General features: G+C 34.3%; 47 protein-coding genes and 1 tRNA gene (2 of these 48 only partly in view). 25 read left to right on the top strand and 23 right to left on the bottom strand.

The window, feature by feature from the left end:
* Together QY331_12885 and QY331_12880 are read right to left on the bottom strand one after the other, a co-directional pair.
* On the bottom strand, window positions 1-705 hold the 5' portion of the coding sequence (locus tag QY331_12885; GenBank protein WKZ68847.1) for a TonB-dependent receptor. The gene continues 1,590 nt to the left of window position 1, outside the view; 705 of the gene's 2,295 nt are visible here — the first part of the coding sequence; it begins with the start codon at window positions 703-705; its stop codon lies off the left edge, out of view.
* A 13-nt stretch (window positions 706-718) separates the two neighbouring features.
* Window positions 719-967 (bottom strand): hypothetical protein, encoded by a 249-nt coding sequence (locus tag QY331_12880; GenBank protein WKZ68846.1) that lies wholly within the window; start codon window positions 965-967, stop codon window positions 719-721.
* Between the two features lie 314 nt (window positions 968-1,281).
* Here QY331_12880 and QY331_12875 point away from each other — a divergent pair, with 314 nt between their 5' ends.
* Window positions 1,282-1,500, top strand: coding sequence for a hypothetical protein (locus QY331_12875; GenBank protein WKZ68845.1), 219 nt, complete (start codon window positions 1,282-1,284; stop codon window positions 1,498-1,500).
* Window positions 1,501-1,746: 246 nt separating this feature from the next.
* On the opposite strand, the gene QY331_12870 is transcribed toward QY331_12875, so the two are convergent.
* Window positions 1,747-2,790, bottom strand: coding sequence for an ATP-grasp domain-containing protein (locus QY331_12870; protein WKZ68844.1), 1,044 nt, complete (start codon window positions 2,788-2,790; stop codon window positions 1,747-1,749).
* A 104-nt stretch (window positions 2,791-2,894) separates the two neighbouring features.
* On the opposite strand from QY331_12870, the gene QY331_12865 reads away from it, so the two are divergent.
* Genes QY331_12865 through QY331_12855 form a run of 3 tightly spaced genes read left to right on the top strand, consistent with a single transcriptional unit; the run spans window position 2,895 to window position 6,923 of the window.
* The gene (locus tag QY331_12865) at window positions 2,895-3,731 is read left to right on the top strand and encodes a hypothetical protein (protein ID WKZ68843.1); all 837 of its coding nucleotides are present in this window, start codon (window positions 2,895-2,897) and stop codon (window positions 3,729-3,731) included.
* A 19-nt stretch (window positions 3,732-3,750) separates the two neighbouring features.
* The gene (locus QY331_12860; protein WKZ68842.1) at window positions 3,751-4,305 is read left to right on the top strand and encodes a hydrolase; all 555 of its coding nucleotides are present in this window, start codon (window positions 3,751-3,753) and stop codon (window positions 4,303-4,305) included.
* Window positions 4,306-4,313: 8 nt separating this feature from the next.
* Entirely contained in the window at window positions 4,314-6,923 is a 2,610-nt protein-coding gene (locus QY331_12855; protein ID WKZ68841.1) for a BamA/TamA family outer membrane protein, read from the top strand.
* Window positions 6,924-6,934: 11 nt separating this feature from the next.
* Here the strand turns inward: QY331_12855 and QY331_12850 are convergent, their stop codons facing one another.
* Together QY331_12850 and QY331_12845 are read right to left on the bottom strand one after the other, a co-directional pair.
* Window positions 6,935-7,432 (bottom strand): histidine phosphatase family protein, encoded by a 498-nt coding sequence (locus QY331_12850; GenBank protein WKZ68840.1) that lies wholly within the window; start codon window positions 7,430-7,432, stop codon window positions 6,935-6,937.
* Window positions 7,433-7,468: 36 nt separating this feature from the next.
* On the bottom strand, window positions 7,469-8,068 hold the full coding sequence (locus QY331_12845; protein ID WKZ68839.1) for an HD domain-containing protein: 600 nt from the start codon (window positions 8,066-8,068) through the stop codon (window positions 7,469-7,471).
* Window positions 8,069-8,186: 118 nt separating this feature from the next.
* Between QY331_12845 and QY331_12840 the strand changes: the two genes are divergently transcribed.
* Complete coding sequence (locus QY331_12840) at window positions 8,187-8,615, top strand: NUDIX hydrolase (GenBank protein WKZ68838.1); 429 nt, start codon at window positions 8,187-8,189, stop codon at window positions 8,613-8,615.
* 13 nt (window positions 8,616-8,628) lie between these two features.
* Here QY331_12840 and QY331_12835 read toward each other — a convergent pair whose 3' ends face one another.
* Window positions 8,629-10,908 (bottom strand): inorganic phosphate transporter, encoded by a 2,280-nt coding sequence (locus QY331_12835; protein ID WKZ68837.1) that lies wholly within the window; start codon window positions 10,906-10,908, stop codon window positions 8,629-8,631.
* A 171-nt stretch (window positions 10,909-11,079) separates the two neighbouring features.
* Here QY331_12835 and QY331_12830 point away from each other — a divergent pair, with 171 nt between their 5' ends.
* Both QY331_12830 and QY331_12825 read left to right on the top strand, forming a co-directional pair.
* Window positions 11,080-11,604 carry a hypothetical protein gene (locus QY331_12830; protein ID WKZ68836.1) on the top strand — a complete coding sequence of 175 codons (525 nt, stop codon included), beginning with the start codon at window positions 11,080-11,082 and terminating at the stop codon, window positions 11,602-11,604.
* Window positions 11,605-11,615: 11 nt separating this feature from the next.
* Window positions 11,616-12,413 (top strand): SDR family NAD(P)-dependent oxidoreductase, encoded by a 798-nt coding sequence (locus tag QY331_12825; protein WKZ68835.1) that lies wholly within the window; start codon window positions 11,616-11,618, stop codon window positions 12,411-12,413.
* A gap of 75 nt (window positions 12,414-12,488) precedes the next feature.
* Here QY331_12825 and QY331_12820 read toward each other — a convergent pair whose 3' ends face one another.
* Window positions 12,489-13,100, bottom strand: coding sequence for an L-threonylcarbamoyladenylate synthase (locus QY331_12820; GenBank protein ID WKZ68834.1), 612 nt, complete (start codon window positions 13,098-13,100; stop codon window positions 12,489-12,491).
* A gap of 189 nt (window positions 13,101-13,289) precedes the next feature.
* On the opposite strand from QY331_12820, the gene queC reads away from it, so the two are divergent.
* The 5 genes from queC to murI all read left to right on the top strand — a co-directional run bounded on the left by queC (window position 13,290) and on the right by murI (window position 19,494).
* Entirely contained in the window at window positions 13,290-13,982 is a 693-nt protein-coding gene (gene queC / locus QY331_12815) for a 7-cyano-7-deazaguanine synthase QueC (GenBank protein ID WKZ68833.1), read from the top strand.
* A gap of 10 nt (window positions 13,983-13,992) precedes the next feature.
* Entirely contained in the window at window positions 13,993-14,349 is a 357-nt protein-coding gene (queF, locus tag QY331_12810) for a preQ(1) synthase (GenBank protein WKZ68832.1), read from the top strand.
* Between the two features lie 213 nt (window positions 14,350-14,562).
* Window positions 14,563-15,954, top strand: coding sequence for a tyrosine phenol-lyase (locus QY331_12805; protein ID WKZ68831.1), 1,392 nt, complete (start codon window positions 14,563-14,565; stop codon window positions 15,952-15,954).
* A 148-nt stretch (window positions 15,955-16,102) separates the two neighbouring features.
* Window positions 16,103-18,664 (top strand): [protein-PII] uridylyltransferase, encoded by a 2,562-nt coding sequence (gene glnD, locus QY331_12800; protein WKZ68830.1) that lies wholly within the window; start codon window positions 16,103-16,105, stop codon window positions 18,662-18,664.
* Window positions 18,665-18,681: 17 nt separating this feature from the next.
* Complete coding sequence (murI, locus tag QY331_12795; protein WKZ68829.1) at window positions 18,682-19,494, top strand: glutamate racemase; 813 nt, start codon at window positions 18,682-18,684, stop codon at window positions 19,492-19,494.
* A gap of 146 nt (window positions 19,495-19,640) precedes the next feature.
* Here murI and QY331_12790 read toward each other — a convergent pair whose 3' ends face one another.
* The 4 genes from QY331_12790 to QY331_12775 are packed head-to-tail and all read right to left on the bottom strand — an operon-like array spanning window position 19,641 to window position 23,195.
* A complete protein-coding gene (locus QY331_12790; protein WKZ68828.1) occupies window positions 19,641-20,174 on the bottom strand; it encodes an NUDIX hydrolase in 534 nt (177 codons plus the stop codon).
* A gap of 13 nt (window positions 20,175-20,187) precedes the next feature.
* Window positions 20,188-20,724, bottom strand: a complete 537-nt coding sequence (locus tag QY331_12785) for a lipocalin family protein (GenBank protein ID WKZ68827.1) — start codon at window positions 20,722-20,724, stop codon at window positions 20,188-20,190.
* A gap of 48 nt (window positions 20,725-20,772) precedes the next feature.
* On the bottom strand, window positions 20,773-21,153 hold the full coding sequence (locus QY331_12780; GenBank protein WKZ68826.1) for a YkvA family protein: 381 nt from the start codon (window positions 21,151-21,153) through the stop codon (window positions 20,773-20,775).
* 2 nt (window positions 21,154-21,155) lie between these two features.
* Window positions 21,156-23,195 (bottom strand): S9 family peptidase, encoded by a 2,040-nt coding sequence (locus tag QY331_12775; protein ID WKZ68825.1) that lies wholly within the window; start codon window positions 23,193-23,195, stop codon window positions 21,156-21,158.
* Between the two features lie 194 nt (window positions 23,196-23,389).
* Here QY331_12775 and leuS point away from each other — a divergent pair, with 194 nt between their 5' ends.
* The 5 genes from leuS to fbp all read left to right on the top strand — a co-directional run bounded on the left by leuS (window position 23,390) and on the right by fbp (window position 31,850).
* Window positions 23,390-25,858: a leucine--tRNA ligase gene (gene leuS, locus QY331_12770; protein WKZ68824.1), complete on the top strand. Its 2,469-nt coding sequence runs from the start codon at window positions 23,390-23,392 to the stop codon at window positions 25,856-25,858.
* A gap of 105 nt (window positions 25,859-25,963) precedes the next feature.
* On the top strand, window positions 25,964-27,241 hold the full coding sequence (serS, locus tag QY331_12765) for a serine--tRNA ligase (GenBank protein ID WKZ68823.1): 1,278 nt from the start codon (window positions 25,964-25,966) through the stop codon (window positions 27,239-27,241).
* 40 nt (window positions 27,242-27,281) lie between these two features.
* Entirely contained in the window at window positions 27,282-29,030 is a 1,749-nt protein-coding gene (locus QY331_12760) for an ABC transporter ATP-binding protein (GenBank protein WKZ68822.1), read from the top strand.
* 3 nt (window positions 29,031-29,033) lie between these two features.
* Window positions 29,034-30,818: an ABC transporter ATP-binding protein gene (locus QY331_12755; protein ID WKZ68821.1), complete on the top strand. Its 1,785-nt coding sequence runs from the start codon at window positions 29,034-29,036 to the stop codon at window positions 30,816-30,818.
* A gap of 15 nt (window positions 30,819-30,833) precedes the next feature.
* A complete protein-coding gene (fbp, locus tag QY331_12750; protein WKZ68820.1) occupies window positions 30,834-31,850 on the top strand; it encodes a class 1 fructose-bisphosphatase in 1,017 nt (338 codons plus the stop codon).
* 51 nt (window positions 31,851-31,901) lie between these two features.
* On the opposite strand, the gene QY331_12745 is transcribed toward fbp, so the two are convergent.
* Window positions 31,902-32,162, bottom strand: coding sequence for a hypothetical protein (locus QY331_12745; GenBank protein ID WKZ68819.1), 261 nt, complete (start codon window positions 32,160-32,162; stop codon window positions 31,902-31,904).
* A 168-nt stretch (window positions 32,163-32,330) separates the two neighbouring features.
* Between QY331_12745 and QY331_12740 the strand changes: the two genes are divergently transcribed.
* Both QY331_12740 and QY331_12735 read left to right on the top strand, forming a co-directional pair.
* Window positions 32,331-33,290 (top strand): glycosyltransferase family 9 protein, encoded by a 960-nt coding sequence (locus QY331_12740; protein WKZ68818.1) that lies wholly within the window; start codon window positions 32,331-32,333, stop codon window positions 33,288-33,290.
* Entirely contained in the window at window positions 33,287-34,567 is a 1,281-nt protein-coding gene (locus tag QY331_12735; GenBank protein WKZ68817.1) for a glycosyltransferase N-terminal domain-containing protein, read from the top strand. The genes QY331_12740 and QY331_12735 overlap by 4 nt, the downstream gene beginning before the upstream one ends.
* 229 nt (window positions 34,568-34,796) lie before the next feature.
* Here QY331_12735 and QY331_12730 read toward each other — a convergent pair whose 3' ends face one another.
* The gene (locus QY331_12730) at window positions 34,797-36,170 is read right to left on the bottom strand and encodes a hypothetical protein (protein ID WKZ68816.1); all 1,374 of its coding nucleotides are present in this window, start codon (window positions 36,168-36,170) and stop codon (window positions 34,797-34,799) included.
* Between the two features lie 241 nt (window positions 36,171-36,411).
* Entirely contained in the window at window positions 36,412-38,829 is a 2,418-nt protein-coding gene (locus QY331_12725; protein WKZ68815.1) for a T9SS type A sorting domain-containing protein, read from the bottom strand.
* Between the two features lie 296 nt (window positions 38,830-39,125).
* On the opposite strand from QY331_12725, the gene QY331_12720 reads away from it, so the two are divergent.
* Together QY331_12720 and QY331_12715 are read left to right on the top strand one after the other, a co-directional pair.
* Complete coding sequence (locus tag QY331_12720; GenBank protein ID WKZ68814.1) at window positions 39,126-40,730, top strand: phosphoenolpyruvate carboxykinase; 1,605 nt, start codon at window positions 39,126-39,128, stop codon at window positions 40,728-40,730.
* Between the two features lie 113 nt (window positions 40,731-40,843).
* Window positions 40,844-44,194: a PAS domain S-box protein gene (locus QY331_12715; protein ID WKZ68813.1), complete on the top strand. Its 3,351-nt coding sequence runs from the start codon at window positions 40,844-40,846 to the stop codon at window positions 44,192-44,194.
* Here the strand turns inward: QY331_12715 and QY331_12710 are convergent.
* From QY331_12710 to mce, 7 genes are all read right to left on the bottom strand, one after another.
* Window positions 44,191-46,290 (bottom strand): alpha-amylase family glycosyl hydrolase, encoded by a 2,100-nt coding sequence (locus QY331_12710; protein ID WKZ68812.1) that lies wholly within the window; start codon window positions 46,288-46,290, stop codon window positions 44,191-44,193. The two genes, QY331_12715 and QY331_12710, sit on opposite strands and share 4 nt — an antisense overlap.
* 243 nt (window positions 46,291-46,533) lie before the next feature.
* Window positions 46,534-49,188 carry a M1 family aminopeptidase gene (locus QY331_12705; GenBank protein WKZ68811.1) on the bottom strand — a complete coding sequence of 885 codons (2,655 nt, stop codon included), beginning with the start codon at window positions 49,186-49,188 and terminating at the stop codon, window positions 46,534-46,536.
* Window positions 49,189-49,259: 71 nt separating this feature from the next.
* A complete protein-coding gene (locus tag QY331_12700; GenBank protein WKZ68810.1) occupies window positions 49,260-50,426 on the bottom strand; it encodes a sodium ion-translocating decarboxylase subunit beta in 1,167 nt (388 codons plus the stop codon).
* Between the two features lie 2 nt (window positions 50,427-50,428).
* Window positions 50,429-50,866 carry a biotin/lipoyl-containing protein gene (locus QY331_12695; GenBank protein WKZ68809.1) on the bottom strand — a complete coding sequence of 146 codons (438 nt, stop codon included), beginning with the start codon at window positions 50,864-50,866 and terminating at the stop codon, window positions 50,429-50,431.
* A 12-nt stretch (window positions 50,867-50,878) separates the two neighbouring features.
* Entirely contained in the window at window positions 50,879-51,325 is a 447-nt protein-coding gene (locus QY331_12690) for an OadG family protein (GenBank protein ID WKZ68808.1), read from the bottom strand.
* A gap of 9 nt (window positions 51,326-51,334) precedes the next feature.
* Complete coding sequence (locus QY331_12685; protein ID WKZ68807.1) at window positions 51,335-52,894, bottom strand: acyl-CoA carboxylase subunit beta; 1,560 nt, start codon at window positions 52,892-52,894, stop codon at window positions 51,335-51,337.
* Between the two features lie 23 nt (window positions 52,895-52,917).
* Window positions 52,918-53,328, bottom strand: coding sequence for a methylmalonyl-CoA epimerase (gene mce, locus QY331_12680; GenBank protein WKZ68806.1), 411 nt, complete (start codon window positions 53,326-53,328; stop codon window positions 52,918-52,920).
* Window positions 53,329-53,578: 250 nt separating this feature from the next.
* Here mce and QY331_12675 point away from each other — a divergent pair.
* The 3 genes from QY331_12675 to QY331_12665 all read left to right on the top strand — a co-directional run bounded on the left by QY331_12675 (window position 53,579) and on the right by QY331_12665 (window position 56,019).
* A tRNA-Asn gene (locus tag QY331_12675) sits at window positions 53,579-53,650 on the top strand.
* Window positions 53,651-53,785: 135 nt separating this feature from the next.
* Complete coding sequence (locus tag QY331_12670; GenBank protein ID WKZ68805.1) at window positions 53,786-53,995, top strand: cold-shock protein; 210 nt, start codon at window positions 53,786-53,788, stop codon at window positions 53,993-53,995.
* Between the two features lie 182 nt (window positions 53,996-54,177).
* Window positions 54,178-56,019, top strand: a complete 1,842-nt coding sequence (locus QY331_12665) for a T9SS type A sorting domain-containing protein (protein ID WKZ68804.1) — start codon at window positions 54,178-54,180, stop codon at window positions 56,017-56,019.
* Here the strand turns inward: QY331_12665 and QY331_12660 are convergent.
* The gene (locus tag QY331_12660; protein ID WKZ68803.1) at window positions 55,962-56,801 is read right to left on the bottom strand and encodes a class I SAM-dependent methyltransferase; all 840 of its coding nucleotides are present in this window, start codon (window positions 56,799-56,801) and stop codon (window positions 55,962-55,964) included. The two genes, QY331_12665 and QY331_12660, sit on opposite strands and share 58 nt — an antisense overlap.
* Window positions 56,802-56,947: 146 nt before the next feature.
* Here QY331_12660 and QY331_12655 point away from each other — a divergent pair, with 146 nt between their 5' ends.
* Complete coding sequence (locus QY331_12655; GenBank protein WKZ68802.1) at window positions 56,948-57,499, top strand: nucleoside deaminase; 552 nt, start codon at window positions 56,948-56,950, stop codon at window positions 57,497-57,499.
* 7 nt (window positions 57,500-57,506) lie between these two features.
* On the opposite strand, the gene QY331_12650 is transcribed toward QY331_12655, so the two are convergent.
* Window positions 57,507-57,671, bottom strand: the final stretch of a protein-coding gene (locus QY331_12650) for an acyl-ACP desaturase (GenBank protein WKZ68801.1). Its footprint extends 828 nt past the window's final position; only the last 165 of its 993 coding nucleotides appear in the window; the start codon falls outside the window, past its right edge; the stop codon is at window positions 57,507-57,509.

Raw genomic sequence — 57,671 nt, 5'->3', positions numbered from 1 at the left:
GTAAGCTGGTTTTAAAGATTGAATATTAACAACACCACCAGTTGCCCCCGTTCCATATAATGAAGATACACCACTTTTTATAACTTCAATTCTTTCTACATCATCAATATCTATTAACGACATTCCGGCAGCAATGTTGGTAGCGGTTTCAATTCTGTTGCCATCGATTAATGTAACTACATTTTGTTTACTTAACCCTCTTATGTTAACATGAGTTGCCCAAATTCCGTCTCGTGATAAATTTACTCCGGGTTCATTTGTAAGAGCATCACTAATTGTGGTAGAAGGAATTTCTTCTAATTTTGTTTTGGTAATAACTTCAATAGGTAATGAAATTTCTCTAACAATATTTTCTCTTCTTGTACTTGTTACCATAACTTCTCCTAAATGAATAGGAGTGGAACTTAATTTTACATTTAAAACTAAAGTTTCATTCTGTTCTACATTAATTTCATTAATTAAAGTCTGATAACCGACAAAAGAAATTGTCAAATTATATTTACCTGTAGGAATTCCTTCAATTAAGAATTCACCTAACTTATTTGTTGTTCCGTTATAACTAGTATGATTGACAATCAAATTTGCCCCAATAAGAAGTTGGTCTGTTTCTTTATCGCTTACAATTCCTTTGATGGTTCCGGTTTGTGCTATTAGTGATAAAATTGGAAAGGATATAATTAAAATAAATGCTAATAATTTTTTCATCATAAACTCCGTTCTAAATCTTCAATGTTGTGCTTTTTACTTTTACAGATGATATTTGTCCGAGCTTTCCACTTAACGCTCCAATTTCATCGGTAGTTGCCTTGATAATTATAAATATTATTGAGATGTTTTGATCTGGCACCGGGTATCCAACACGCAGTGAAATCTTATCGGCAAATGAATGCAGCAATTCACCGACGCGATCGTAAACTTCATCCCGATTGTAAATTGTAATTGTTAGTGTGTGAAATTTGGTATCCAAAATTTTCTCCATCTTTATGAGATGGAGTGCTTCGGAATAAAGAAGTGAGTAAGCTATTTGTCTCCATCCCTTAGTGTTAGATTATTCCTTCACATAAGGAAGTGACTCATGATTTATTCTCCCTTTTCTTACAAATTGCTTGAAAACGGAGAAGAATTTTTATTGCGAAAAAATTCTCTATTGAAACATAATAAAAAGAGAAATATTTCGCAAATGGATTCGATATTGACTTCATATTTGCAGAAAGGAGCCTATGGTTTGAATGAGTTGTCAAATATATTATATGTGTATTACACATATAACGAGGTATAAATATGGGAAAAGTAAAAGCATTCAGAATTCAGGACGAGATTTCTTTATTGCTGGAAAAAACTGCTAAGAAAACAAACAAAACAGAGACTTTCTATGTTGTGGAAGCTCTAAAAAATTATTTCAGTGAATACTATGATTATCAAGTTGCAAAAGATCGGTTTGAAGACGCTTCTGATGAAATAATTACATCGCAAGAAATGAGAAAGCATCTTGGTTTATAAAATACTTTATAAAGCAAGTGTTGAGAGGGATTGAAAATCGATTGATAAAACCTATCGTCTAAGAATTCTTAACAAAATTGAAAATGAATTAGCTCTAAATCCAAAAGAGTTGGGCAAACCCTTAAAAGGTCAATACAAAGGTTTTTGGTTTTTTAGAATTGGTGAATATAGAGTGGTGTATAAAGTGTCAGTTGAAGAAATTTTAATTTTAGTTTTGAAAATAGGTCATCGAAAAGATGTCTACAATTAAAGTACTCCGCCTCTCTTCGCAGCAAGCATAACTATTCTTTTTAATGCTTTTCTATATGAGATCCCGGCATATTTTGCCGAGCGCATAAATCCTGCATCTGCGGTCAAATCAGGATTTGGATTTACTTCTAAAACATACAGTTTATTTTTATTATTAAGTCGCATATCAACACGGCAGTAATCGCGACATCCCATAGTTTTAAAACATTTTAACGCAATTTCTTTAGCTTCAGCTTCTACTTTTTTTGTTAGTGGAGCCGGACAAATTGGAATAGTTTTATGATATGCTTCATGAAGCGGATCCCACTTTGCTTGATAACTTACAATATTGTAAAGATGATCCGGCATTTCCGAAAAATCTATTTCGCTTATTGGCAAAACTCTCGGTTTCTTATCACCGAGAATCGCGACGTTCAACTCGCGTCCGTCAATATATTCTTCAACTAATACCGGTTGCTGAAATTCATTAAGAATATATTCTATCCTCGCTTTAAGCTGCTTATGATTGGTAACAACAGCAGTAACATCAATTCCAACACTGGCATCTTCAAAAGCCGGTTTTGTAATTAAGGGATATTTGAGGTTGAGTCGGTAAATTTTTTGTCGCTTTGTAATGTAGGTATAATTTGCCGTCCGTAGTCCAACTGAGCGAAGAATTTTTTTTGTTAACATTTTATTCTGGCATGTTCCCAAAGCAAGCGGTGGAGCTCCGGTATAGGGAATTCTAAGTAATTCTAATAAACCGGCAAAATACATTTCTAGATCAGCACGGTCTTTATAAATTTCTACAAAATTGAAAACTACATCGGGTTTGTTCTTATTCAAATCATTAAAAAAGTGATCAATATTATCGCGCAAATTCAGAATATATGCATCTAATCCTTCCTTCTTGAGATCTTCTGCAATCTCGGCATATTCTTTTATAGGGTCACTTTCCGTTATTTCGAAGTAGGGTTCAAAATCTAATTTCTTATGGAGCTCTGTGGCATACTCGCTATCTAGTTCCGGATATTCTTCATTGTAAATAACAGCAACTTTCAAAAATTTCTCCGTTTATTTTTCAAAAAGTAAAGAAATTTGTAGTGGTTTACAAAAGTTTTGTTATTTTAGCATCTTGTTACTAATCATAATAAATAAAAATATCTATGAGTTTTTATCCTCAACCCGATAGTTACCGCTGCGGTCCTTTCGCTTTAAAATATGCCCTTGTAATGCTTGGAATTTTCAAACATGAAAACCAAATCGCTCAAATTTCCGGAAGTACTTGGTGGGCAGGCACTGATGAAATTGGTTTGGAGAAAGCAGCCAAAAAATTTAATGTTAGGATGAAGTACATTCAATCCAGCAATCCAAACGATGCGCGAAAAGCACTTAATGTCGAACTTTCAAAAGGAAGACCATGTTTACTTTGTGTCAAGAACTGGGAACACTGGTGTACCGTGGTTCATCACGGAAGGGGCCAGTATGTTGTTGTTGATAGTGAACAAGATAAAGTAATTGTAATTAGAAATTCGGAACAGTTGTTGCGTTATTGGCGATTCAAAGATAAGGATAATGGTGTTATTAGTTATGATGCTTATGCAATTATTCCAAACTTCAAAACTTATACACGCGCACAATTTACACCGGCAACCGCGAAACAACTGATGTCAAAAAAATATGTTTCGCTTTCATTAAAATGGGATCAATATTTTAATGATCTTATTAGCATAACAAGACCAAGAACAAAGCTTACTATCAATGCAATTTCTTTTTCAGAATTTTTAAGAAGGAACAAAGAAAACTTAGTAACACAAGTTGCAAATTGGCATGGTATGCCGACTTATAAAGAGTTAAGCAATATTTTAGAAAATATGGATTTCATCGCCGATATATATGATTTAATCATTCCAATTGATGAAGAAAAACATGCTTTGATTGATGTAACATCTTTGCTTATGATTTATGCTTGCGGTAAATACGGCATGGATCCAATTTATTAATAAATAATCAGGACAATTGATGAAACGGAATACTAAAATTTTAGACAGAACAAAATCAGCACTATTAATTATAGATATTCAGGAAAGAATTCTCGGTGTTATGCAGCAGCATGAGTTAGTAATTGAGAATACATTAAAATTGATTCGCGGTTGTAAAATTTTAAATGTACCAATTTATTATACAGAACAATATCCAAAAGGATTAGGTGAAACCGCTTCACAATTAAAAAATGAATTAAAAAATAATGCGATTCAAAAAATGAGTTTTAGCTGTAGTGGTGCTGGCGATTTATTCGATGAATTTAAGAAGAGAAGTTTTTCACAAATTATTGTCTGTGGAATTGAATCACATGTTTGCGTGCAGCAAACTGTTTTGGATTTGTTATCAAATGATTTTCAAGTTGATATTGCAGCGGATGCTGTTTCTTCAAGAAAAGAAACTGATTATAAAATTGCTTTAGATAGGATGCGATCAAACGGTGCAGAAGTTACAACAACAGAATCTATTCTATTCGAACTTCTTAATGTATGTGGTACCGATGAATTTAAATCCGTTTCTAAGTTAGTTAAATAAACGCCTCAATGAAAAAAGAAAAATACTTTATCCAACTTTTTCTTTTTATTATACTTTTACTCATACTTACGGCTACAATTTACTCTCAACCGGATTCACTAAAGAAATATTCTACTTCGCTAAACGCCGATTATCAAGCCGGGTCGATGCATAGATTTTTATTTGGTGATAATTGGCGGTCATTTTGGACCGATACAATCGATATTCCCATCGTAAATATTTATGATCATTTTCTTAAAATAAAAGTTGATACTACTGAATCCGGCAAAAGCTATTTAAGTTTAATTTCAAATGATCATAAAGGATATAAATTCTCATTGCTGGAGGATATTTCTTCTGATGTTTTACCGGAGGGCTTGGAAAAAATTTATGCTGATAATTTTTTGAATGATCAATTAAGTGGTATAAATCCGTTTGCGAAAATTATATCATCAAATTTATTAAAAGCGGTTAATGTATATCAAACAAATCCTCGTTTAGTGATTTTATCCGAAGGAAAACTACAAAGTCAAATCGATTTTAAGTTTTTTAATGAACCCGGAATTTTAGAAGAAAATTTTAAAGCAAACGAAAATCCATCAACAAATTTAGTTTCTACCCTTGAGGTTTTGAATAAAATTGAAGCAGATCCATTAAGCGCGGTAAATGCTATAGAGTTTTTTAAGATCAGATTGATAGATTTACTCTTAGGTAATTGGAATAGAAGCACAATGGGCTGGCAATGGCAGTTGAGACAAGATAATTATAAATCTGTTTGGCACCCTATAAGCTCGGATCGAATTACAACAATTTCAAAATTTGACGGGTTGGGAACAATGGGTGTTGAATTTCTTGTCCCTCAAGTAAAAAGCTTCGGCAAGAATATATCTTCAATTGACCCGCATTATGATCCGGAAATACATTTAGATAAGAGATTACTAACACAGATAAGCAAACAAAAATGGGATTCATTAACAACCTTTATACAAGAATCTCTCAGCGATTTTGTAATTACTAACTCAGTTAATTCAGTAATGGGAGAGAATTTTGTTGAAGAGAAATCAGAGATAATTAACCTGCTGAAAATTCGCCGTGATAAACTTAAGTCAGCATCTGAAGATTATTATGAAGTAATAAATAAGGTTGCGATTATATACGGTTCGCAAAAAGATGATTATGTTTTAGTCGAAAGATTAAGTGACTCTACAACTTCTGTTTCTATTTTTGGTGATGATTTTTCAGGGCAACTACCGGCGGTTAATCTAATTTTCAAGAAAATATTTAGTAATGAAATTACTGATGAAATAAGAATTTTTATGCTCGATGGCGACGACAATTGTCTTGTTACCGGTGAGGTTGATTGTGGTTTACCTATTAGAATAATTGGAGGAGAAGGCAATGATGTATTTGCAGATAACTCAAAAGTTAATGGATATTTTTTATCGATAACACCATTGAAAGATGAAGAAACAAAAACTTTGTTCTATGATTCAGAAGGTAAAAATTCATTTATTGCCGGAAGTAGCACTTCTATAGATGAAACATTTTGGCGATATGAAGAAATGAACATTCATAAAAATCTTGAATCGCAAAGTGATTTTGGAAGTCGAGTTGTGCTACTTCCGGATGCCGGTTATTCAACTTTTGAGGGAGTTATTCTTGGTGGTAATATTAGTCTCTACAGTTATAACTTCAGAAAAATTCCTTATGAATATTTACAACGGATTTCTTTTTTATATGGCTTTGCTTTAAAGAGATTTAACTTAGAATATTTCGGCGAGTTTATAGATGTAGTAGGTAAAACGGATTTTGTTATTGATATTAAAATGAACGAACTAAGTTTTACTAATTATTTTGGTTTTGGAAATAATAATGAATACAACTCTGATCTATTTCGATCAAATTACTATAAGCTTAACCAAGAGCTTTTCTTAATCAATCCGCAATTAAAGATTAATCTCAATCAACACTCTGATATTAAAGCCGGTGTTTTTTATGAATACACAAAAACAAATCTGCTGACACCTACTTTAATAAATTCCTTCCGTTTTGACGATTACGGAACCGGGGAATTACAATCATTTGGTGCAAACCTAATTTTTCAAATCGATTCGCGAGACAATATTTATTATACCACGGTTGGTGACTACGTAAATATTTCCGGTAAATACTTTACCGAATCTTTTGAACTAAACGACGAGTTTTTTCAACTAAAATATGACATAAGAAAATATCTCACATTTAATTATCCAATATTATCTACTATTGCTTTGAGAGCGAGCGGAGGAAAAAATTGGGGAAGATATCCTTTCTTCAATGCAATTTTTCTTGGCGGAGATGATAACTTGCGCGGTTTTACAAGAGAAAGATTTTCCGGTGATGCAGCTGTTTCTTTTCAAAGTGAACTGCGTACTAAATTGATGGATAATAAAATTATTGTTAAAGGTGAAGTGGGAATTCATCTTTTTGCAGAAGTTGGACGTGTTTTTACAAGCACTCAAACTTCAACAAAATGGCATCCGTCTTTTGGCGGTGGTTTGTGGACAAGCTTTCTTGAAAGAGATTTGGTGTTTACCTTGAGCTATGGCAGATCAAATGATGAACATAATTTTTATTTCGATACTCAAATGGCTTTCTAGCTAATTGATAATTAGATTAAATACTTTTTGGGATATTCGAACTTTACAAGTTTGCCGGTTTCAATACCTACATCTTTCCAAACATCAGTTCTAAATTCGAGAAATACAATACCACAGGTAGGAATATTATCTATCCTAATATCGGACAAATAATTATTAAGCGATGTTAATGTTGGATTATGTCCGACAAGCATTATCGAATTAATATCATCATCAGTGTTTTGTAATAACTCGATGACCTCATCAATGCTGTGTTCATAAAGAATTCTAGAAGTTCTTATCTCAGCAGATGGATAGTTGATTTCTCTGCAGATCATCTTTGCTGTTTTCTTGGCGCGTTTTGCCGGACTCGTTATTACTTTATCCGGTATAATCTCTAGTTGTTTTAAGATATTACCCATAAATGGTGCGTCACGTTTTCCACGATTATTTAAAGGACGTTCAACATCATCCAACAATGGATCTTTCCAACTTGATTTCGCATGTCTAACTAAATATATTTTTTTCATATATAGATCATCTTCTCAGTTTGTACAAATAATAATTCAAGATAACTCTTGCAACATTTGTCTAAGTTCTTTTATATAATTTCTTTTTTGAGGATCAAAATTATTGATTGCAAATTGTGTAAAAAATTTATGCTCCTTAAGAAATTCCAATGTACTTAAAATCCACTCGTTTTCAGTAAATATTGTTCCTGATGTTTTTTCAAGTTCCAATCTAAAAAGATCATTTCGCTTATAAAAATCATTTTCGCCAAGATGATGTAAATCGGCATCACAAATTATCTTTTCTAAATGTGATGCTGGATTATGCGGAACTTTAGTCGCCATTATGATCTTTTTTATTTTGTCAATTTCAGATTTTGTAAAATGATTTTTTTGTAAAAAAGACTCTGCAATTTCACAACTTTTTTCTTCATGATTCTGAGGGTTAAAGAGGTAGCCGGTATCGTGAAACCAAGCCGCAATTTTAATTAGATCTAATTCATCGCGATTAATATTTTCTGCGATTGCAATTTTGATAACAAATTCTACAACAGATTTAGTATGTGTTAGATCATGGTAAGTATATTTATCATCATAGTTAATATTAAAAATATCCTTAACATATCTCTCAACTAAGTTGAAATCGATATTTTGCACGCACACTCCAGATTCCCCTTATTAAAATAAAATGAAATTTACTTAATTACTTGTATCGACAGATTAATATTTTTACAATGTAATTTCTCTTATACTTTTTCTTAAATAAAAAATTATTATGAAAACTAAACCAAGTTGGTATTACAATCAGTCAGCAGTTATCCCATTTAGATTCAAGAGCGGTAAGCTTGAAGTGCTTTTAGTTACAAGCCGCATTAAGAAAAACTGGATCATTCCTAAAGGTATAATTGAAATTGGTCTTTCTCCTCAACAATCAGCTGTAAAAGAAGCATTAGAAGAAGCCGGTGTTTCAGGTAATCTGATCGATAAATTATTTGATGAATATACTTATAAAAAGTGGGGAGGGAAATGTCGAGTAAAAGTGTATCTTCTTCAAGTAGAAAAAGTACATAAAAATTGGGATGAGAAAAATACTAGGGAACGGCAATGGCTTTCCATAAATAAAGCGATAAAAAAAATAAATAAAAAAGAGCTAGTAATATTACTAACTCTTTTTAGTGAATCATATCTTAATTTTCTAAAATGATTTTGGTAAATTCTTAAGCTTTTTTTACATCGGGTTTTTCTTTGACGCCATCTTTAATCAACGGTTTCGTGGTATCATTACACATAATTGCCAAAGTATTTATTTGCTCAGAAATATTTTCGGCATCTCCAAGTAAACTTATGAACAACATGCTGCTTCTTGTGCTGGTAGCTTTTTTCTTAATTCTGCTGAATTGATTTTTATCAAATTTCTTCAAACTTTTCTTGAGTTCTTTAATTGATTCTTCAATCTTCTCGGAATTAAATTCCTTATCAATACTTAAAGAGGTTATAGTCACATCAATTTGTTGTGAAAGTAATTTTTCTATTTCGAATAGTTCAGTAAGCTGTTCTTTAACCGGCTTATTATGGTTGTTATCAATATGTCCGAAACTTCTTCCGACCAGCGAAGTAACATTATTAGAAATCTCTTGAATAGATGCAATGATTTTCCCAAATCTATGGTTTTCATTTATTTCATGTTCTTCCAATATTTGAATAGTTTTAAAAATATTTGAAGTTATCGAATCAGCTAATTTCCTAATTTTCTTGGCTTCTTTTTTTGTTTTCTTAAGTTTATCCCTATCACCGGCAGCAAGTCCATCAAAAGAGTTTGCTACAGTTTTACCAACCGCATCTAGATATTTTTGAGTCTTCGTAACACATTTGATAATTGCATCCTCGCCGGTTTTATCTTCTTCAGCTAAGGATTTCTCATTCTCATCTTCTTCGGCTGAGCGCAACTTGTGTAAAATATGCGTTCTAAAAATTATATATGCTGCGATACCTAGCATTATTGCAGTTACTATCATCCCACCAAAATAAATTGCAGTAGCAAATAATGCCGAAGCGGTAAAAGCCATAAATGCAGTGAAGAACCACCCACCAATAACAGTAAGAACACCATTTATTCTATAAACTGCGCTTTCTCTTCCCCATGACTTATCGGAGAAAGAAGTACCCATAGCAACCATGAAAGTAACATATGTTGTTGAAAGAGGTAACTTAAGTGAAGTCGCAAATGAAATCAGAACACTTGCTACCATTAAGTTTACCGAGGCTCGCAGTAAATCAAACGATGGAACTTCTCCGTCTTTGGATTTTTCTTCGAAATATTTACTCTTATCCATTCTTCTATTAATCATTTTTAATAGAGATTGGGGTAACATCTTTTTAATCCCGTCACCAAGAGAAAGACCCATTCTAACAATTACACGAGATAAAAGTGATGACTCAAATCTCTCAAATCCCTCAAATTGTCTTCCTAGATTTACTTCTGTCTTAGTAACTGACTGAGCTTTTTTAGAAAACCACAGTGTTACCACCATAATTATTCCAGCGGCTAATAGAAGAACAGTCTCTGTGGTTACCGGTTCTCTAAGTGCTTCCATTAATAATGAAGAAGGATCGGCACTTGCCTGGGCAATTAAATAAGAACTGAATCCGGCGAGAGGAACACCGATAAAATTAACAAGATCGTTCGCGGCAAATGCTAATGCAAGTGCAAAAGTTCCTACCAGAACAATGGGTTTGAAAATATTTACCTTAGTAAACATCGCGAGAAATTGGAAGATAATACCGAATGTAACGAAACTGATCGAAATTATTTGAAAACTATGATCAAGAATCCACTTAGACTGTTCTGCGTTTAAAAAAGACGAACCTTTAGCTCCCTTAACAAGAATAAAATAGAGTATAAAGCTTAGTGCAAATCCGCCCCAAAGTCCTCCGAATACTTTTAGTTTTTTTGAATAATTAAAAGTAAACAACAAGCGAATTAGGTATTGAATTAATGCACCAACCGTAAATGAAATTACCACAGAAAGAAGAATACCTGAAATGATTGCTAATGCTTTACTCGTATTAATGAATGCAATCATTTGGTCTATTCCACCATCTAATTGAATTACTTTTATTGACGCAACTGCAACCGAAGCGCCAAGTAATTCAAACACAATAGATACGGTTGTTGATGTAGGAAGACTAAATGTGTTAAATAAATCCAGCAATAAAACATCAGTAATCATCACGGCTAGGAACACGACCATTATATCGGAGAACAGAAACATTTCAGGATTAAAAATTCCCTTACGGGCAACTTCCATTATTCCACTTGAAAAGGTAGTTCCAACTAAGATTCCAAGACTCGCAATTATTAAAATTATATGTCTGGGTGCAACGCGCGAACCGATTGCGGAATTTAGAAAGTTTACCGCATCATTACTTACACCGACAACTAAATCGGAAACGGCTAAAACAAAAAGTACGATTACAATTATTAGATATAGATCCATGGTGGGTTATTCTCTGTAAAAATTTAGTATTTTTATAAACATAGATATGAATCTTACACAATTATCGGATTATCTTGAAGTTAACAAATTGTTAAGTTTTTCTTAGACTTAAATAATTTCAAAGAATTTTTTGTGCACGTCTAAATTTATGAAGAATTTTAATTGTACCAAATGGATTTAAAATTTAAAAATGGTCAAGGTATAATCTGGGCAGTTTTTTTCTCGGCTATTCAAATAGCTTTATTTAAAGAACTGTTTCAAATGTTCATTGTTGCAATATTTGGAGGGGGAAATTCCGAATTTTCATTCATTTTTCCATCTTTTCAATATTATTTTGAACCCCTCCCGGATAGATTGATGCCGGAGTTATTGTTACTGTATTTTGCCCCTTACATTTATCTGGTTCTCTCTGTAGAGGTTGCTACTGCAACTATGAGGAAAATCCCTCATGGGAAAGGCAGATTTTTTCTAGTCATCTTTATTCTAAGTCAAATAGGATATCTCCTGATTCATATATTCTATAGCGCAGTAATTTTGATATTAAGTCCGAATATTCAAAATGATTGGATTGCCTTAACTCTTTACCTTGGATATGATGAAATCGAAAGATTTATTTTTGCTTTTGCTGTTATCTTTTTATTCGTGTTTTATCTAAATATATCGACAAAAAGAATTCAGAAATATATTAATTACTAGAAGGAGTAATAATGGTTTCCTTGAAAAATAAGATTGTATTGATTACCGGTGCATCAGCCGGAATTGGTGAAGCATGTGCTTATGCATTTGCTAGAGAGGGTGCTAATTTGATTCTAACCGCAAGAAGAATAGACAGATTAACTAAAATGAAAAATGATATTGAGGAAAAATATTCTGTAAAAGTTCTTCCAATAGAACTTGATGTCACAAAAAGAAATGAAGTCGTTGATACAATTTCCGGGTTGAATGATAAATGGAAAATGATTGACATTCTTGTCAATAATGCCGGTCTTGGACGTGGATTGAATAAATTATTTGAAGATAATCCCGAAGCTTGGGATGAAATGATTGACACAAATGTTAAGGGTCTTTTGATTGTTACAAAAGAAGTAGTCAAAGGAATGGTTGAGCGAAAACGAGGTCATGTTATAAATATTGGGTCGATAGCGGGACATCAAGCTTATCCCGGAGGAAGTGTATATTGTGCAACAAAACATGCTGTTAACGCAATCACTGAATCACTACGAATGGAAACACTTGAACATAATATTAAAGTGAGTACTGTTGATCCGGGTATGGTTGAAACAGAGTTTAGTAATGTGAGATTTTATGGAGATAAAGAACGAGCAAAAAATGTTTATAAAGGATTGGTTCCATTACACGGAGATGATATTGCAGAAACATTAATTTTTATTGCAACAAGACCAAAACATGTTAACATAAATGAAATTATTGTAATGCCATCGGCACAGGCAACTGCCATGATAGCGCATAGAGAAGAAACTATTGTAAGAATTCGTAAAATGTAAAGCGACCATCCTGATCGCTTACTTTTAGTTTTTAAAAATTAAGGGTGAGCGACGAAGGATCGTCGCTCTGCAAAATTATACAAACATTGAGATATCACCGGCTCCTTCACGTAATATCTCGGGGGATTCTCCGCTTAAATCAATTACACTAGAAGGTTGACCATTTAACGCTCCCGCGGAAAGCATAAAATCTACATGAGGATTGAAGATAGTCCTTATCTCATCAGGTTCAAAAAGTAATTCACCTTTACGTGTAGTTACACTAGTGCTTAAAATCGGGTTGCCCAATTCCTTTGCCAATGTAATTGCAATTTCATGATCCGGAACACGAATTCCCACTGTACGGCGTTTTGTCCACAATTTTTTAGGAACCTCTTTTGCAGCGGGAAGAACAAAGGTATAAGGACCCGGAATACATTTTTTCATCATCTTGTAAGCATAATCCGAAACTTTAGCATACTTGGAAATATCCTTTAAATCCGGGCAGATAAAACTGAATAATTTCGTACCGGCATCTAGTTTTATATCATAAATTCTTTTAACTGCCTCGTGATTAAAAATATCGCAGCCAAAACCATATACAGTATCCGTTGGATAAATAATCACACCTCCATTTCGTAAGACTTCAACGGCTTTATTAATATACCTCAATTGAGGTGTTTCCGGATGCAATTCATAATATTCCATACTGGCTCCTTTCGTTTATTGAGGTGTGAAAACAGATATGCAAAATAAAATTAAAGGTATGATTGTCAACAAAAAATTTGACAAAAAGTTTCAAAATGTATTCTTTCCAATAGCTTTCTAATGTTGTATTATTCAATATCTCAAGGGATTTTAGTATCTTTTATTTCTTAAAAATTTTGAACGGATACAATGAGTAATAAGCCTATAGCGGTAGTTGCGGTAAGCGGCGGTTTAGATAGCTGTGTTACTGCTGCTATTGCAAATAAAGATTACGAACTAGCTTTTGCACATATAAATTATGGACAGCGGACTGAATCAAGAGAGTTAAAAGCTTTCCATGATATTGCCGAATTTTATGATGTTAGCAAAAAGCTTGTTATAGATTTTACTCATTTGGTAAAAATCGGCGGTTCTTCTTTGACTGATAAAAATATTCAAGTGAATGCTGCTGATTTAGCAAATAAAGATGTACCAACGACATACGTGCCATTCAGAAATGCAAATATTTTAACCGCTTGTGTAAGTTGGGCTGAGGTAATAGGTGCCAGCGCTATTTTTATGGGCGCAGTTTCCGAAGATTCTTCGGGTTATCCGGATTGCAGACCGGATTTTTTCTCGGCATTTCAAAAAGTTGTTGATGACGGAACTAAACCATCAACTAAAATTGATATTAAAACTCCAATTATAGAAATGAACAAATCGGAAATTATCCAAAAGGGAATGGAACTAAATGCACCTCTTCATCTCACATGGTCTTGTTACAAAAATGAAGATGAAGCATGCGGCGAATGTGATAGCTGTGCATTAAGATTAAGAGGATTCCAAAAAATTGGGAAGGAAGATCCAGTACCATATTTTAAAAGACCAAGCTATATAGATTAAAGGTATATAAATGAACAAAAAACAAAAACTAATAGAAACATTCGAAAATCCTAAGAAGGAAAGAGACTATATAATTGAACATACAGCACCGGAGTTTACATCTGTTTGTCCCAAAACCGGTCAGCCCGATTTTGCAACAATAATTTTAGAATACATTCCGGATGAACTCTGTATAGAGCTAAAGTCCTATAAATTTTATTTGCAATCTTTTCGTAATGACGGAATTTATTTTGAAGCGGTAACAAATCAAATACTAGATGAACTGGTTGGAGTTTGCAAACCAAGATATATGAAAGTAATTGCAGAGTTCAATACACGTGGCGGTATTTCTTCAGTAATTGAAGTAGAGTATTTAAAAGAAGAATGAAAAAAGTTTCTCAAATACATTTAAGACAAAAAACGCAAATCTTACGAATGCTGAGTGAATGTCCTCAAGCACTCCAGCAAAACTTATACTTATCGTATGATAGAATCCATACCATTTTGATTTATCAACATCTCGCAATGACCTCAGCCCACTAATAACCTATCAATATTTCGAATATATTTTTTAATAGTGTATATAAAATTGGAGAATAAAATGGCTGAAAAAGTAATTAAAAAAAGTTGGGCTGAACCGTTTAAAATCAAGGTTGTTGAACCAATAAAAATGACAACTCGTGAACATAGAGAAAAAGCAGCTAAGGAAGCAGGTTACAACACATTCTTATTGAAATCCGAAGATGTTTACATTGATCTATTAACTGATAGCGGTACTAATGCTATGAGTGATTATCAATGGGCCGGAATGATGATTGGTGATGAGGCGTATGCCGGAAGCAAAAATTTCTACTACTTGTGGGATAACGTGAAGAAGTATTACGGTCATCCTTACTTTGTTCCGACACATCAAGGTCGTGCCGCTGAACATATGTTATCTAAAATTATGATTACTCCCGGACAATACGTTCCGGGTAATATGTACTTCACTACAACAAGATTACATCAAGAATTAGCAGGTGCTACTTTTGTCGATGTAATTATTGATGAAGCTCATAATCCATATAGTGAACATCCGTTCAAAGGTAACATTGATTTAAAGAAACTCGATAAACTTGTTAAAGAAGTTGGAGCAAAAAATATTGCTTATATAAGCATGGCCGGGCCGGTAAACATGGCGGGCGGACAACCATTTTCAATGAAGAATCTCAAAGAAGTTTATGAGTACGCTAAAAAACATAAAATCAGATTGTGGTTTGATGCAACACGTGCAACTGAAAACGCTTACTTCATTAAGTTAAGAGAAAAGGGTTATCAAGATAAAACAGTCGCCCAAATTCTAAAAGAAATGTGTTCATATTTTGAAGGATTGTGGGTGAGTGCCAAAAAAGATTTGATGGTTAATATCGGTGGATTCCTTGCAACAAAGAATAAAAAGATTTATGAAGAAGCAAGAAATATGGTAGTAGTTTATGAAGGATTACACACCTATGGTGGATTAGCCGGAAGAGATATGGAAGCTATGGCTCGCGGTATCGAAGAAATGGTTGATTTCGATAACATTCGTGCTAGAGTTGGACAAGTTGAATATTTTGGACATCAACTTGATAGGTACAAAATCCCATATGTAAAACCTATAGGCGGACACGCAATATTTTTGGATGCAAAAAAAATATTGAGTCATATTTCGCAAGATGAATTTCCAGCGCAAACATTAGCTGCCGAAATATTTATTGATTCAGGAGTAAGAGGAATGGAACGTGGTGTAGTGTCATCCGGTCGTGATCCTAAAACCGGCAAACACCGTTATCCGAAATTAGAACTTGTACGTATGACTTTCCCAAGAAGAGTTTATACTCAAGCGCATATTGATGTTGCGGTTGAATCAATCGCATCTGTTTTTGAAGACCGTAAAAAAATAAAAGGTTTGAAGATGGTTTATGAACCTGCTTATTTGCGTTTCTTCCAAGGCAGATTCGAAAAACTAAAATAAAAAGTGCTGTTTAGTTAGGTAAGTAAATTCAGATTCCCGCAAACTTTAAGATTGCGGGAATCTTTATATATTGCAGTTTCGTTTTTGAATTAACACTGTTGTTAATGATCATTGGGTTTAAAACAAAACTTATTAGAATGAATTACTTATGATTGAGAAACTTCAAATAAAAAAATTATTTAACGAAGAAAAACAATCGTTATTTAATGATCAATCATTACTGAAAGATTCTTTCAAGTTTTGTATGCAGTATAGTTTACTTGTAGAAGATTTTATACGCAGAATTCTGTTTAATAAAAAAATTGATTTTGCTGTTGCTTCAGCGGGAAGCTTTAGTAGAAGAGAACTTTCGCCGCATTCGGATATTGACTTAATGTTTATTTGCCGAGATGTAATAGGTAATGAAGAAATTATTAACGAATGTATCACCGATTTGTGGGATTGTGGACTAGAGGTTTCACATACTGTACGCGATTTTAGCGATATAATGAGATTTTTAACAGATGATCTTCATTCGTTTACGCAGTTTTTTGAAACTAGAATAATTTGCGGTGATGATGGTGTTTACAATGATTGGAATAATCTGATTACAACTTCGCTGAAGCCTGAAGATAAAAAAAATCTTCTATTAGAATTTTTTGCCGACACAAATCTTCGCCATGCAAAGTACGGGGAATCCTCAAAAGTTTTAGAACCAAATATAAAATTTACTGCCGGCGGGTTACGCGATCTTCAAGCTGTAGAATGGATGTATGCACTTAAAAACGGTATCATTTTTTCTAACCAAAATGAAATAACTCAAACAGAAGCATTTGTTGATGTTATTAAAAAGAATAAAACCGTTAACATAAAATCTGCCGCACGTATTATTCACAGTTATAAATTTATTCTGAATGTAAGAAATCATCTTCATCTTATTTCACCATCAAAATCGGATAGATTAGAGTTTTCAGCTCAAGAGAAAATTGCAAACCGCTTAGAATATTCGCATGACGGTTGGCATGAGTTTATGAAAGATTATTTTTATGCCGCAAGTATTCTGAAAAGATTTGCAAAAACAATGATATTAAGATTTGAAGAAGAAATTTCAAAACCTATCTCAGATTATTTAGCGATAGAACTTGATGATGATTTTGTAATGAAAGAAAATAAAATTTCATTGACAAATCCTAATGCAGAAATTGATCTCGCAAAAGTACTCAGAGTATTTTATTACAGAGCTATAAAGGATGCAGTCTTTGATGAAAATCTTCGCTCAAAGATAATTGATCTTTCCGTGATCTCTCAAGAAGAACTTAAACCGGAAAATGTGTCTTCTACTTTTTTTAGAGAGTTGCTAAGATTACCGAAAAATGTCGGAAAGACAATAAGTATGATGAACGAGCTCGGTGTGATTTCTGCATTCTTAACCGAGTTCAAGGAGCTAGTCGGATTTTTCCAACCCGGAGTTTATCATTGCTATACCGCTGATGAACATACAATTATTGCTTTAAGTAATCTTGAAAAATTGAAAGAAGAAAATTCAAGAATGGGTAAAATCTTTTATGAAATTGATAGAAGAGATTTACTCTACCTTGGTGTTTTGTTTCATGATATTGCTAAACCTATTAGTGTATCCGGACATGAAATAATCGGTGCCGAAATTGCTTCATCAATTATGGAAAGGTTAGGTTATGAGCAGGAAGAAATAAATCTAGTAAGATTTTTAGTGAGACATCATTTAACAATGGAGCAAGTTGCATTTAGAAGAAATCTCAATGATCCGATTACTTTAGATCAATTTGCCGCTAATGTTCCATCAGTTGAAGCGCTTGAGATGTTGTATTTACTAACCTTTGCAGATCTATCGGCTGTAAGTCCGGTTGTCTGGACGCAGTGGAAAAGTGATCTTCTATTTGAACTCTATAGAAAAACCAAAATGATGCTGGAAGACAGAGTAACCGGGGAACAATTAATTTATGCAGATACACTTGAAGTAATCAATGAAAGAGTTAAAGAAGCCGGCGAAAATATACGGCAACATTTAGAAGCATTTGACGATTTGACATACCTACAACAATTCTCAGAAGAAGAAATTAATGCTCACGTTGAAGAAATCGCCAACGGTGAAGATACTTCTGTATTCTTCAAAGAAGAAAAAGAGTTTACAAATATTACGGTCATTACAGAAGATAATGAATCCGTTCTTGCAAGGTTATGCGGTGCACTTTCAATCAATGATTTAAATATTCACGACGCACGTATCTTCACTAGAAAAGACGGACTGATAATAGATAATTTTAATGTGAGTGATTTTAGGACAAATAAAAAAGTTGATAAAGAAAAGTACGATAAAATTAGGGAAGACATAATTGCTTCAATCAATAATCAGCTTTCTATCAATAAAGAGTTCAAGAGAGTTAAATCAAAATGGTGGCGCTTAGAAGACAAGTTCTTTAGTAGAAAAGGTACTATAAAGATCAACTTTGAGAAACACCAAAAATATACAATCATTGATATATTTTCGCCGGATAGATTAGGACTTCTTTACCAAATAACACGCAAGTTTTTTGAACTTGGGATCAGTATTTACTTTGCAAAAATTTCAACTAAAGGCGATGATGTTGTTGATTCATTTTATGTGTTAACTCAAACCGGTAGAAAAATATCACCAAATAATTTTGAACTAATAAAAAAAGAATTAACCGAAGCAATCGAACAAATGATATAGGTGCAATTTTGAACTTTATGAATAAAACAAATCCGGTTGGAATATTTGATTCCGGTATCGGCGGGTTAACGGTTGTAAAGCAGATGGATCAATTTATTCCAAACGAGAATATGATTTATTTCGGTGATACTGCACGTGTGCCGTACGGTAATAAATCAAATGAGACTGTGATAGAATATGCAATTCAAGACACAAAATTTTTATTAAAGAAAAATGTTAAGATGATAGTAGTTGCTTGCAATACGGTATCATCAGTTGCATTGAATAAATTAAGAGAAAATTTTGAGATACCAATTGTAGGTATGATTGAACCGGGCGCTAAGTCGGCAATTGAAAACACAACGAATGGTAAAGTCGGAGTAATCGGAACTTATGCTACTATAAATAATAAAGCATATTCAGCTGCTCTGAAGAAGCTTGACAAAAAATTGAAAATTTATGAAAAAGCTTGTCCATTATTTGTCCCTTTAGCAGAAGAAGGAATGGTTAATCATCCCGCTACAAAACTAATAGTTAAAGAATATCTTGATGAATTAAAAAAACAAAAAATTGATACGTTGATTTTGGGTTGTACACACTATCCACTTCTGTCTAATGTAATTCAAGAAGTAATGGGGGATAAGGTTACGCTTATTGATTCCGGTGTTGCTGCAGCTTCCGTTGTAGAAAACTATTTATTCGGTCGAGGTCTAAGAAATGAATCACATCAAATAGGAAAACGTGATTTTTATGTAAGTGATTTACCTGCAAAGTTTAAAACTATTGCCGACACTTTTTTAGGACGACATATTGAACATCTTACTAAAGTTGATTTGGAAGAACTTATATAAAATCTCAAATCCGAAATCCTAAAACCTAATCTCTAAACAAATCTTAAATTCGAATCGCGAAATTCTAAAAGAAACTGAATGGATATGTTCGGTTTATTGCTTTGTATTTTGTGTTTTGAATTTGTTTAGGATTTAGAGCTTAGAATTTAGGATTTATTCAAGTACATCATAATTCCGCTTATTGTTTTAGCATCTACAATTTCGCCACTTGCAATTTTTTGTTTTATCTCGTCAATAGTAAACTCGAATATTTCCATTCCTTCTTCGCCTTCTTCGCGTGCATGTTCACCCGCAGTTAGATTTTCCGCAAGATAAATGTGAAGTATTTCATTACAAAAACCCGGTGTTGTATAAATGTGTCCAAGTTTAGAAATTTTACCGGCAGAATATCCGGTTTCTTCGGTAAGCTCGCGCTCGGCACAGAGTTGTGGTTCTTCGTTGTTATCTAACTTTCCGGCCGGTAATTCCAAAATCCATTCTTGAAACGGATAACGGAATTGTCTTACCATTATAATTTTGTTTTGATTTGTCACTGCAACAACAACTGCACCGCCCGGATGAATAGCAACTTCTCGTCTACCTGTATTTCCGGTTGAATCGTATTCAATTTCATCGACCTTTAAATCAAATACTTTTCCTTTAAATAATATGTCACTTTTGAGTAATCTGAATTTGCTCATAAACTTTTCTCGTTTATTGATAACAGGATTGATCGGTAACGATCATTTTGCTGGAATCAAATCCTTTGCGATCTGCTACTTCTTTTAATTGTTGAATTATTTTTTCGTCCAACAATGGAGTTCGTGATAGAATCCATAAATATTCTCTACTTGGTGAACCGACTAAAGCATATTGATAATCATCATCTAATTCCAGTATCCAATAATCTCCTTTGAACGGCCAGAAAAATTGGACTTTTAGTTTAGCATTGTTGCTTCCTTCTACAACAAATGCTTTCCCGTTTACTTGATCAATTTCTCCATCTGCGCTATCCTCATTACAAGTATTTGTTACTCGAAGAGTTTCCGAATCGATCAGTGAATATTCGGCAGTTGTGCAATGGCAACCTTCCTCAAATCTGTTTGGAAGCAAAGCAATTTCGTACCACTTTCCGAGATACTTTTGAATATCAACATACTCAACAGTTTCAAGCGGTGCATAATTGCCACCGCAATTGAAAATGAAAATACTTATAAAAGATATTAACAATAGAATTCTAAAATTTTTCATAAAGTACCTACTTCATGGCACCTTCGTGTTCTTTGTGGTGAATAAACTCTAGTCATAAAAAGGAATAAGTTCACTTCCCATATACTTGAGTACTGCAGTAATAACACCGAGATCATCAAGGTAACCGATTAATGGAGCAATGTCGGGAATCGAATCAATCGGACTGATAAAATAAATCAATGCACCGACTACGATCGATTTACGATACCAAGCAATCGATGGATCAACCATATACTTAAAAAGCGCTTTGATATCTTTCGCGAACGAAATTTTCTTGCCAATTCTTTCGATCTTTTCCCAAAGATTCTCTTCAACATATTGTTTCCCGAGATCAACTTTTATCGCGTTATTGTACTTACCAGTAAATTCCTTTTCAATTTCTTCTTCTGATAGATCATCAAGATCGAACATGTCATCTTTATCGTTCATCTTCAATTCTCCTTTTTATATTTTTCAAACCAATCATAAAGTGTATTCCACCATAGTCTGGCGTTTCTTGGTTTTACTACAAAATGATATTCATCAGGATAATATAAAAATTTACTTTCCACTTCCAATCGCTGCAAAGTTGAAAAGAATTCCATTGCTTGTGTTTCTGGTACACGGAAATCCAAAGCGCCATGAACAATTAATGTCGGTGTTTTCATATTTTCGGCATACATATGCGGTGACCATTTCTGATAAAGCTCACGATTTTGCCATGGAGTTCCACCAAATTCCCATTCGGGGAACCAAAGTTCTTCTGTTGAACCCCACATACTTTCTAAATTAAATACTCCGTCATGACAAACAAGCGCATTAAATCTATCGGTATGTCCGTTAACCCAAGCAATCATATAACCACCGTAAGATGCACCTGCTGCGAATGTATTTTGGGGATCGATAAAATTATAATTTGCAATTGCATAATCATAAGCATTCATTAAATCGGTATAAACCTTTCCTCCCCAATCTTGAGAAATTTCATCGGTGAATTGTTGACCGTAACCTACACTTCCTCTTGGGTTTGGTGCAACTACTACATATCCTCTTGACGCAAACATTTGAGTATTCCATCTGTAATGGAAATCGTCAGTCCATGCACCTTGCGGTCCACCGTGAATTAAAAATATCATTGGATATTTTTTATTAGGATTAAAAAATGGAGGTGTCACAATGATCGATTGAACTTTTGCACCTTCAGCACCTTCGCTCCAGAAAGTATTAAACTCACCAAACTCAATTTGCGAGAGAAGTTCAGCATTTGCTGAGGTTATTTTTTCTAAGTTGCTTCCATCTTTATTGATTGAGAAAATTTCATGTGGTTGATTGTTTCTCTGTTGTTTGAAATATATAGTTTCACCGGTATTTGTTAGAACAAGATTAGAATTTACATGCTTCTCATAAATAGACGAAACATTGCCGGTTGCTATATCAATTGAATATATTGAGTTATTGACTTCATTTGATGCATCGAAGTAAATTTGCTTTGAATCTTTCGACCAAACAATTTGTCCGAATGAGATATCTTTGTTTTCGCTAATATTTTTTAGTTCACCGGTTTCGCGGTTATATAGAACCAAAGATTGTTTGTCGGCTTCAAATCCGGCTCGAGCCATGGAACGAAATGCAAGGTATTTACCATCAGGCGAATAAACTGGTTGATTATCGTTTCCTTCACTTACTGAAATCTTTTTATATTCAGGTGATTTACCTTTTCCCAAATTTTCAAGTGAAACTATAAATACATCGTTATTAGTATTCCAAGCTTGCTTGCCGGAGTTGTTCATAACAAATGCGGCTTCTTTACCATCGGGAGAAATTGCATAATCTTGGCTACTGCCTAATGCAATTGTTGGAATGTCTGTTGTGATACCTTGTGTTAAATCATAATATTCATTCTTAGCCAAGTCCATTAAGAATAAATGCGAACGTTTTGGTCCTCTCCAATCATTCCAATGTCGATAAAAAAGTTCATCAAAAATGTCGGCATCATAACCACGATTTGCTCGTTCTTCGTCTTTTTGTTTGTTGCAGTCTTGAGTTTCGCACTCCGGCCAAACTGAAGAAATAAACAAAAATTTAGAGCCGTCATTTGACCAAACTATTCCGGAAGCGCCTGTATATATATCAGTTAATTGCTCTTCTTCTGTTCCGTCATGATTTGCAATCCAAATTTGTCCTGCTCTTTGAAAAGTTAGTTTTCCATTTGGAGCAAATTTTGGAGAGGATTCGTTGACTTCAGTTACTTTGAATGGACGTAAATTATTTCCATCTACATCAATTAAGTAAATATCGGTATTGCCTTTGTTTGATTCAAAACTATAAATTGTTTGATCGAAGGCGATTGTTTTGTTATCGGGAGAAACATCAAACGAACCGATTCTTTTCATTGCCCATAAATCATCAATTGTGATTGCACGTTTTTCTTGTGCCGATAATTGTAAAATTGAGAACAAAGAGATCAGTAGAAATAAAAATAGTTTTTGCATCATTTACCTCGAATTTTCGGAAAGTTTTGATCTTAAAGATACTTGAAGGACAATATAATTACAATTCACTTCGAGATTTCTTTGATTTCAAGCTCAATTTTCAATTCGACTTTATCTATTGCATCCCACATTCCTTGCTAAACCCCCCTTTATTTGATAATTTTCAGTTTCTTTTAAATAAACATATGGATTCTATGCGTTATCCTTTTACTGAAACCGAAGCTAAGTGGCAAAAATATTGGGAAGATAAGAAAGTTTATAAGACTGATCTCTCCAACAATCAAAAGAAACTCTACACACTTGTTATGTTTATATACCCGTCCGGATCAAAACTTCACATTGGTCACTGGTATAATTACGGACCCACAGATTCTTGGGCTCGCTTCAAAAAATTGCAAGGTTACAATGTTTTTGAACCAATGGGTTATGATGCATTCGGACTTCCAGCAGAAAATTATGCAATTAAAACAGGCGTACATCCTCAAGATTCAACTTTAGAAAATATTAAAGATATACGAGAACAGTTAAAAACTATGGGCTGCATGTACGATTGGGATGCGGAACTGATGACTTGTGTCCCGGAATATTATAAATGGAATCAATGGTTGTTCTTGCAGCTTTATAATAAGGGATTAGCGTATAGAAAAAATGCGCCTGTTAATTGGTGTCCTTCATGCAATACCGTTTTGGCAAACGAACAAGTTCAACAAGACGGAACTTGCGAGCGATGCGGAACAGAAGTTGAAAAAAAGAATCTTACTCAATGGTTTTTTAAGATAACTGATTATGCCGATGAATTACTTTCCGGTCTAAATAAAATTGATTGGCCCGAAAAAACAAAGTTGATGCAAACGAATTGGATTGGAAAAAGTACCGGAACCGAAATTGATTTTAAAATTGAAGGACACGAACAAAATCTTAGCGTTTTTACGACTCGTCCGGATACGTTATTCGGTGTAACTTATGTTGTGCTTGCACCTGAAAATGAACTTGTAGAAAAAATTACAACAGAAGATTACAAAGAAAAAGTTAATGAATACATAAAATCAATTCAGAGTTTGTCAGATATTGAAAGAACTTCGACAGTAAAAGAAAAAACCGGGGTGCCTACCGGAGCTTTTGCTATCAATCCAATTAATGATGAAAAAATTCCGATTTGGGTTGCCGATTATGTACTTGCAAGCTACGGAACCGGATGTGTTATGGCAGTTCCAGGACATGATGAAAGAGATTTTGAATTTGCAAAGAAATTTAATCTACCGATAAGAAAAGTGATTTTAAAACCCGATACTAATGAAGATGATGAATTAACGGAAGCTTACACAGAATCCGGCATGATGGTCAATTCAGGTAAATTTACGGGTAGAAATTCAATTGACGGTAAAAAGCAAATTACTGATGAACTTGAAAGAGAAGGAAACGGCAGAGCTAAAATAAATTATAAATTACGTGATTGGCTGATTTCCCGTCAACGTTACTGGGGAACTCCGATTCCTATTGTTTATTGTGATAATTGTGGCGAGGTTCCTATTCCGGAAGAAAAACTTCCAGTAGAACTTCCTTATGATGTTGAGTTTAAACCTGACGGCGGTTCACCTCTTGCAAAAAATGAAGACTTTGTAAATACAACTTGTCCGAAGTGTGGTGATGCTGCAAAACGAGATGTTGATACCATGGATACTTTTGTTGATTCATCATGGTACTATTTGCGTTACTTAAATCCAAATTTTTCTGGGGGAATGTTCGATCCTGAATTAGCAAAGAAATGGGAACCGGTTGATATGTATGTCGGTGGTGCCGAACATTCAACTATGCATTTACTTTATGCCCGGTTCGTTCACAAATTTTTGCGCGATATTGGATTGGTGAAAACCGATGAACCTTTTGCAAAACTGCGACATCAAGGAACAATTACAAATAACGGCGCAAAGATGTCGAAGTCAAAAGGAAACGTTGTTAATCCAAACTCATTTATTGAAAATTATGGATCGGATGTATTCCGAATGTATTTGATGTTTATGGGTCCTTATGATCTTGGCGGCGATTGGAGTGATAAAGGAATTGTCGGAGTTGATAGATTTGTTCAAAAAGTTTATCAATTAATTACCGAAAGAACAGGATTTTCTAAATCTCATCCGTCAAAAGAGAAATATAATATGAGTGAACTGAATGAAGATGAAAAATCAGTTTATCAAAAAGTAAATCAATCACTCAATAAATTTTCTGATGAAGTTGATAATCTGAGATTCAATACTGCTGTTGCTGTTCTAATGGAATTAACAAATGAGTTGAGCAAACATTTAAGTAATTGTTCAAACGATTTGCAGACTTACTCATTAGAAAGATTATCGGTAATGTTAGCTCCGTTAGCTCCGCATCTTGGTGAGGAATGCTGGAATTTACTAGGAAACGAAAAATCAATTTTCGAAGAAAATATTTGGTTTGAAGTTGATCAAGATGCGTTAGTTGTTGATAAAGTTACGATTGCAGTTCAAGTTAACGGAAAACTTAGAGCCGCGATTGATGTTCCGGTTGATAGCGAACAAGACTTCATTAAAGAAAAAGTATTTGCCGAAGAAAAAGTAACGCATCACACAACCGGCAAAACTATTGTAAAAGAGATCTACGTAAAAAATAAAATTTATAACATAGTTGTTAAGTAATCTTTGTGACCCTTTGCGAACTTTGTGGTGGATAGTGTGTTAAGTTACACAGAGAACCACTGAGAAAACACGGAGAACCACGGAGAAATCAGGAGATAGTTTAGAATGTTAGATATCAAGTTTATTAGAGAAAATCCGGAAGTAGTGAAAGCTGGAATTAAAAATAAAAATGAAAAGGATACTATCGATCAAGTGCTGGAACTCGATGAAAAAAGAAGAAGCTACATTGCACAAGTAGAGGATTTGAAAGCTCAAAGAAATTCTGCATCACAGCAAATCGGACAAATAAAAAAATCCGGTGGTGATGCATCCGCACAAATCGCAGAGATGAAGCGAGTCGGTGATATGATTTCTGATCTTGATACCCAGTTAGCAGAAGTTGAAGAAAATTTACACAAATTGCTGATCTGGTTGCCGAACTTGCCGCACAACTCAGTTCCGGTTGGTAAATCCGCAGAAGAAAATGTTGAAGTCAGACAATGGTCACCGGAAGGCTTCTCTTTTAAAACAGAAGGAAAAGTTTTAGACCATATAGAGCTTGGCAAAAAATTAAAAATCCTTGATTTCGAAAGAGGAGCAAAAATAACCGGTTCCGGATTCCCGGTTTATGTTGGAAAAGGTGCTCAGTTAGAAAGAGCATTAATAAATTACATGCTTGATCTTCATATTAATGAACACGGATATACCGAAATTATTCCTCCACTTTTGGTAAATCGTGAATCAATGTTCGGCACCGGACAGCTTCCTAAATTGGAAGAGGATATGTACTATGCCGAGAAGGATGATCTTTTCACAATTCCAACCGCAGAAGTTCCAATTACCAATATGCACAGAAGTGAAATTTTGGAAGAGAACCAATTACCAATAAACTATGTTGGATATACAGCATGCTTTAGAAGAGAAGCCGGTTCTTACGGAAAAGAATCAAAAGGATTTTTAAGAGTTCACCAATTCAATAAAGTAGAAATGGTGAAACTTGTTAAACCGGAAACATCCTACGATGAATTGGAAAAGATCACGAATGATGCCGAAGATATTTTAAAAGCATTAAAAATTCCTTATAGAATTTTAATGTTATGTTCGGGAGATTTAAGTTTTGCAGCAGCAAAATGTTATGATATTGAAACTTGGTCACCTGCCGAAAATAAATGGTTGGAAGCTTCATCATGCAGTAACTTTGAGGATTTTCAAGCTCGCAGGGCAAACATTCGTTTTAGAAAATCCGAAAACAAAAAAGTAGAATTTCTTCATACATTAAACGGTTCGGGATTGGCAACAAGCAGATTGATGGTTTCAATTTTAGAGAACTATCAAACTCCTGAAGGAAAAATTATTGTACCTGAAGTTCTTCAAAAGTATACCGGCTTTAAAGTAATAGATTAGTAAATTAATTTAGGATATAGCAGCTCGGTAAATTCAATATATGGATAGTTTATCTTATTTAAATAAATACTTCCTTCGTTACAAAAAGAAACTTGCTCTTGGTGTTCTCTTTATACTCATCTCGAACATCGCGCAAGTTTTCATTCCAATATTTTTGAGAGAGGGAATTGACGGAATTCAGCAGGATGTTAAGTTCGATAAATTATTCGAATATGGATTACTCATATTTATCGCGGCAGTTATTGCAGGCGTTTTCCGATTTTTAATTAGACAAACAATCATTGTTGTATCTAGAGAAATTGAGTACGATTTACGTCAAGATTTTTGGGCTCACATTCAAAAATTATCCCATAGATATTTCCAAAATAACTCCACCGGAAATATAATGGCGCATGCTACTAACGATATCAGCGCTGTGAGAATGTATGTTGGTCCGGCAGTTATGTATTCCATTGATACAGTCTCGAAGTTTATAATAATCATTGCAATAATGATTACAATAAGTCCTCTCTTAACTTTTTATACTTTAATACCGCTTCCGTTTTTATCTTACTTTGTTTATCAATTGAGTAAAAAGATTCATAAAAAGTTTACGCTTATACAAGAAAGCTTTTCGGATTTAACAACAAGAGCTCAAGAAAATTTTGCCGGAATTAGGGTAATTAAATCCTATGTAAGAGAAGACGGAGAGATTAAAAATTTTACAGAACAGAGCGAAGATTATCTCAACAAGACAATGGACAAAGTTAAAATTCAAGCTTTGTTCCAGCCAATACTTTATACAATTGCGGGACTTTCAGTAATCATTGTTGTTTGGGCCGGCGGTGGAATGGTCATAGAAAACGCTCTAACTCTCGGTGATATTTCCGCATTTGTAATTTTCCTCGGAATGTTAATTTGGCCTATGATTGCTTTCGGCTGGATTTTGAATATCATTCAACAAGCTTCTGCAAGTATGAAGCGATTAATCAAAATTCTGCATGAAGAATTGGAAATTCAAGACTCAAAAGCGACACGAACAATTATAAACTCAATTAAAGGCAGAATTGAATTTAAAAATGTTTCATTCAGATATAAAAATGATTTGCCGGATGTTTTGGATAATATAAGTTTTTCAATCGAGCCGGGAGAGACAATTGCGATAATCGGTAAAACCGGTTCAGGAAAAACAACTTTGCTTAATTTGATACCAAGATTATTTGATGCAACAAACGGTGATGTTCTAATAGACGGTTATAAGATAAAGGAAATTCCACTAAAGATATTAAGGCAAAATGTTGGTTTGGTTCCGCAGGAAACATTCCTTTTCTCGGATACATTGAAAAATAATATTCTTTACGGTACAAAAAACGGAAATGATGAAATTGTTAATCATGTTGCAAAAATATCTCAACTTGATAAAGATGTTGAAGGATTTCCTAAAGGTTATGAAACAATGCTCGGTGAAAGAGGAATTACTTTATCCGGCGGACAAAAACAAAGATCATGTCTGGCAAGAGCATTAGCTATCGATCCTAAAATACTCATACTTGACGATTCATTTTCTTCGGTCGATACAAATACCGAAGAAGAGATTTTAAAGCAGTTAAAAGAATATATGAAAGATAGAACCAGTATAATAGTCAGTCATAGAATTTCCACGGTTAAAGATGCAGATAAGATTTTAGTGTTACAAAACGGAAGAATTCAGGAACAAGGAAATCATGAGAAACTCGTTTCACTCGGCGGTATTTATGCTGATTTACATTTCAAACAATTATTGGAAGAAGAACTAAAGGAATTATCATAATTAATGATTGAAACCGGCGACGAAATATTAGGTAAAGCATACGATTCCAAATTAATGCGACGACTTTTGGGTTACGTTAAACCTTATAAAAAGTATGTTGTTATAGCAATTATATTAAACATTGTAGTTGCCGCACTCGGCCCGGTTCGTCCGTATTTAACAAAAATTGCTGTCGATGACTATATAGTTGAGAGCGATTATAATGGTTTACTACTTATATCGGCAATATTGATCGGTGCGTTATTAATTCAATCGGTCATCCAATATTTTTTGACTTACTATACTCAATTGATGGGTCAAAAAATAATTTTTGATCTTCGGGTTAAAATCTTTTCACATATTCAAAAGTTAGCATTAAGATTCTTTGACAAAACTCCGATCGGGAGATTAGTTACAAGAACAACAAACGATGTTGAAGCGTTGAATGAACTTTTCTCATCAGGAATTGTAATGGTGTTCAGTGATATCTTTATCATCTTTTGGATTTTAATTTTTATGTTCTTCATGTCGTGGGATCTTTCGCTTGTAACATTGTCGGTTCTTCCTATTTTAATTTATGGGACTTTCTTGTTTAGAAGAAAAGTTAGAGATGCTTACAGAGATGTAAGATTTCACCTAGCTAGACTTAATTCTTACATGCAAGAACATGTTACCGGAATGAGTATTGTCCAAATCTTTTCCAAAGAGAAAGATGAACTTAAAAAGTTTTCTAATATTAATGCCGATCATCGTAAAGCTAATATTGATTCAATTTTTTATTATGCGGTTTTCTATCCGGTTGTGGAAATATTAAGTTCACTAGCAATCGCTTTAATCATTTGGTACGGCGGCGGACAAGTTGTTCAAAATGCGATGACCATAGGTGTGTTATTCGCTTTTATTCAATACACCGAAATGTTTTTCCGTCCAATCCGTGATCTTTCGGAAAAATATAATATTATGCAAACCGCAATGGCTTCATCGGAAAGAATATTTAAGTTACTTGATAACGAAACATTTGTTAAAAATCCCGATCATCCTAAAGAGTTAAATAATGTTAAAGGTGAAATTGAATTCAAGAAAGTCTGGTTTTCTTATAACTCGGACGAATATGTTTTACGAGACATTTCGTTAAAAATCAATCCCGGTGAAACAATTGCATTAGTTGGTCACACGGGTGCGGGCAAAACAAGTATCATAAATATTCTCACTCGTTTTTATGATATACAAAAAGGTGAAATATTAATTGACGGAGTTAATATTTCCGAATTAGATAAACGCGATTTGAGAAAATTTATTTCAATAGTATTGCAAGATGTTTATCTTTTTTCCGGGACGATCAAATCTAATATAAGTTTAGGTTCGCCTAATGTAACAGATGAACAAGTAATTGCAGCCGCTAAATTTGTCGGTGCGGATAAGTTTATAGAAAAGCTTCCCAACAAATACAACGAAGAGGTCAAAGAAAAAGGCGCAACATTAAGTGTGGGACAAAAGCAATTAATTTCTTTTGCAAGAGCTTTGGCTTATAATCCGCAAGTTCTTATTTTAGATGAAGCAACTTCAAGCATTGATACCGAATCGGAAATATTAATTCAACAAGCGATTGAAAAATTATTAGTCGGAAGAACATCAATAGTTGTAGCACATAGATTATCAACGATACAAAACGCTGATAAAATTATTGTCATGCACAAAGGCGAAATTAGAGAGATAGGAACCCACCAAGACTTACTCGCAAAACAAGGTATATATTATAAATTGTACCAGCTGCAATACAAAGATCAGGAAGTTGTAAAAACTTCTTAATACAGGGAGGAAATAATGGCAAAAACTCGTTTCATGACTTTGCCCAGGCACATTGATGAAGGAGAAAAACTTCATCCCGGGGCAACTGGCGAACTTTCGGCTATTCTTAACCAAATCGGTTTAGCGGCAAAAGTAATTTCACTTGAAGTAAACAAAGCCGGGCTGGCTGATATTCTTGGATTTACCGGAGATGAAAACGTTCATGGCGAACAAGTTAAAAAGCTTGATATGTTTGCGCATGATACATTAATTAGAGCTCTTGATCACACCGGACATTTTTGCGTTATGGCATCCGAGGAAGAAACCGATATCATTCACATTCCGGAAAAACACAAAATTGGTAAGTACGTAATTCTATTTGATCCGCTTGATGGTTCATCAAACATTGATGCGAATGTAAGTATCGGAACAATATTCTCGATCTACAAAAGAATTGATCCAAGTGAAGAGGGTCCCGGTACATTGGAAGATTGTTTGCAGAAAGGTGATAATCAAGTTGCAGCCGGATATATTGTTTATGGCTCGAGTACTATATTTGTTTACACTGCGGGACATGGTGTTCACGGATTTACACTTGATCCTGCATTTGGTGAATTCTTACTTTCACATGAAAATATTGAAACGAAATCAAGAGGTGCTATCTATAGCATTAATGAAGGTAACTATAAATACTGGCATCCAGGATTAAAAAAATATATTAAACATCTTCAGGCACAAGATAATCACGAAAAACCCTACAAAGCGCGCTACATAGGATCAATGGTTTCTGATATTCATCGCAATCTTTTATATGGCGGAGTGTATATGTACCCGGCAGATAAGCGAAATCCGAATGGTAAACTTCGATTGGTTTATGAATGCAACCCAATGGCATTTATAGTTGAAGCAGCAGGCGGTAAAGCAACCGACGGAAAAGGTAATCGAATTCTTGAAATGAAACCTACAGAACTTCATCAAAGAGTGCCGATTTATATTGGTAGCAGAGAAGATGTTGAACTGGTAGAAAAGTTTATAGAAGAAGAAGGCGATTAAAATTTTCCCCGGGATTTATGATTAATTAAAATCCCGGGAAATTGTTTACAGCTAAATCTGTTTTAAATCTTCATTTAGTTTTGAAGCAAGTTCTTGATGTGTAATTCCAACCAATTTTAACTTAGCATTTTTCACACAAATTTCCGGTGCATCACCTTCGCCGGTCATAAATTTATATAGATTAAAACCAAGTCTGTTTCGGTCGTTTGGAATCGGGATAAATTCGGAATACTTTTCTACAATGTTGTAAACTTTTTTTTCTAGCGAATCTGTGGGAAAGAAGTTTGTTGAAGGAGGAGGAAGAGTTGTCATTTTTCACCTTTTCAATTTATAGTGTATTAAAATAACTAAGTTGAATTTTTTCTACAAATTATATTTGTCGAATCACAATTTTATTTAAAGTAAATTTGGAAGCAATGATTGATATTATTGTTCTCCTTCATCAATTTAGGTTATTAGCTGACAAACTATAAAAAAATATTGATTATCCGATTAAGCTCGCTTGGCGATGTACTTCTTACTACTCCGGTTATTTCGGCACTGCAGCAGAAGTTTCCAAACACGCAAATTGATTTTCTTGTAAAACCACAATTTCTTTATGCGGTAAAAACTAATCCAATTCTTAACCACATTTATGAATTTGATAAATCAAAAAATATTGATCTACTTCTTAAGTCATTACAAAAAAATAAATATAACTTGGTAATTGATCTACAAAATAATTTTAGAAGCAGAAAAATTAGTTCAAAATTATCTGCAAAAGTTTATCGTTTTAAGAAACCAACTCTGAATAAATTTTTACTCGTTAATTTTAAATGGAATCTTTTCAAAAAAGTTAAATCAATTCCGCAAATGTATTTTGAAAGTATTCCCGGATTAGATTTCAATTTTCAAAAACCATCTTTGTTTGTTCCTGAGGAAGTTATCTCAAGTGTAAAACCCGGAAAATATATTGGCTTTGCACCGGGATCAAAACATTTCACTAAAATGTGGCCGATTGAATATTTCAATGAACTTGGTAAACTATTAAGTGCGAAAGGCTATACAATTTTACTTTTCGGCGGAAGTGATGATAAAGAAATTTGTCATAATCTTAAGCAAGAAATTCCCGGCGCGATTGATTTATCAACAGAAAATGATTTAATTCAAATTGCTCGCGATATGAAAGAATGCAAATTAATTGTCTGCAATGATTCCGGGTTGATGCATACCGCAGTTTCTGTTGATGTTCCGGTGATTGCAATATTCGGATCAACTGTTAAAGAATTCGGTTTCGCGCCTTATTCGGAAAATTCATTAGTCATTGAAAACGAGGAATTAAAATGCAGACCATGTTCGCATATTGGTAAAGACAAATGTCCGAAGTCACATTTTAAATGTATGTTGGAATTGACTCCGGAATTAGTTCACAATAAAATTGAAAAATTTATTTCATTATGATGATCAAATTACTTCGATTCTTTTACGACTATTTATTACTTCCACTTTTCATTGCGGCGATTTACGTCGCGTCATTATTCAATAATAAAATTAGAAGAGGAATAAGAGATCGAAAGAATTTAGCAGAAAAATTAAAATCCCAAGTTAAAAAACTAGATAAATCGAAAAAGCGAATATGGTTTCATTCATCTTCGATGGGAGAATTCGAACAGGCAAAACCAATTATCGAAGAGCTAAGAAAAAGAGAAGAAGTAATTATAGTTGTTTCTTTTTTTTCACCATCGGGTTATCAGAATTCAATAAATTATTCTTTTGCAGATATTGTAACATACATACCACTTGATTCTCGGAAAAAATGCAAAGAATTTCTGGATGTTCTAAAAATTGATGTCGCCGTTTTCATGCGTTACGATATTTGGCCGAATATGATTTTTGAATTAAGTGATAAAAAAATTCCAACATTATTAGTCGATGCAACAATGCGTTACAACTCTCCGAGAAAGTATGGAGTCGCTAAGATTTTTCATCATCATATATATAAGGAAATAGATAAAATATTAACAGTTTCCGATGAAGACAGAAATAACTTTCTTCAATTCAATTTAGACAGCAGTAAAGTTAAAACTGTCGGCGACACAAGATATGACCGTGTTTATCAAAAAAGTTTGCAGGCAAAAGAAAAAAAATTATTCAAAGAGAATTTCTTTGATGGTAAGAAAGTTGTTGTATTAGGCAGTGCATGGGAATCCGATGAAGAAGTTGTTCTTCCCGCGTTGTTTAAATTAATGAGTAAACATAAAAATTTAATTTTGATAATTGCACCGCACGAACCAACAATAAATCATCTCGAAAAGTTAGAACACCAAGTTAATAAATCAATCGGTTCAATAAGATTCTCGCATATGAATATTTATAATAATCAAAGAGTCATTCTAATTGATTCAATTGGTATTCTACTTAGTTTGTACTACTATGCCGACTTAGCATTTGTCGGCGGCGGATTTAAGCAGAATGTCCATAATGTATTAGAGCCGTCCGTTTATGGTTTGCCGGTACTTTTCGGTCCAAAAATTTATAACAGCCAGGAAGCATTATCATTGATTGAAGAGGGAAGCGCCAGAGTTGTGCACAATAAAAAAGAAGCTTATAGAATCCTCAGTAAATTAATTACCGATGATACTTACAGATCAAAACTCGGACAAATAGCATCCGATTATGTTAAGGAAAACATCGGTGCAACCGCAAAAATTACGGATGAAATTGTTTCCGTTTTGTGAATGTATTAAAAAACCCAACTTCTCAAAGAAGTTGGGTTTTTGGTAAACCTAGAATTATTACTTGATTAACATCATCTTAAATCTATTTTTCCCCGATTATGTTAAGAAAAACATTGGCGCGACTGCAAAAATTACAGATGAGATTGTTTCGATTCTGTGAATAATTCGCAGCAATTTTTTCTATCGAGGGATTGTGCTTTCCGGTGGAGTTAACATTTCTAATACCTTTTTAATTTTTTCCAATCGAAATAAATCCTTTAGAAAAGAATCCGCTTCTGTAATCTTCTCCTACTACTACCACAATATTATCTTTGTAATCCAACCCGAATGTTATCTTAAACTCATCTTGTAACTCCGGATACTCCTTCCATGTATTTCCGTTATAATGTTGAATCGATGATTTATATCCGGCGATAATAAGATCATTCACATCATTTCCCCTCAGCCGCTCAAACCAAGCTCTACTTTCTCCAAATTCGACTAATGATGTTATTTCGTCATTGATACCATTACTGTATCGGTATAGGTTTGTTGAACTGAGTAAATAAAGATGTGTTTCTGTGTTAGTCCAAAGACTTCGTATCGTTCCGTTAAATTGAGAAGGATTGTTAATTACATTTTCGGAGAAGACTATTTCTGCAAGTACATTTTCAATCTTGATTAAAACAGTTTCACCGGTCTCTTCATAACCACTAATCCAGACTATATCCCCTTGACCCCAAACATCCCGCAAATCAACATCCGTCCCACCTGTCCCTACGGGATTCTCTATCTTTCGCCATGACGTGCCGTTGTAATAACGGATATTTCCATTGCCGCCAACAAGATATACCTCATTTGAACTTTTAGCCCAAATTTTGTTAATATAGAACCCTCCTTCATAACCTTTGTCTCCTCCCCAGAAAGTCCAAGTCTTCCCATTCCAGTGTTGAGGTATTGAACCGCCTATCCAAATATCATCTTCCGCTATTGCATAAATACTATACTCTGGAGCAAGTAGAAATCCTTCTTCCACAATTCTCAATGGTTGCCATACTTTACCGTTCCAGTGGACTGCGTTATAAACTTTCGAATCATTCGCCCCGGTTGAGTCTTTTAGGTAAATTGCTCCTACAGCCCAAATGTTGCTCTCGTCTATAATTGCTACATCTCTCAATATGCTGTTTCCGTGTTCACCAAACTCAAATACCTCCCAAGTAAAATTGTGGCTTGTTGTATCCATTGTTACCGCTGTAACTTCATTACTGGTTACTTGATTTTTTTCGCTGGATACATTGTAAGTATAACTCTGAGATGGAAGAAGCGAGTCTTCATACAAAGTTATTTCACTTTCGGTAAGTGCTATTATTTGTGATGTATCTCCGTCTCTAAATAGAATAATCTCATTGGGTAGTTCTAAGTCCGTTGTTGTAAGATTAAGCCAAACTTCAGTAGGTGATGTATCATCAAGTGAAAGAGATAAAGTTGGTTTTGGTTTATCGTTATCCGGCGGAGGTTCGGTTGTGTTACAGGAAACAAGTATAAAGGACAAAGGACAAAGGATAAATGCAAAAGTCAAAAGGGAAAAGTAGATTAATGCCGAATGTGTTTTTATGTTAAACATAGTTTTCATTTTTCAGTTTGATAGTACTTATAATACTCCGCCAAGAAAGTAAAATTAATCTAAGTGAATTTAATAATTCAAATTTAGCAATTATGTTTTTTAATTTCATTTCATTGATAATCGTGAATGTACTAGAGGATTGCTTTCGATAGAAAATATATTGAAAATTTCGTTGAGGGAATGGATATAAAAAAACCCAACTTCTTTTGAGAAGTTGGGTTTTTGGTAAATCTAAAAATCATTACTTAACCAGCATCATCTTTTTCATATCGACAAAATTCTTTTCGTTTGATGCGGCTTCAATTCTTAAGATATATAAACCGGATACATAATTTGCGGCATCCCAATTTAATGAATGAACGCCGGCTTCAAATGTGTTGTTTGCAAGATTCGCGATCTCTTCACCCATAATATTGTAAATTTTCAACACAACATTACTTCGGAATGGAAGACTAAAACTAATAGTCGTAGTCGGATTAAACGGATTCGGAAAATTTTGACTCAGTGCATATTCGGTCGGAATTTTATCTTCATCAACAGAAGTTGAAGGATCAACAACTAAAGTTCCGGAAACATTGTTTGTACCGTCCCAGAATCCACCACCACCTACATTATAACCGCCATATGAAAAACTTCCATCTTCAATTTGGAAACGACTTGCATAATAGTATGTTCCGCCTGAAAGTGAAGAACCAATATCTGCCATAAATTCATCATTATTTCCGGCATCAACATTAAATGCTGCTGACTTCCAAACATTTTCATTCCAAGTAGATGGGTCTGAATTTTCTGTGCTTACTCCAATCCAAGCCGATAAGCCCGGTGTTGCTCCGGGTATGCTTGTTACATCCTGAATCCATGTTTGAGCGTAAACTATAAATTCATTTCCTTCCTGAATATTTCCGTCAGGAGGCCATTGCAAATTACACCAATCAACGGTCGGCCCACCGATTGGATTAATTGTTAACACACCGGAGACATTATTAACACCATCCCAGAAACCACCTCCGCCGGCATTATATCCACCGTAAAATGATTTTACACCACCGGGAACAAAACGACTTGCATAATAATAAGTTCCGGGTGTAAGATTAGCTCCAATTTCAGCCATAAATTCATCGTTATTACCTACATCATCATTAAAAATTGCTGGAATCCATGCTTCAACAGGCCATTGAGCCGGATGAACATTTTCTGTGTGAACACCAATGTAAGCCGGTATTCCTTCGGTTGCACCAGGCACGGAAGTAACTCCATCAATCCATAGCTGAGCATAGACAGTCCCGCTTTCACCTTCAACAAATGACATTAACGGCGGCCATTGTAAATTGCACCATCCGATAGATGAAATATCAGGTAAGCTAAATAGTCCTTCACCGTTTACATTATTAACACCATCCCAAGCTCCGCCTTGGAATGCTCCATAGTAATAGTCACCGTTATTTAATCTGTATCGTGCTGCATAGTAAAATGAAAATGGTAATATTTCAATTTCTTTTAACAATTCACCAATGCTTAATGTAGCCATGTATTCGTCGTTATTTCCCACGTCAACATTGAAAATTCCGTTTGTCCAAGCTGACGCATCCCATGTACTTGGATCAGTATTTTTCAAGTTAAGCCCGAACCAAACTTCAATTCCTGCACCTTGTCCTTCACCGTCAGTCACTCCGGATTCATAAACCTGTCCATACACAGTAAACTCTAATTCATTTACAAGATTAACTTGAGGAGGCCATTGCAAATTTGCCCAATCAATTACAGTATCAGGAACTGATGAAACTGTTAAGACACCTGAAACATTATTTAAGCTATCCCAGGCTCCTCCGTTATAACCACCATAATAATAATTTAGTCCGTTTGTAATTTCATTAGAGCTTTTTGATACGTCAGGTACTTGATACAAAAATCTGCTTGCATAATAATAGGTTCCTTCGGAAAGCGAACTGCCGATTGCCGCTGTGTATTCATCGTTGTTGCCAACGTCACCGAGATAATCAGCTTCAACCCAAACTGATTCATCCCAGGTTGCCGGATTATCATTTGTGGTACTAACGCCAATCCATGAATAAATATTAGATCCTTGACCTGCTCCGCTAGTTACACCGTCCATCCAAACTTGTGCATAAACTGAAACAGAATCACCTTCCAGAATCGCAGCATTAGGAGGCCATTGCAGATTTGCCCAACCGATAGTCGGTAATGCATTTACCGTCAGAACTCCACTGTCGTTATTCCATGGACCTCCGGTTCCTCCATACCAATAAACTGCAGCATTCAACGGATTTAAACTTCTCACATCAACCGGCGGTTCATATAAAAATCTGCTGGCATAGTAATATGTTCCACCTGATAAATCACTACCTATTGAAGCTGTGAATTCATCGTTATTTCCTGCATCACCATTAAATGTTGCTGGGTACCATGAGTCCTCCGCCCATGTTGACGGGTCGGTATTTGTACTACTTACACCAATCCAAGCTTGAAGTCCATCTGACTGACCTGCTGAAGCTGTTACTCCGTCAATCCAAATTTGTGCATACACATTAAATGAACCACCCTCATTAATTTCGGCAGTCGGTGGCCATTGTAAATTGTACCATTGAGCTGATACGGAACCGACAAGAAAAAGAAATAGAATTAAGTAGATTTTTTTCATTAAGCTACCTCCCTAAATTATATTGTAATATAAGTTAATACAGTTTTCGTTAATAATATTAATTAAACTTTACATGGAGAGCACATGTAAAAAAAAATTGTGAGGGAAGCTGATTTTATATTTAACGGCATACAAAGCTAAGATTAATTGATATTCAATCAATTTTAAATAATAATATGAATCAAAATAATTAGAAACAGAATTAAAATCATTCTAAATCGATCAGTAATAATTTGGCAAAGCGAACGCTTTTGTTTAAATTTTTATAAACTTTTTCTAAAAATTTATGAGGAATAATGAAAACCAAAGTAAGAATTCTTGAAGAATTACAAGAATTAGGAATCAAAAATATTCTCGGTATTTATTACAATATGTCAACTCCTTCGTTGTATGAAAGAGCAATTTGCAGAAGAGAAGGAATGTTATCTCATTTAGGACCCTTGGTTGTTAGAACCGGTCAATATACCGGTAGAAGTCCTAACGATAAATTTATTGTTAAGGAAAAGACGAGCGATAAAAATATTTGGTGGGGAAAAGTAAATCGCCCGATTGATGAAGACAAATTTAACGGGCTTTATAAGAAAATGATTGCATATATACAGAACAAAGATATTTATGTTCAAGATTGTTATGCTGGAACGGATCCAAAATATAAAGTGCCGATAAGAATTATTACCGAATCTGCGTGGCACAGTCTTTTTGCTCGCAACATGTTTGTCAGAATTGAGGACAAAAAAGAACTCGAAAACTTAAAAACCGAGTTTACAATTATTCAAATGCCTAGTTTGCATGCTGAACCAGGTGACGACGGAACTAATTCAAATGTGTTCGTAATTGTGAATTTCGAAAAACGGATTGTACTTATCGGCGGCACTCCGTATGCCGGTGAAATTAAAAAATCTGTGTTTACAATATTGAATTATCTCAATCCATTACGAAATGTAATGTCAATGCACTGTTCAGCTAACGTTGGTAAAAATGATGATGTTGCTCTTTTGTTTGGGTTATCGGGAACGGGCAAGACAACTTTATCCGCTGATCCGGAAAGAAAATTAATCGGCGATGATGAGCATGGGTGGAGCGATACCGGCGTATTTAATTACGAAGGCGGTTGTTATGCTAAAGTAATAAATCTTTCAAAAGAAGCCGAACCGGATATTTATGAAACAACAAGAATGTTCGGTACAATATTAGAAAACGTAGCGTTTGATACTGATTCAAGAAAATTGGATTTAGATGACGGTTCCTTAACTGAAAATACTCGAGCAGCATATCCAATTACTCACATCAATAATATTGTTGAAAGCGGAATGGCGGGTCATCCTCAACATATAATTATGTTAACTGCCGATGCGTTTGGAGTTCTACCGCCAATCGCAAAACTTTCTACAGATCAAGCGATGTATCATTTTTTATCAGGTTACACTGCAAAAGTTGCAGGAACTGAAAAAGGTGTAACAGAACCCAAAGCAACATTCAGCACATGTTTTGGTGCTCCATTTATGCCTCTGCATCCATCGGTTTATTCAAAATTGTTGGGTGAAAAAATTGAGAAACATAACTCGGCTTGCTGGTTAATAAATACCGGTTGGAGCGGCGGCCCGTATGGTGTCGGCAGCAGAATGAAAATTAAATATACACGTGCTATGTTAACTGCGGCTCTCAACGGTGAGCTGGATAATGTAAAAACAAATCCGGATCCAATTTTCGGTTTGCAAGTTCCGGATGAAATTCCGCATGTTCCGAAAGAAGTTTTAAACCCACGAAACACATGGGAAGATAAAGATGCCTACGATAAATCAGCTAAAAAATTAGCTGATATGTTCCATGAAAACTTTAAGGATTTTGAAGAATACGTAAATGATAATGTTAAGAAATCCGGACCGACTTACAGAAGTTAAATTATTTGGGGATGTTTAAAACACATCCCCTGATATATTAATCCAGCCAATATTTAATTAAACATACTTATTTCCTATATTCGATAGTAGTATTCCAATCAATAATCGGATTAATGAAAACAACTTCTGAAATCTTGTTAAACACTTTTTTAGATTCTGCTCCTATCGGAATATTAATCTTTGATGAAGAACTAAGAATAACTTTTTTGAATGAAAGCTTTTTTTCTTTCGGAATTTCAACAGCTTTTACCAAAGATGAATTATATGGTAAATCAATTTTAAATGAACAGAAAATTGGTCTTGGCTCACTTGCAAAACAATTTCAAAATTTAATTAAGGGAGATGGATTTGAAGTTGAATTATCCAAAACCAGAGCAACAAATGGCAGTGCGATTAAAATAATTGTTAAAGGTGTTCCGATCTTTGAAGAAAACAAATTCAAAGGCGGAGTTATAATTATTGAAGATATCAAATCAATTTCATCACCTGAGGAGCAAAAATATGATTATCAATCATTACTAGAAACTCTCTCTCCGATTGCCGATATAATTTTTATTACGAACATGAGAGGTGAAGTAATTTATAATTCTTCATCACACCGCATAAAAATAAAAAAGGAAATAAAATTTGTTAGAGAATTATTTGAAAAAGATTGTGAAAAAGCATTAGACAATCTTTATGAAAAAGCAAAACAAAATATTGTAGAGAAAAAAGAGATTAACCTTCCCTTAAGTAAACTTTATGATAATAATTTTGTCAATGTTAAGGTCATTCCAATCTCCGGCAACAACACTACAACACTTGTTCTTATTAAAGATGTAACAAAAGAACTCGAAGAAAAAATAGCTTTTGAAAGTGAACTAAATGAATTACGTCGATATCAAGCAATCACTTCGTCAATTGTTGATGCAGTGATTGGAATTAATTTCAAAGGTGAAATTAGATTTTGGAATGAATCCTCTGAGAAAACGTTTAACTATACAAAGAGTCAAGTCTTCGGGAAATTTATAGATATAATTTTCCCATCATTAAATGGAGATTACTTCCAAATATTACGTGATGAACTATTAGAAAAAAAACATTGGGAAGGTGAACTTACCGTAGATAAGGGTGAAGATAATAAGGAGTTTTACGATGTAAGAATGGGCATAACCGGAGAAGGAGATAAACAATCCATAGTCATTTTATGCTCGAGTGTTACAGAAAGATATAATCTAGAAAAAGAACTTCGGCAATCCGAAGAAAGATTTCGTAACATAGTCACAAATTCACACGAATACATTTGCACAATTGATCTTAATGGAAGAATTCAATACGTAAATCCATATTTTGTTAAAACTTTTGGTTACTCCGATGAAGAACTCTCAAATAAGTATTTTTCAGATTTGGTTGATATTGAGTATCTCCAAGAAAATGAATTTACAATTTCTCCGAAAAATCTCGATTCGATGCAAGCCAGAGAGTTGCCGCTGGTAAAAAGTAACGGCGAGGTAATATTTGTTCTTGCCAGCTTTGCTTCGGTACACGATTTAGAAAACAAGCCAAAGTATTATATAGCTGTACTAACTGATATTACTCAAAAAAAGCAAGCTGAAAAGGATTTACTGTTAATCAAAACGGTTTTTGAAGCATCTCAAGATGGTATTGCGGTAACTGTTAACGGTACAATAATTCTTGTGAATAACTCATTCTCAAGCATGTTAGGTTATAATTCGGAAGAAGATTTGGTTGGAAGTAATTTTTATAAACTAATCGATCCAACGGTAAGAGAAGAAATCCAAGAAAATTTTGTTGAAATTGAAACCGGAGCCGCCGAATCTTCTCGTATGGAATTTGATTTAATTAAAAAGGATGGAAGTAAACTTCCTGTGGCAAATTCCATTGCAAAGTACGGTGTTGACGAAAGCATGTTCTTAGTTTCGGTTTTGCGAGATGTCACAGTTGAAAAATCAAGCCGTGAAGAATTGAGAGCAAGTGAAGAACGTTATAGAAGTATTACAGAAAATATTGAAGAAAGTTTATGGACTGCTGAAGAAAAAGATGGCAAGTTAAAGGTAGTTTTATATACACAGGCGATTAAAGATATTACCGGATTTACTGTTGATGAATTTTTAACTGATGAGAAGTTATGGATGAAAATAATTCATCCTGATGATGCAGAATCTATTCTAACAAAAATAAACAGATTATACTCTGATCCCGGAAGAACTTCTGAAGCATTCGAATATAGAATTATTAGCAATTCAGGAAGCATTGTTTGGATTGAAAATAAAATTAATATTATCCGAAAAGATAAAGGTAGAATCCATCGTATTTATGGTTTAGTGAGCGATATATCTTATAAAAAGAAAGCCGAGGAAGAACTAAAAAATTCTGCTGAGAATCTAAAAAAATTGAATGAAGCAAAAGATAGATTTCTTTCGATAATTTCGCATGATTTGAGAACTCCGTTCAGTTCAATAATCGGGTTTACGGATTATTTACTTGGTGAACAAAATGTTTCAGAAGAAAAACAAAGAAATTATATAAAGCTGATTCAAGATTCATCAAAAAGTATGCTCTCGCTTGTAAACTCTTTATTGGATTGGACACGAATTCAAACAGGAAGAATTAAATTTGAACCGGAAAGAATTAATGTTAGAGAAGTTGTTAAAAAATCTTTTAACATGTTATCCGGTACCGCACTCCAAAAGAAAATAGAAGTGAATTTAAATGTTGAAGAAGATGTATTCGTTCATGCTGATTCAACACTTTTACTGCAGGTGTTCAATAATTTGATTTCGAACGCAATTAAGTTTACGAACGACGGCGGAAATATTTCTATATCTGCCGAACCGGTTGTTGAAAAAAGAGCTTTTCAATTTCATGTTAAAGATAACGGAGTTGGTATAAAAGAATCTGATATCGATAAGTTGTTTAATGTTGATTCAAAATTTACTACACCTGGGACATCGGGCGAAAAGGGAAGTGGTTTGGGTTTATCTTTAGTCAAAGAAATTATTGAAAAACATGGCGGTGAAATTTCTGTTAAATCTATATTGGGCGATGGTACTGAATTTATATTTACCATCCCGGTATCATCAATGAATATTTTACTTGTCGATGATACTAGAACCGATCGATTATTATATTCAAAATTAATTCGAAACTTTCTGCCAAGTTATACAATCATTGAGGCGTCGAATGGTGAGGAAGCTTTGAAATCCATCATTGAATCACCCCCGGCAATTGTAATTACTGATCACTATATGCCGGAAATGAGCGGTTATGAATTGGTAAAACAGATAAAAATTCTTGATGTAAAATTTAAGCCACCGGTAATTGTACTTTCAAGCGACATCACTCTTGCGATATCGGAAGAATATGCGGAACAGGGTGTTGAGTTTGTATTCCAAAAACCCGTAAACTTGAAATCATTTAAAGAGGCTTTGGAAATATCTTTAAAGAAAGCTATCTATAGTTAATTTACTTTCTTTAACACAGCACCGGAACTCACTTCTACTTTATAAATTCCATCAACTGTTTCTAACACTTTCGTCCCGGCGTATTTTGAATTCACAAGTACTTCCCATTTGCCTTCCGGTAGAGAATATTCTGTTTTGATTTTTCTATCGGCATTAAATAAAACAAGAAATTCATCAGTTTCATGCGATACAGTATAAGCGAATGAAAACGGTGTTCTTTTATTTTCAATAAAATTTATATTTTCATAATCAGCGTGTCGGAATGCAGAATAAGTTTTTCTTAATTCGATCAATCCACGGTAATAATCGAATAAGCCATAATTAATATCAACGTGATCATAATTGATGTAGTTTACATCATTATCTTTGTTGTAAGTGTTATGATCAATTTGACCTTTATGCGAATCTTCAACTTCAATATCTATCGGAATAACTTTAGATCTAGCAAATTCTTGTCCGGAGTGTATCATTGTTATTCCTTGCGAAGTCATAAGGAATAATGCACCAAGTTTATTTAACTTTTGTTCAAGAAGAGTTAGTTTTACATGTTTATCAACATCTCTAATGATTTCGTCAGGCTTTACATTTCGTAATCCTATTCTAATAAAATCCCCTAAAGTATATCCATCATGTGATTCTAAATAATTAACAGAGTGTTCTTTCTTTTGAAACAATCCCAAAGAATCTTTTACTAATGTTCCGTTTACATAGCTTTTAACTCGTTGAGGTGAGTTATTTCCATACCACTCGCCAAAAATCCAACCTAAACCATTTACCGGGTTTTCACCTTTAATTCCATTTCTGATTTGATCATTCCAGGCACCCCAACCGCGCATTGAGAATCCTTGCGGATCGTATCCGCCGCCCCAAGGTTCACAGACAAACACTACTTGTGGGTTTACCTTTTTTGCCTCGTGAATAATGTCTTCGATTGTTTGCCAATCGATTAGTTTCCCAAGGTCAAATCGAAACCCATCTATATGATATTCTTTCATCCAGTACAAAATTGAATCGATAATTAATTTACGGACCATCGGCCGCTCGGTTTTTAAATCGTTGCCGCAATAACTTTCTGCAATAAAATTTCCGTTATCATCAAGTCTGAAGTAATATTCTTTATCAATTTGTTTCAGGTTGCCAAGTTCATATTCTGAGAGATGATTGTAAACTACATCCAGCATAACAGCAATGCCATCTCGATGAAATGCTTTTACCATATCTTTAAATGCATTTACTTGTTTTGCTTCCTTTCCCATCCAAGTATTGGTTTTGAATTCTTTCCAATCTTCGGCGTAATATGCCTCCGGAGCAAAGTATGCCGCAGTCATATATCCCCAATGGTTTCGTTCATAAGGATTCCATGTATTAAATCGGCCATCGAGTGAATCTTCGAAAGGGATTTCCATATTCCCAAACTCTTGTGCGGGAAGTAACTCAACAGTGTTTACACCAAGTTTTTTAATATAATCTAATCCACCTCGTATTCCTTTTTCGGTAAGACCTTTATAGGTTCCGGGATTTGCTGCTCCTGCTGTAGAGTGTATTGACATATCACGAACATGCATTTCATAAATAATTAAATCTCGCCAATCTTGTTGAATCCATTCATCACCTTCCCATTCATAATCTCTATTATATACAATAGATTTTCTTGGATTCATGTAAGTATTAAATGTTGTAACAGCTTTCGCATAAGGATCGATACATAAAACTTGTTCGGGATTTCCTATTTCGTCCTCTTTATGATAGACTTTGAAACCATAATAAAGTCCGTGTAAATCACCTTCCAAAATTATTTCCCAAACCGCATCTTTATCGCGCTTCATTTTATGAGTTTGACCAACGCTGTCTTCAACATTTTTAAAAGTTACCAGCTCAACTTCGACCGCATTTGGAGTAAATAATCTAAAATAAGTTTTGCCGTCAATAATAAATGAACCTAACTGTTTATTGGAGTAATATGAGTTTAGTTCAGCTTCACGTTGTTCTTTAACGTTTTCAAGTATTGTAGATTTCTCTTGGACAAACAAATTTTCACCTGCTAAGATTGTTGTTAGAATAAATGATAAAAATACTATAGTTGATAAATTTTTCATCTTTGTTTCTTATAATTTCTGGATTATGCAACTTAAGAAAAAATGAAGATTGAGTGAAACAAAAATTATTATTTAAATATTATCGAATATTTTTCGTAGTATTTTATATAATCTAACATTTGTTTGGATTTCTCGATTTGAATTATTTGGAGGACGAGGGTGTGATTATTTTGTGGTAGTACTATAAATTAGAATGATTTGAAAAAGATAGGGGATATTCGATGAACATCCCCTATCCAAAATTTATTTCATTAAAACTGCTTTTTGAACTGCGTGAAATTTACCGCCATCAAATTTTATTAAATAAATTCCGGAAGCTAAATGTGATGCATTCCAATTGAATTTGTGGATGCCGCTTTCAAAATTATCATTAATTATTTCATCAACTTTCTGTCCAATAATATTATAAACGGAGATGTTCACATGTTCGTTTGAAGGTAAAGCGAATTCAATAGTTGTAGTCGGATTGAATGGATTTGGATACACAGATTTCAACTCAAAAACATTTACAACCGACTCTTTATCTTCTACTGAAGTAAGAGGTTCGCCAATTAAATTGACTATTATATATTCTAAATTGCTTGAAAGTTCTGTATAATCAAAATTGAGTGGCTTACATGCCAGCAATGCAAATTTCCCTAGATCTTCTGGACTAGAAATCACTCCGACACCTCTTGGCTCATCAAATCCCTCTGTTGATTGATAGAGTAAAGTTGATGATACAGAATTTAACTGCGTATTAAATACATTAATAAATGTTTGATTTGCAGTAACAGTAATATTACTTAAACCGGGTTCGACACTTTGAAAATCTTTTAATGTAGTAAGCGCAGAAGTATGCCAAGTGATTCCTAAATACTCTAATAAATTATCATCAATAAAAGATTTGCCAGAAGGGGTGATCAACAATAAATTACCTCCGGCATTTAAATAGTCGTTCATCAATTGTTTATCAAATTTGTTTGCATCGCTGCCGCTCGAAACCCAAATTATTGTTGAGTATCTGCGAACTGTTGACATAGTTAAATCTCCATTTCCCTCTGGCACCGGAAGTGCGGAGGGATAACCACCTGATGGCTGCTGTTGTAAATCCCAAAATGAAATCGGCAGGTTTCCCCAAAAAGATTTTTGTTCATACGAGTTATTTACGTCATCATTCCATGTTAAACCGTTTACTAAAAGAATACCTTTATCTAGCGGTGGATCAATCATTAACTCTGTTACATCTCTTAATATCCAATAGTTCGGATCAAATGAAACCGCAAATGGCTCTTTTAAAACAGAAAATTCAAAATTTTGTGATGCGGTTGAATCCCAGACAATGAATGATTCTTCGGAGCCGTCTGTATATTCAACAACTAATTCAATTGGCATCTTAAAAGTTGGACCCACTGATTGAGTTTGTTCAATTATTCCCGATACAGAAAATAATCCGGCCGTCTGATCACTAGTCCAGCCAAATTTATATTTTGGATAACCTTCGCCATAAATCCATTGTTGAAAGAACCAGTCCAAATTCATACCGGAGGTGGCTTCAGCAACACGTTGGAAATCCTCTGTGACTGCTGATGCATGTCTTACCTGTTCATCATGAGCATAGTTGTACATTGTTTGGAAGAAAGCTTCGTCACCAATTACACCTCTAAGCATATGTAAAACAATCGAACCTTTCGCGTAACTTCTTACACCGCTGAAAATTTCGTTTATGCTATTGATGTTTTGCACGTATATTGATCCTGTTGCAAATTTTGCGGAACGCATATTGGATTGGACATCATCCATAAAAGCATCATGACCATATGCGGCTTCCCAATAAAGAGATTCGCTATAAGTTGCAAATCCTTCATTCAACCAAATATTTTGCCAATCGGCACAAGTTATCATGTCACCAAACCAATGATGTGCTAGTTCGTGGGCAATTGTCGCAGTATTGTATGCGAATGAACCCATCGAAGTCATAGTTTGATGTTCCATTGCACCGCCAAATAAACATTCAGCATGACCGTATTTTTCATCAACAAAAGGATACATTCCATACATGTCTGAAAAAACATCTAACATATTAATGGTTTCTTTTAAACTGTTGATTCTTGATTGTGTGTGATTTTGCGGAAAATTATAACTAATAACTAACATAGAATCAGTTGGGGAGTAGTTCCAGTACTCTTGAAAAGTTTCATAAGGAGCAATCGCAAGCGAAATCAGATAATGGGCAATCGGATATGATTCATGATACTTATAAGTATGTGTTCCATTTCCATTATCTATTATATCTTCTAAAGTACCGTTAGAAGCCGGAATAAAATCATTTCTGCAAGTTATCCAAATATCTGCCGAATCTGGTTTGTCGGCGGGACTATCTTTACAAATCCACCAATCCGGTGCGCCGTATGGTTCACTTAATGTCCAGATCACATCATAATTTGTATCGTATTCAAAACTACCCATGCCTGATGAGCCGGGAACACCTTCGTAAGTTACTTCAACCGTAAACTCATTACCATCATTAACTGCTGAATCGAAATTTAGAGTAATTTTATTATTATCCTTAACGTATGCCGAGGTAGGATTCCCGTTAACTTTTATTTCATTAATTGTGAAGTGATTTCTTAGATCGAAGAAAGCAGAATTGATATTGCCTATTGCTTTAGCGGAAATTGTAACAACTCCTTCAAGATAGACGACATCAGTTTTGCTTTCATCATAAGTAATATTTAGATCCAGCTTGTAGTAAGTTACATCAATATTTTGATCGCCGGGATATTGGATTTGATTTAACTTGTTACTTTTCTCATAAGCTGCAATTTTGGAATGAGCACAAATAAATTTTGAATCTGCTTGTGAGAAGGCAATAGTAGATACAAAAATGAAAGTGAAAAAGGTAAGTAACTTCTTCATTTAACCCCCAGTTAGGAATAGTGAAATAACAAAGATAAGATTATCTTTATAAAAATTAATGCAAAAAAATGTCAGATAATTTGCATCAGAAAACTTAATAGAATACCGGCCGCGACAGCTGAACCAATTACACCGGAAACATTTGGTGCCATCGCATGCATAAGCAGATAATTTGTTTTGTCTTCTTTTAATCCTAAATGTTGAACAACGCGAGCACTATCAGGTACTGCTGAAACCCCGGCGGCACCAATCATTGGATTTAGTCTGTTATCACCTTTTAAAAATATATTCATAACTTTTGCAAAGAGAACACCTCCGGCAGTGGCGATCATAAAAGAAACGGCGCCAAGTACGAAAATTAAAATAGATTGCGGTGTTAAAAAAGTTGTTGCTTGAGTTGAAGCCCCGACAGTCAATCCGAGCAGAATTGTAACAATATCAATCAGTGGTCTTGAAGCGGTTTCGGCTAATCTTTTTGTAACACCGGATTCTTTGAGCAGGTTGCCAAAGAACAGCATACCTAAAAGCGGCAAGCCACCTGGGGAAATAAATGTGGTTAGTAATAGCCCAACGATAGGGAAAAGAATACGTTCGGTTTTACCAACGGAACGAGGTGGTTTCATTTTAATTCGGCGTTCTTCTTTGGTTGTAAGTAATTTTATTATTGGTGGTTGTATTACAGGTACTAATGCCATGTATGAATATGCAGCTATTGCAATTGCACCTATTAATTCGGGAGCTAATTTAGAGGATAGAAAAATCGCAGTTGGTCCGTCTGCTCCACCAATAATACCAATTGAAGCTGCTTGTTGTGGTGTAAATCCTAGGGCAAGAGCAGTGATAAAAGTAAGAAAAATTCCAACCTGAGCCGCAGCTCCGAGTAGCATTAGTTTAGGATTTGAAATTAATGTTGAAAAATCGGTCATCGCCCCAATACCTAAGAAGATTAACGGGGGATAGATTCCTTTAAGTACACCAAAGTATAAATAATTGAGAACACTGCCTTCTTCATAAATACCTAAAGAAAGACCGGCACTTTCAAGAAAGGGAATATTTCCAACTAGGATACCAAAACCGATTGGGACAAGAAGTAACGGTTCATACTCCTTAGCAATTCCGAGGTAAATAAAACATGATCCAACAATAAGCATAAGTAAATGCCCAATCGTTAAATTCGCAAAACCTGTATACTGAACAAAAACACTAAATCCGTCAACTAAATCTTTCAAGATTTCCATCATTAACTCCCAATCTCAACTAGTACGTCACCTTCAAGTACGGAATCCCCGGTTTTAACTTTAACGGCAGTTATTTTCCCTTCCTTATCCGAAGAAATATTATTCTCCATTTTCATCGCTTCCATAATCAGAAGCCTATCGCCGCTTTTGACTATATCGCCTTCCTTCACAAATATTTGTAAGATTGTTCCCGGAAGCGGAGCTTTTATATTTCCTGCTCCCTTTTTTTCAGAAGGTTTACTTGTTTTGGCTCTATCGCTTTCGGACGAAGGGATGGCTACTTCGCGTATTAACTTTGGAGTTTTTGTCGTTTTAATTTCTTGCTCTATCTCGACTTCATACTTCGAACCGTTTACTTCAACTATAGCAATATTATCTTCAATGCTGTGTAATTCGACATCGTACTTGTTTCCGCGAAGAGTGAACTTAAATTTTTTCATATTATTTCCTGTTTATCTTTTGCCCGGGTACTGTCTTAAACCGTATATTTTTGAACTCCAAGGTGAATACGGACGTTGTACTTTTTTGATGGTGATTATTGTACTTTCAAAATCATGAACTTCTCTAAAATGAAGAACTAACGCCATCGAAATAGCGGCTGTTACTTCTCCGGATATTGATACTTCATTATTTTCTTCAGTTAACTTTCCCGACTCTTTTAGTTTCTTCCGAACGTTGTAATTTATAATTTTTGTTATGTTCAGGAAGACTACAAACAAGAATAAAAGAGATAGAAAAACAATTGTATATCCTAGTACAGTAATTATTAAACTATCTTGCGTAATATTTTCCAATGTAAAATGAAGATCGGGTAACTCACCTGAGACAGAATTCACTGTAGATGCTACACTATCTTTAATTGCTTGTAAAGTATCTGATTGTTGTACTATTTCATTCATCGATTTCTCTTATAAAGGCATATTTGAATGTTTCTTTGGTGGATTTTGATCTTTCTTGGTACTCAACATTTGTAATGCACGGATAATACGAAATCTTGTATTCCGTGGTTCAATAACATCATCTATATAACCATATTTAGCTGCAACATATGGATTTGCAAATTTGTTTTTATATTCTTCTTCTTTTTCGGCAATAAAAACGGCTCTTTCATGCTCGTCTTTAATCTCTTTTAACTCTTTCGCATGTAAAACTTCAATGGCACCTTTGGGACCCATGACCGCTATTTCAGCCGCCGGCCAAGAATAGTTTATATCACCACGTAAATGCTTGGAACTCATAACGTCGTAAGCACCGCCGTAAGCTTTTCTTAATATTATAGTCACTTTCGGAACGGTTGCTTCTCCGTAGGCAAATAGAAGTTTTGCACCATGTAAAATAATTCCGCCATATTCTTGAGCAGTACCTGGTAAGAATCCTGGAACATCAACTAATGTTACAATTGGGATATTAAATGAGTCACAGAATCTTACAAATCTTGCGGCTTTTCGTGAAGCATTTATATCTAACACACCGGCTAAATAACTAGGTTGATTGGCAACGATACCAACGGACATTCCATTAAATCTTGCGAAACCGGTGACAATGTTTGGTGCATATCTTCTTTGAACTTCCAAAAATTCATTATAGTCAACAACAGAGTGAATTACGTCTTTTACATCATAAGGTTTGTTCGGACTTTCTGGAATAATTTCGTTTAATGTATCATCAAGTCTGTCAATCGGATCGTCACATGCGGCAAGAGGAGGTTCCTCTAAATTATTTTGAGGCAAGTAACTGAGTAATTTTCTTATTAATAGAATTCCTTCATTCTCATCATCAGCTACAAAATGCGCAACACCCGATTTTGTACCGTGTACACTTGCACCTCCTAAATCTTCTTCACTTACTTCTTCCCCGGTAACTGTTTTAACAACTTTTGGACCTGTTACAAACATGTAACTTGTTCCTTTGGACATGATAGTAAAATCTGTTAAGGCAGGCGAATAAACAGCACCACCGGCACAGGGACCAAAGATTGCAGATATCTGTGGAATCAACCCGGATGCTAAAATATTTCTTTGGAAGATATCAGCATAGCCACCGAGACTTTTAACACCTTCTTGAATACGAGCACCACCACTATCGTTTATACCAATTACCGGAGCACCAACTTTCATTGCCTTATCCATTACTTTACAAATTTTCTGGGCATACATTTCTGAGAGGGATCCGCCAAATACTGTAAAGTCTTGCGAAAAAACATAAACTAGTCTTCCGTCAATAGTACCGTAGCCTGTAACAACACCATCAGAAAGATAACTTTGTTTGTCTAAACCGAAATCAACTGTACGATGTGAAACGAACATATCAAATTCTTCAAAACTTCCTTCATCCAAAAGCATATCAATTCTTTCACGCGCTGTATATTTACCTTTTTGATGTTGTGAAGCGATTCTTTTTTCACCACCGCCTAAACGTGCTTTCGCACGCATATCCATCAACTCTTGAATCTTATCTTGAATAGGCATTTTGTCTCCGTTTAAATTCTCTTTTAATTTTCTGCTTTTTCACAGAATTCTGTCAAAACTCCAAAGGTAGATTTTGGGTGAAGAAATGCTATGTTCATTTCTTCCGCACCTTTACGTGGTTGTTTGTCAATTAGCTGAATTCCCTGTTCATTTATTTCAGAAAGTGCATTTTCCAAACCAGGTACATTAAATGCGATATGATGAATACCTTCTCCACGTCTATCAATAAATTTTCCTATTGGTCCCTCAGGATCAGTTGATTCAAGTAATTCGATCTTTGTTTGTCCCACCATAAAAAAAGCTGTTTTTACTTTTTGATCGGTTACTTCTTCAATAGCATAACATTTTAATCCAAGTACATTTTCATAATATTTTATAGCTTCATCCATATTTTTAACAGCAATACCGATATGCTCTATATGTGTAATTTCCATTTTTACCTCAATGTTTAATTTGACCTATCTACAATTAATGTGCCTAACTAGCAAAGGAATTAAGAAAAATATTCTAGGCTTATATTCTTAAAACAAACTTTTAATTCTACGTGTAAATTAACAAAATCAGAATTAAGGAAAATTTTCTCAATAATTGGAATGTATTTCAAGATATGAAAAGGTTTAAGATTGATTGCAATAAATTCTTGACAAAAAATGAATTTAACCATATTTTTAGTGCTCAATTTATTCCGCGTTAGCTCAATGGTAGAGCATTCGGCTGTTAACCGAAGGGTTGTAAGTTCGAATCTTACACGCGGAGCGAAGAAACTGAAAGGTTTCTTTTAAGTAGAACTTGAGCAATACAGATGTAAAAATTTGTAGTGAGATTTTTAGTTGTAGGCGCTCTGTTCGAAGTAATAAATAATTTATTTTTAACAAAACAGCGGGATGTTAAATGGCAGAGCGCGAAAAAGGAACTGTAAAATGGTTCAACAACTCTAAAGGTTACGGTTTCATTACTCGTGAAAATGGTGAAGATGTATTTGTACATTTTCAATCAATTCAAGGTGATGGATACAAATCTTTAGACGAAGGTCAAAAAGTTGAATTTACAGTTGCACAAGGCCAAAAAGGTTTGCAAGCTCAAGATGTAACAAAAGCTTAAGTTCTTGTAAAACTTTTCTTTAGAAACCCGTCATTTACTGACGGGTTTTTTATTTTAAAAACACATACGTTTTGAGTTCATTCCAAATTTGTAACCAATAAATAATATTCTTGATTAAATAAGATGTTGAGCCTATTTTTAGTTCTAAGAATACTATTAATCAATTGAAAGAAAGTAGTTCCATGTATTTAATTAGAGTACTAATTGCGTTATTACTCTCCAATTCGCTATTTGCACAATCCTATGGTGAAATTTATTTTTATGATGAACTCAACGGAATGAAAATATTTCGCAATCAATTAATAAATAAATATGTACTTTCAATAACTGAAGACGGTGGTGATACATGGGATGCCATTCTTGAGGGGACTAATATGAAAGGTCTCTCCATGTTATCTGCTCAAGAGTTATTTGTTGGTTATCAAAATAATGGAATACGTTTCTCTGAAGATGGAGGTGCTAGCTGGGAAACTAAGCCTTTGGTTGAGTCTTCGGTTTATGTTAAAGGAATTCAATTTAAAAACAGTAATTATGGTATAATATCTGCCGATCGCGGAGTTTTCATTACAACAGATAGTGGAGAAAATTGGACTGAAACTACAATGGATCATAATTGGTTAGATGTATTGGGAACTAGTTTTATCCAAGCAAATAAGGGATGGTTAGTAAAGGAAGATGGCTCGGTTTATAAATATAAACAAAATGGAGCAAGTAGTGACTGGACATTTATTAGTGATTTAGGTGGTGTTTGTTATGGGAATAATGCTGGAGTCACTTTTGTTGATTCCTTAATTGGGTATGCCGTTGGTCGCCAATACTCTTATAAAACAACAGATGGAGGCAATTCGTGGAATAAAATTCCCGCAGCAAGTTTAAGAAACATTCACGGTTACTTTGTAATAAACAAAGATAAAATTTTATTGTGTGGCGAAAAGGGCATCATGTACAGTAATAATGGAGGCTCATCCTTTTCAACTAAATATTACAAAGGAATTGAAGTTCAATCTATTCATTTTATTGACTCTTCTTATGGATGGGCAATCGATAGCGAGGATAATATTATTAAAACGACAGACGGCGGTCTAACATGGAGCGATGGTATTGTTGCAAATAATTTTCCGCCTACAATTATATCTGTAATCGACCGCCCTTATGATAATGGCGGTTATGTTCTTCTTGAATTTGAAAGAAGCGATTTGGATGGTCTAAATAATTCTGAAGTAATAACAGATTATAATGTTTACAAAATAATTCAAAATAAAAAAGTAATGACCGAGCGAATCAAACCGTCGGGACAGGATACATATGTCGTTGAATTAAGTACCATTGCCGATTCAAATAAAAGTGGAAAGAATTTAGTGTACTTTCAAATTGATGCGGTAACTCAAAATGCAAAGTATTACTCATCAAATGTTGCATCCGGTTACTCAGTGGATAATATTAGTCCCGAACCGCCCTCTTCATTGAATGGAATACTCTTTTCAAATAACATAGAGTTAAATTGGAAGCATAGTAATTCATCAGATGTAACAAACTATTACATTTATAGATCATTCTCGGAAAATTTTATAATTGACACGCTGAATATTTATTCTGAGGTTGATGATTCAGTATATATTGATAGTTCAATCCCTGTTGGGGAAACTGATTATCTTTATTATGCAGTTTATGCAGTTGATGCCTCCGGAAATATTTCTAACAATAGTGCAAAAGTTTCAGTCTCATTAGTAACTGTGGGAGTAGGTAATGATGCTATCCCCACTGAGGTAAACCTATTTCAGAATTATCCGAATCCATTCAACCCGGAGACACTAATTGAATTTCACCTTGATCAAATGAGTGCTGTAAAATTAGAGATTTTTGATTCGAATGGGGAATTAGTTAAAGTGTTGTTGGATGAAAAATATGCTACCGGTAAGCATTCAATGAAATTTAATGCAAGCAGTTTAAGCAGCGGTGTTTATTTTTATAAACTTTCTACGAGAAATAGAACAATCACAAAAAAAATGATTTTATTAAGATAATGGATTTCCCTTTTCTGTACTATCCATAACGCACCCTCTAAATAGTTATTAATAAAACTACATTCCACGGCTTGATTATCAACATAAGCAGTAACAAATTTTTCTAATTCCGGATTCATTGTTATTAATTCAGTAGCATGATTTTTTATTAATGTTAAGTACTCTTGATTGATCTTTTCGTTCACTCCGGTCGTGTTGATTTGTTGAACTATTACATCTCCAAAAGCAGTTAATGCATTTTTAGTTTCACTATAAGAAAGACAATATTCGTAACCTTTTCTTTTTGGAATTGATTCGGATTTTAAGTAAGCGTCGTCAACTATAATATATCCGCCGGGTTTAACTTGTGTTCTCAATTTCCCGACTGTTTCTGTTGTGCTTCCCAATATTCCACCGAGTGAGGCAAATACTACCAAATCATAGTCTCGATTAACTTTAATAAAATCATAAATGTCTTCGTTAATGAATGAGCAGAGATGAGATACGTTGTACTCGGACGCTTTTAAATTAGCCTCATCAAGAAATTCTTGCATTGCATCTATACCTGTAACATTAAAACCATATTTAAATGCAATATTAATTGCAACTGCTCCCTTACCACAACCAAGATCAAGTGCATTAACATTTTCGGAAGGGAACATCAAAGTTCCGACAACAGATATAATTTGATCTAACGAACAACCCATACTCCACAAATCTTGCAATAGATAAGGGAGATAGGGAAGCATTCTATTATCAGCTTCTAAAGAGTCAGTTACAGATTTGATGGTTCTTTCAGTCATGTCTTCAATCAAATTTAATTTATGATAAAAGAAACATTCTAGATGATCTAGCAAACGTAAACAATAATTAGAAATTTATCGCATTTTTTTGAACATTTGTAAATACAATCAATTTTTAATGAATAAAAAATTTTACAGGCAGGTAAATGACTACATCAAAAACTATAGCACTTCCAAATTGGGTAAATGAAATTGATAAAAATGTTGTTCTTAATTCAATAGATGATAAAATGAATTTTGTTCTTGATTTAGCGATTAAGAATATAACAATGAAAACCGGCGGCCCATTTGCTGCAGCTATATTTAATCAGAAAACTAATGAACTTGTTTCTGTTGGTCTAAATGTTGTTGTTGAAAATAATTGTTCAGTTGCTCATGCCGAGGTTGTTGCGATAATTAATGCTGAAGAAAAATTAAAAAGATTCAGATTAGATGACACGGAGTATGAATTGATTTCGAGTGCACAGCCTTGTGTTATGTGCAATGGCGCGGTGCTTTGGTCAGGTGTTACTAAATTAGCTTACGGTGCTAACAAAGATGATGTGGAAAAAATAGTTGGATTTGACGAAGGTCCGCTCCATCCGAATTGGATTGAAGAATTTAAACAACGCGGAATAACTGTAGAACCAAATATACATAATGAAAAATCTCGAGAAGTTCTTCAACTTTATAAGGATAATGAAGGAATTCTTTACTAGACGGATTTTATTCCATCACAAAAATACGATCGTAAACTAAATCAAATGAGAAAGATTTTTTCTCTGTTCGTTTCTCAATATACTCGGCAACTTTTTCTAATCTTTTAGGAATCATCATTATTTTATCTTGTGCTTTTCGGCCTAGATCATTTAATCCTTCCAGAACTTCGAT

It is taken from the genome of Melioribacteraceae bacterium (assembly GCA_030584085.1).
Classification (GTDB): Bacteria; Bacteroidota; Ignavibacteria; order Ignavibacteriales; family Melioribacteraceae; genus SURF-28.
Note: the sequence above shows the minus strand (reverse complement) of the source record. Positions and strands in the feature narration are given on the sequence as shown.

Excerpts from the sequence above, each read along its gene's own strand:
- QY331_12850 (WKZ68840.1), bottom strand. The coding sequence starts at position 7,432 with ATGAAAAAAATATATTTAGTTAGACATGCGAAATCAAGTTGGAAAGAT.
- QY331_12805 (WKZ68831.1), top strand. The coding sequence starts at position 14,563 with ATGGCTGAAAAAGTAATTAAAAAAAGTTGGGCTGAACCGTTTAAAATC.
- QY331_12710 (WKZ68812.1), bottom strand. The coding sequence starts at position 46,290 with ATGAAAAATTTATCAACTATAGTATTTTTATCATTTATTCTAACAACA.
- QY331_12745 (WKZ68819.1), bottom strand. The coding sequence starts at position 32,162 with ATGACAACTCTTCCTCCTCCTTCAACAAACTTCTTTCCCACAGATTCG.
- QY331_12735 (WKZ68817.1), top strand. The coding sequence starts at position 33,287 with ATGATGATCAAATTACTTCGATTCTTTTACGACTATTTATTACTTCCA.
- QY331_12725 (WKZ68815.1), bottom strand. The coding sequence starts at position 38,829 with ATGAAAAAAATCTACTTAATTCTATTTCTTTTTCTTGTCGGTTCCGTA.
- QY331_12695 (WKZ68809.1), bottom strand. The coding sequence starts at position 50,866 with ATGAAAAAATTTAAGTTCACTCTTCGCGGAAACAAGTACGATGTCGAA.
- QY331_12840 (WKZ68838.1), top strand. The coding sequence starts at position 8,187 with ATGAAAACTAAACCAAGTTGGTATTACAATCAGTCAGCAGTTATCCCA.
- QY331_12715 (WKZ68813.1), top strand. The coding sequence starts at position 40,844 with ATGAAAACAACTTCTGAAATCTTGTTAAACACTTTTTTAGATTCTGCT.
- QY331_12825 (WKZ68835.1), top strand. The coding sequence starts at position 11,616 with ATGGTTTCCTTGAAAAATAAGATTGTATTGATTACCGGTGCATCAGCC.
- QY331_12655 (WKZ68802.1), top strand. The coding sequence starts at position 56,948 with ATGACTACATCAAAAACTATAGCACTTCCAAATTGGGTAAATGAAATT.
- QY331_12730 (WKZ68816.1), bottom strand. The coding sequence starts at position 36,170 with ATGTTTAACATAAAAACACATTCGGCATTAATCTACTTTTCCCTTTTG.
- leuS (WKZ68824.1), top strand. The coding sequence starts at position 23,390 with ATGCGTTATCCTTTTACTGAAACCGAAGCTAAGTGGCAAAAATATTGG.
- QY331_12780 (WKZ68826.1), bottom strand. The coding sequence starts at position 21,153 with ATGAACGATAAAGATGACATGTTCGATCTTGATGATCTATCAGAAGAA.
- QY331_12670 (WKZ68805.1), top strand. The coding sequence starts at position 53,786 with ATGGCAGAGCGCGAAAAAGGAACTGTAAAATGGTTCAACAACTCTAAA.
- queF (WKZ68832.1), top strand. The coding sequence starts at position 13,993 with ATGAACAAAAAACAAAAACTAATAGAAACATTCGAAAATCCTAAGAAG.
- QY331_12775 (WKZ68825.1), bottom strand. The coding sequence starts at position 23,195 with ATGCAAAAACTATTTTTATTTCTACTGATCTCTTTGTTCTCAATTTTA.
- QY331_12835 (WKZ68837.1), bottom strand. The coding sequence starts at position 10,908 with ATGGATCTATATCTAATAATTGTAATCGTACTTTTTGTTTTAGCCGTT.
- QY331_12855 (WKZ68841.1), top strand. The coding sequence starts at position 4,314 with ATGAAAAAAGAAAAATACTTTATCCAACTTTTTCTTTTTATTATACTT.
- QY331_12785 (WKZ68827.1), bottom strand. The coding sequence starts at position 20,724 with ATGAAAAATTTTAGAATTCTATTGTTAATATCTTTTATAAGTATTTTC.
- queC (WKZ68833.1), top strand. The coding sequence starts at position 13,290 with ATGAGTAATAAGCCTATAGCGGTAGTTGCGGTAAGCGGCGGTTTAGAT.
- glnD (WKZ68830.1), top strand. The coding sequence starts at position 16,103 with ATGATTGAGAAACTTCAAATAAAAAAATTATTTAACGAAGAAAAACAA.
- QY331_12720 (WKZ68814.1), top strand. The coding sequence starts at position 39,126 with ATGAAAACCAAAGTAAGAATTCTTGAAGAATTACAAGAATTAGGAATC.
- serS (WKZ68823.1), top strand. The coding sequence starts at position 25,964 with ATGTTAGATATCAAGTTTATTAGAGAAAATCCGGAAGTAGTGAAAGCT.
- QY331_12665 (WKZ68804.1), top strand. The coding sequence starts at position 54,178 with ATGTATTTAATTAGAGTACTAATTGCGTTATTACTCTCCAATTCGCTA.
- QY331_12705 (WKZ68811.1), bottom strand. The coding sequence starts at position 49,188 with ATGAAGAAGTTACTTACCTTTTTCACTTTCATTTTTGTATCTACTATT.
- QY331_12820 (WKZ68834.1), bottom strand. The coding sequence starts at position 13,100 with ATGGAATATTATGAATTGCATCCGGAAACACCTCAATTGAGGTATATT.
- QY331_12865 (WKZ68843.1), top strand. The coding sequence starts at position 2,895 with ATGAGTTTTTATCCTCAACCCGATAGTTACCGCTGCGGTCCTTTCGCT.
- QY331_12685 (WKZ68807.1), bottom strand. The coding sequence starts at position 52,894 with ATGCCTATTCAAGATAAGATTCAAGAGTTGATGGATATGCGTGCGAAA.
- QY331_12660 (WKZ68803.1), bottom strand. The coding sequence starts at position 56,801 with ATGACTGAAAGAACCATCAAATCTGTAACTGACTCTTTAGAAGCTGAT.
- QY331_12790 (WKZ68828.1), bottom strand. The coding sequence starts at position 20,174 with ATGAGCAAATTCAGATTACTCAAAAGTGACATATTATTTAAAGGAAAA.
- QY331_12755 (WKZ68821.1), top strand. The coding sequence starts at position 29,034 with ATGATTGAAACCGGCGACGAAATATTAGGTAAAGCATACGATTCCAAA.
- mce (WKZ68806.1), bottom strand. The coding sequence starts at position 53,328 with ATGGAAATTACACATATAGAGCATATCGGTATTGCTGTTAAAAATATG.
- QY331_12875 (WKZ68845.1), top strand. The coding sequence starts at position 1,282 with ATGGGAAAAGTAAAAGCATTCAGAATTCAGGACGAGATTTCTTTATTG.
- QY331_12760 (WKZ68822.1), top strand. The coding sequence starts at position 27,282 with ATGGATAGTTTATCTTATTTAAATAAATACTTCCTTCGTTACAAAAAG.
- QY331_12700 (WKZ68810.1), bottom strand. The coding sequence starts at position 50,426 with ATGGAAATCTTGAAAGATTTAGTTGACGGATTTAGTGTTTTTGTTCAG.
- murI (WKZ68829.1), top strand. The coding sequence starts at position 18,682 with ATGAATAAAACAAATCCGGTTGGAATATTTGATTCCGGTATCGGCGGG.
- QY331_12830 (WKZ68836.1), top strand. The coding sequence starts at position 11,080 with ATGGATTTAAAATTTAAAAATGGTCAAGGTATAATCTGGGCAGTTTTT.
- fbp (WKZ68820.1), top strand. The coding sequence starts at position 30,834 with ATGGCAAAAACTCGTTTCATGACTTTGCCCAGGCACATTGATGAAGGA.
- QY331_12690 (WKZ68808.1), bottom strand. The coding sequence starts at position 51,325 with ATGAATGAAATAGTACAACAATCAGATACTTTACAAGCAATTAAAGAT.
- QY331_12860 (WKZ68842.1), top strand. The coding sequence starts at position 3,751 with ATGAAACGGAATACTAAAATTTTAGACAGAACAAAATCAGCACTATTA.